The following is a 49,785-nucleotide window of genomic DNA, read 5'->3' as shown; positions in this document are numbered from 1 at the left end:
GCCGCTCGCTTGACGGCGGCAGCCCGCCGCGCCCGGTGTCGCCGCGCTGGCGACCGCCATCTAGCCGTCGCGTCCTTCCCGCTTGCGGCCCAACGGCACGGGCGCGACGACGCCGGGCGCGAGCCGTCGCGTGAAGACCAGGAAGGCGGTGTGGCCGCGCATCGAGTGCTGCGGCCGGACCGCCAGACCGACGACGTTCCAGCCGCGCTGCAATGTCTCCCAGGACCGCGGCTCGGTCCAGCACTGCTGCGCCCGCAGGGCTTCGACCGCGCGCGACAGCTGGGTGACGGTGGCCACGTAGATGATCAGCACGCCCCCGGGGATCAGCAGTCGCGCGACCGACCCCAGCACCTCCCACGGCGCGAGCATGTCGAGCACCGCGCGGTCGAAGGATCCGTCCGGCAGCTCGGAGTCGGCGACGTCGCCGATGATCAGTTGCCAGTTATCGGGTGGCTGGCCGCCGTGAAAGACCGACACGTTGCGTTCGGCGTGCTCGGCGTGGTCGGCGCGCTGTTCATAGGAGGTCACCCGGCCTTCGGGCCCGACCGCGCGCAGCAGCGAACAGGTCAGCGCGCCCGAGCCCGCGCCGGCCTCCAGCACCCGCGCGCCCGGAAAGATGTCGCCCTCGTGCACGATCTGGGCGGCGTCCTTCGGGTAGATCACCTGGGGCCCGCGCGGCATCGACATCACGTAGTCGACCAGCAGGGGCCGCATCACCAGGTACACGGCGTTGTTGCTGGACTTGACCACGCTGCCCTGCTCGAGCCCGATCAGCGCGTCGTGCGGAATCGCCCCGCGATGCGTGTGGAACTCGGCGCCCGCGGTGAGCACGACTGTGTAATGCCGACCCTTGGCATCGGTGAGCTGGACGCGCTCGCCCTCTGTGAACGGGCCGGTTACGGACACGCGGTCTAGCGTGCCAGCCGACTCGCCGCCGCACGTGTTTGGGGGTTGTCGGCGCCCAGTCCTAGGCTGCCGACATGATCGTCCAGCCGGAGGCGCCCCAGTCGGCGGAGCGCCCGGCGGGGCAGGTGTACCGCCCGGCCCTGTCGCCGTCGCGTGCCGCGGACTTCAAGCAATGCCCACTGCTGTACCGGTTCCGCGCCATCGACCGGTTGCCCGAGGCGCCGTCCGCCGCGCAGCTGCGCGGATCGCTGGTCCATGCCGCCCTGCAACAGCTCTACGGCCTGCCCGCCGAGCAGCGCGGCCCCGCCACCGCCATGTCGCTGGTGGAGCCCGCGTGGGACCAGATCATCGCCGCGACGCCCGAGATGACCGCCGACATGGATCCGGCGCAGCGCACGCAGCTGCTGGCCGAGGCACAGGCTTTGCTCGCCGGGTATTACCGGCTCGAGGACCCCACCCGGTTCAACCCGGAATGTTGCGAGCAGCGGGTGGAGGTCGAGCTCGCCGACGGCACCCTGCTGCGTGGCTTCATCGACCGGATTGACGTCGCGGCCACCGGCGAGCTTCGGGTGGTCGACTACAAGACCGGCAAGGCCCCGCCGGCCACGCGAGCGCTGGCCGAGTTCAAGGCCATGTTCCAGATGAAGTTCTATGCGGTGGCACTGTTGCGTTCGCGCGGCGTGCAGCCCACCCGGCTGCGGCTCATCTATCTGGCCGACGGCCAGGTGCTGGACTACGCGCCGGAACGCGACGAGCTGCTGCGGTTCGAGAAGACGCTGATGGCGATCTGGCGGGCCATCCAATCCGCCGGGCAGACGGGCGATTTCCGCCCCACGCAGTCGCGGCTGTGCGACTGGTGTCCCCACCAGCAGCATTGCCCGCTCTTCGGGGGAACCCCGCCGCCCTACCCCGGGTGGCCGGAATCCCTTGGTGGACAGGCTGATTCGCGCCCGACCGAACCCCCGGCCTAGGCTAGATGGCGGCAACCCGCCGCGCCCGGCCACGCCGCGCTTGGGATCGCCACTAGTCGAGCGGCGAGAGCTCCTGCAGCATTGTGGGGATCAGCTCGCTGACGGTGGGATGGATGTGCATGGTCCGCGACAGCGTGGTGTAGGGCGCCTTGGCCGACATGACGTCAAGGATGCCGTGGATGGCCTCGTCGCCGCCCACCCCGAAGACGGCGGCTCCCAGGATCTGCTGGGTGTCTGCGTCCACCACGACCTGCATGAAGCCTTGCGTCTCACCCTTTTCCACCGCCCGGCCGACTCGGGTCATCGGCCGCTTGCCGACCAGCGCCTTGCGGCCCGACGCGCGGACCTGACCGACGGTCATGCCGGCACGCCCCAGAGGCGGATCGATGTAGAGCGCGTAGGTGGTGATCCGGTCGCTCACCCGGCGCGGGTCGTCGTCCAGAAGATTGGCGGCGACGATCTCGAAGTCGTTGTAGGAGGTGTGGGTGAACGCACCCTTGCCGTTGCAGTCGCCCATAGCCCAGATGTGATCGACGCTGGTCTTGAGCTGGTCGTCGACAACGATGTAGCCGCGCGCGTCGGTCTGCACCCCGGCCGCTTCCAGGCCGAGGTCGTCGGTGTTGGGTCGTCGACCCACCGCCAGCAGCAGGTGGCTCCCTTCGATGGGGGCGGCGCCCGCACGAGGAGTCAGCTCGAACCCATTGCCGGTCTTGGCCATTCGCACATCGTCGGCACCGACGATGACGTTGATGCCTTCGGCTCGCAGGATTTCTTCGACGGTTGCCGAGACGTCCTCGTCTTCGCGCGACGCCAGCCGCGGCCCCCGTTCGACGACGGTCACCCGGGCCCCGAACCGCCGGTACATCTGCGCGAACTCCAGCGCGATGTAGCTGCCCCCGAGGATGACGAGATGCGTTGGCACAGTGTCGAGTTCGAGAACTGAGACATTGGTGAGAAAGTCGACGTCGGATAGGCCCGGGATGTCGGGCACCACCGCACGCCCACCGACGTTGAGGAAGATGCGGTCGGCGTGCAGCACATCGTCGCCGACGCGCAGCGTGTGCGGATCCTGAAAGACCGCATGACCACGAAACACGGTGCAGCCGTCCATGCCCTCGAGCCAATCCTCGACGCCCTTGCGGTCGCCCAGCATGATCTCGTCCTTGCGGGCCTTGACCTTCGCCATGTCGACGCTGACCGGCCCGGTCCCGACGCCGTAGTCCGCGCCGCGGCGCGCCAGATGCGCGGCGTGCGCGGAGGCCACCAGCGTCTTGGTCGGGATGCATCCGGTGTTGACGCAGGTTCCGCCGATCAGCTTGCGTTCCACCACCGCGACGCGCTGTCCGACTGCGGTCAGCCGGCCTGCCAGCGGCGGCCCGGCCTGCCCGGCCCCGACGATGATCGCATCGAAATGCTCTGTCACTTAACCGCCGTCAGCAGGTACTCGGTCAGCACGTGACCCGTCGCCGCAAGGATGGCGAACCCGCCCAGGATCGCGACGGCGTCCTCGAGCAAGGCGATCGGCAGGTCCTTGCCGCCCGTCGCGGCGACCAGCCGTCTGCGCGCGTGGTAGCCGCCGAGGGTGCCCAGCACCGCACCGATGACGCCGGCGCCCAGCGCGGTGAACGTCCAGTGCGGCCACGCGCCAAGGGCCGCGCCCGCGAGCCCGCCCGTGACGATCCGGGCCGCGAAGATCGGCGGCGCGGTGCGGGCCGGCGTCTTGGGCAGCTTGTCGTTGATCAGTTCGCCCACGGCGAGAACGGTGAAGATGACCACCGTGATGATGCTGGCCATCCAACCCGCCCACGTGCCGTGCAGATCGACCCAGCCAAGAACAGGGGGGTAGGCGGCCCACGCGACGACGGCGGGCGCCGTCAGCGAGCGCAGCCCGGCCACGACACCAATCAGTAAAGCCAGCAAGAGAAGAAGTGCGTGTGTCACGGAAGACCCTCCTGGGAGACGAACGCCGGCGGCCAATGCGGGGACGGCCCACACGCCAACCAGGGCAGTCACCCTAGGCGGACGCTAACACAGCCGCGGGTTTTGCACCGCGTGCGCAATCAGAACCGGCAAAACCTGATGTCGGACGCCAGGATCGCCTTGGCGCCGATGGCGGCCAACTCGTCCATGATCTCGTTGACGCCCCGACGTGGCACCAGCGCGCGGATGGCCACCCAGTCCGGGTCAGCCAGGGGCGCGATGGTGGGCGACTCCAGCCCCGGCGTGATCGCCGTGGCCTTGTCCTGCACCGAGCGGGGGCAGTCGTAGTCGAGCATCAGATATTGCTGGCCGAACACCACGCCCTGGATCCGCGCCACCAGTTGATCGCGCGCCGTCTGGGTGCCGGACTTGCTGCTGAGGTCGCTCTCGATCAGCACCGCTTCCGAATCGCACAGCGGTTCGCCGAAGGCCACGAGGTTGTGCAGGCTCAGGGTGCGCCCGGAGCCCACCACGTCGGCGATGGCGTCGGCGACGCCGAGCTGGATCGAGATCTCCACCGCACCGTCGAGCCTGATGACCGTTGCCTCAATACCGCGCCCGGACAAGTCCTTTCGGACCAGATTGGGGTAGGCGGTGGCGATCCGTTTGCCGGCCAGATCGGCGATCTCCCAGTCGCGCCCGGCCGGTCCGGCGTAGCGAAAGCTCGACGAGCCGAATCCCAGCGCCAGCCGTTCGCGCACCGGTGCGTCGGAATCGCCCACCAGATCCCGGCCGGTGATGCCGAAGTCCAGTTCTCCCGAACCCACATAGATGGCGATGTCTTTGGGCCGCAAGAAGAAGAACTCGACCTGGTTGGCCGGGTCGATGACGGTCAGGTCCTTGGAATCGGTGCGGCGCCGGTAGCCCGCCTCGGAGAGGATTTCGCTGGCCGGCTCGCTCAGCGTGCCCTTGTTGGGAACCGCAACCCGCAGCATGGTCATAGCTTCCGATACACGTCGTCGAGGGACAGCCCGCGCGCCACCATCAACACCTGCGTCCAGTAGAGCAACTGGCTGATCTCCCCGGCCAGCGCGTCGTCGGATTCGTGTTCGGCGGCCAGCCACACTTCGCCGGCTTCCTCCAAGATCTTCTTGCCCAGCCCATGGACGCCGCCGTCCAGCGCGGCGACCGTCGCGCTGCCGGCCGGCCGGGTACGGGCACGCTCGCCCAGTTCGGCGAACAGATCCTCGAAGGTCTTCACGGCCAGCGATTGTTTCACGCGGCAGCGAGCAAAGTCACGGCGGTTTAGCCCCGGCCGGGTTCTGAGCCGCTTCGTGCGTCGAATCCGGCGAGCGTGATGCGCAGCGCTTCCTCCAACTGCACATGAAACGGTGGGCTCTCGGCGATGTTTGAGGTCAGCCATCCATCGAGAACGAATTGCACCGTGGCCAAACTGGTGTGGACCAACAACGCGGGCCGAATGTCAACCGCCGCATCGACATTCATCCGGCGGGCGACCTGCCGGAGAAACTTATCGTGATCGATTGCGCTGACCAGCACCGTTTTGCTTACCAGGTGGCGCGCGGTGGCGATTGCGTGACGCCAGGTATCCAGGTTGTCGAGTTCATCGGCGTCGCGGGCACGCGTGACGAACACCTGGATCAACGCCTCAACGGCCGACTCGTCGGGTGGTCTCGCGCCGTAGGAGCCCACGATCTCGCCGATTGCGCCTCGGACGGGATCGATCAGTAGACCTTCTTTGGTGGGCGCATGCCGAAAATAGGTACTGATGGAGATTCCGGCGGCAGAGGCGATGTCCTCGGTCGTCACCGCCTCGAAGCCACGTTCGGCGAACAGCCGATGCGCGGTCTGCTGGATTTGGGAAAGCAGCTCGGCGCGGCGTCGGTCACGCAGTGAACCGGTGTTTGCTGAGGGCATGCCATCACCTTCGTCAATCCGAAATTGAAGCCCCACGGTGCCGCGCTGCGACGATCTCAGATGAGTGACTCTACACTATTGAAAGTCGCTATCAAGTAGGCTAATGTGATGCAGCACACACCTATGAACTGCGGAGTTCTAACCCTTGTTGACACTATTTTAATAAAAATAGTGCCCGACGACACCCCCTCGCGCTCCGCTCGGCACTCAGGATTTAGGGGTGGGAAGAGGGCCGATGAAAGCGGTAGCTGGTACGCGATGACCTGTGTCATAGGTTTGCTACACGGACCGCAGCTCACGCCGGTATGACGACGACGGAGCTTGATGGCATCACCGCCATCCGGAACTGGTCCGTCGGGTACGTCAAACGTCACCCGGTCGCCTCGCTGACGACGGTAGGTGAACAGTTCGTGCTGGGTGTGCGAACCGTTCAATATTTCTTCTACGACCTGGTGACCGGGCGATTCCAGTGGCAGGAGTTCGTCCGGCAGGGCGCGTTCATGGCCGGCACCGCCGTGCTGCCGACGATCCTGGTGTCGCTGCCGATCAGCGTCACCCTGTCCATCCAGTTCGCGTTGCTGGCCGGCCAGGTCGGCGCCACGTCGCTGGCCGGGGCGGCCAGCGGGCTCGCGGTCATCCGGCAGGGGGCCTCGCTGGTGGCCGCGGTCCTCATGGCCTCGGCGGTCGGGTCGGCCATCACCGCCGACCTGGGTTCGCGGACGATGCGCGAAGAGACCGACGCGATGGAGGTGATGGGCGTCTCGGTGATCCGCCGCCTGGTCGTCCCCCGCTTCGCCGCCGCGGTGATGATCGGCGTGGCCCTCACCGGCGTGGTGTGCTTCGCCGGGTTCTTCGCGAGCTACATGTTCAACGTGTACTTCCAGAACGGGGCGCCCGGCAGCTTCGTGTCGACGTTCGCATCGTTCGCGACCACCGGCGACATGATCTTGGCGCTGATCAAGGCGATCGTGTTCGGCGCCATTGTGGCGATCGTGTCGAGCCAGAAAGGCTTGTCCACCAAGGGCGGACCAACCGGCGTCGCGAACTCGGTGAATGCCGCTGTGGTCGAGGCGATCCTGCTGTTGATGATCGTCAACGTCGCCATCAGCCAGCTCTACATCATGTTGTCGCCCAGGACGGGGCTCTGACGTGACGGCCTCGGCTTATCAGCCTTTTGCACCGATTTCGGTGCCGCTCGTCCGCCTCTACCGCCGGGGCAGGGCGCCGATCGTCCGGCTCGGCCACCTGCTCGTCTTCTTCGTCCGGGCGATGGTCGCCGTGCCACTGGCCTTACGTCAGTACAGCGCCGAGTTCCTGCGGCTGCTGTCGAACATCACGTGGGGCAACGGCTCGATCGTGGTGGGTGGGGGAACCGCCGGTGTGGCCGTCGTGCTCGGCATGACCGTCGGCGCCCTCGTTGGCATCGAGGGTTACAACTTCCTGGACCTGCTGGGCCTGGGGCCGGCCACCGGGTTCGTGTCGTCGTTGGTCAACACCCGCGAGCTGGCTCCCCTGATGGCGTCGCTCGCGTTCGCCATGCAGGGCGGCTGCCGCTTCACCGCCCAGCTGGGATCCATGCGCATCGCCGAGGAGATCGACGCGATGGAATCGATTGCCATCCGCCCGATCCCGTACCTGGTGACCACTCGGCTGATCGCGTCGGTGGTGGCGATCGTCCCGCTGTATGCCGCCTGCCTGGCGATCGGATACTTGAGCACGCAGGTGGTGGTCGGCATCGGCAGCGGCGGCTCGACCGGCTCCTATCTGCACTACTTCACGCTGATGCTGGCCGGTCAGGACATCGTCTATTCGTTGATCAAGGCCGTCATCTTCGTGTGGATCGCGTCCACGATCCAGTGCTACTACGGGTATTACGCCAGCGGCGGGCCCGAGGGCGTCGGCGTCGCCGCGGGGCACGGCATGCGGGCCAGCATCACCGTCGTGATCATCGTGAACATGCTGCTCACCATGGCGCTGTGGGGCGTCGACTCCGGCGCAAGGTTCGGCGGGTAGGCCGGTAGGAACATGCCCAATTCCTTCGAGCTGGACGGCCGCGGCCCGTCGGACCGGCAGCTGTTCGGCATCGGCATTGCGGTCCTGGTGGTCAGCGCCCTGGTCACCACCGCGATGTTGGTCAAATCGACTGGGCGACTGAACGATTACGTGCGGGTGGTGGCCGACCTGATCAACGTGGGCGATGGCCTTCCGCAGAAGTCCGACGTCAAATATCACGGCGTGCTCGTCGGCATGGTCAACGACGTCGTGCCCGCCGCCCACGGCAAGCCCAACTATGTCCACATCGACCTCAAAGAGGACTACGCCAAGTCGATTCCGGCCAACGTGACCGCACGAGTGGTGCCCAGTAACGTCTTCGCCGTCTCGTCGGTGCAACTGGTGGGCAACGGCCCCGGCGTGAAAATCCGCAACGGTGCCCACATCCTGGAGGACAAGCGGCTGCCGACCGTCCTGTTCCAGACGGCGGTCAGCAAGCTGCGTGACCTGCTCGCCGCGGCGGGACGTGGCCGCGACGACAGGTCGGTGGGAATCCTGGCCGCGCTCGGTGCGGCCACCGACCACCGCCGCGTGAGCCTGCTGAACGCCGGCGCGCAATTGAATCGCCTCCTCGATCAACTCAATTCGATCGTCAGCACCGATGCCGGCCCCTCCACGGTGTCGGCACTGCTGGACGCGACGACCGGGCTTGCGCAAACGGCGCCCGACCTTCTCGATGCCTTGCATCAGGCCGTCGAGCCGATGCGGACCTTCGCCGAGACCCGCGGGCAGTTGGCCTCGCTGCTGTCGGGCGCCGACTACACCGTCGGCACGACGCGCCAATCCTTCGGCAACCACATCGACCAACTCATCAAGATCACCACCGATTTCACGCCGGTGCTCGGCATCCTGGCGCAGAAGTCGAACAACTTCGTGCCCGCCGTCGCGAAGCTGGACAACCTGGCCAACCAGTTCATGGAACAGGTGTGGAACCCCCGGACCAACCTGGGCAACATGCGCGCGATGCTCACATTCACGCCCAGTTCCACCTATACACGCGCCGACTGTCCGCACTACGGCGAGCTCAAAGGGCCCAGTTGCTTTACCGCGCCGCTGATTCCGGTACGCCCCGATCTGCCCGAGGTGCTGCTGCCGCAGAACTATCAGCCGCCCAGGGATCTGGCACCGCCGCCCGGCACGCTGATCGGGCCGGACGGAAACCTCGTCGCGGTGGGCCCCCCGCTGATCAACCCCACTCCCAACCTGACTGATCCCAATCCCCCACTGGCCCCGGGGATTACGCCGTCGCCACCGGTGCCCGGCAGCGCGAATCCCGACAACCCTTCGCCCGGGGCGCCGGCGACACCACAAGAGCACGAGCCGTGGGTCGCGCCGGTGGCACCCAAGGCGCCGTGGATTCCGCAAGCGTCTTTCGGGGGCAACGTGGGACCCGTTGGCAGCCAGTATGAACGAAACATTCTGGGCGTGATCACCGGTGCGCCCGCCACCGACGCCACCGATCTGCTGCTGGGCCCGGTGGCCCGCGGTACCACGGTGTCACTGGCTCATCCACCCGGGGAGGCCAAATGAAATTTCGCGGCCCGCTCATCGCGCTGACCCTGTTCATGATCGTCTCGTTGACGCTGACCTGGCTGGTGTATGTGAGCCTGCGGCGGGACGTGGCCGGTGACACCGCCAGGTACTCGGCGATGTTCACCGACGTGTACGGGCTTCGCGAGGGCGACGGTGTCCGGATGGCCGGGGTGCGCGTGGGCCGGGTAGAAAAGGTGGAACTCGACGGGAAATTGGCGAAGGTCTCGTTCGTCGTGCAATCCGAACAGCGGCTGTTCGGAAACACCCTTGCGTCGGTGACCTACCAGAACATCGTCGGGCAGCGATATCTCGGGCTGTCCCTGGGCAAGGAAGGCAGTCCGCAGCTGCTCCCCCCGGGCAGCACCATTCCGCTGGAACGCACCGTGCCCTCGTTCGACGTGACCACGCTGCTCAACGGTTACGAACCGCTGTTCAGCCTGCTGAACCCGCATGACGCCGACAACCTCACCAAGGGCATCATCCAGTCGCTGCAGGGCGACACGTCGTCGCTCACCACGCTCGTCGGCCAAACCTCCACGCTCACCGAAACATTCGCAGGCCGCGATCAGGCCCTCGGCAGCGTGATCACCAACCTCAACAAGGTGGTCGGCAACCTGGCCCAGCAGAACGACAATCTCGACGGGGTCATCACGCAGACGCGCAGCGTCGTCGGTGAGCTCGATCGACGCCGCCCGGACCTGGTCGCCTCGGTGGGCTCGCTGGCCCGGGTGACCAACCGACTGTCGGCCTCGGCGACCGACGTGTACCCGGCACTGCGCGAATTAATCGATCGTCAGCCCGGTGTCACCAAGCACATCATGGATGTGGAACCGCAGGTGGCCTTCTTCGGCGACAACATTCCGCTACTGCTGAAAGGCCTTACCCGGGTGGGTAATCAGGGCGCCTACGGCAACGCCTACGTGTGCGACGTGAACTTCATGGGGTTCTTCCCCGGGCTCAACGATGTGGTGCCGATCATCATCAACGCCGCCACACCGGGCAACCGGGCGTGGCACACCCCGCGCTGCAGGAGCACGGTCGATGGATGACGCGTGGGTACGGCGGCGGCTATCGCAAATGGGGAAGCGTCCGCTGGAAAGCTACAACAAGACCTGGCTCGGCTTCATCGCCGTCGCGGTGGTCGCGGTAATGATCGGCGTCATGCTGCTGGTGCACGCGATCGGCGCCGGTTATCGGCATTACACCGCGGAGTTCTTGCAGGCGGCCTCGCTGCGGGCGGGCAACCCGATCGTGGTCGCGGGCATCACGGTGGGCAACGTCACCAGCATGAAACTCGTCGGCGACCATGTCGAGGCGGGCTTGAAGGTGCGCGACGACATCAAGCTGGGCAGGGACTCCCGGGCGCAGATTAGGGTCACCACCATCCTGGGTTCGCGCTACCTCGCGCTGGACCCCAACGGGCCGGCGCGTCTGCCCAACAACACCTTTAACCTCGCGCACACCGAGGTGCCCTACGACCTGCAGGCCGCGCTGCAGGACGCCACCACCACTTTCGAGCAGGTCGACTCCGACAGGTTTGCGCAGTCGCTGGCGGTGCTGGGCAAGCAGCTCGAGGGCCTGCCCGCCGTTGTGCCGCAGGCGATCACGAACATCAACTCGTTGTCGTCGATCATCGCCGTACGGCGCGACCAGCTGGGACAGCTGCTCCGCAGCACCGAGCAGGTCACGAACACGCTGCGGCGCCAGCAGGCCGGCATCGGTGCTCTGGTCGACCAGGGGCAAGACTTGTTGGGCCAATTTGTCGCGCGACGCGCCGTTTTCCACGCGATGATGCAGTCCCTGTCCAGCCTCGTCGACACCATGAGCCAGGTGGTGGTCAACGACCGCTCGGGCCTGGACGCTCTGATCAAAGACATGCGCGACTTCACCAACCTGATGTCCCAACACGACGACCTGCTGCACAGCATGCTGCAGACCAGCCCTATCTTCTTTCGCGAGGCCGCCAACCTGACCGGTGACGGCAACGCGATCAACTTCAACGCCCCCAACGTCCCGCTGATCGACTCGTGGATGTGTGCAATCAGCGGCCGCGCCAAGCAGTTCGGCATGATCCAGTACTTCAAGGACTGCAAGTGAGGGGGCTCGGCGCCAGGACGCTGGCCACCGTCGCCGCGGTCGCGGTCATCGCCGCGGCGATCGGAATCGGTTGGTGGTCCCTGAGTTCAGACGAGGACACGATCACGGTGACCGCCCAATTCGACAGCGCCTCAGGCCTCTACGAGGGCAACGAGGTCGCGGTGCTGGGCATGCCGGTGGGCAAGATCACCAGGATCACCGCCAAGGGCGGCTACGTCGAGGTCGAGTTCACCATCGACCGTCACGTCACAGTGCCCGCCACCGCGCAGGCCGTCACGGTGTCGACCTCCATCCTCACCGACCGGCAGATCGAGCTCACGCCGCCTTATCACGGCGGGCCGACCCTGGAGAACCACGACACCATCGGCCTGCCCCGGACCAAGACGCCCGTCGAATTCAGCAGCGTCCTGAACGTTTTGGACAAGGTGACCAAGTCGCTGGAGGGTGACGGCCACGGCGGCGGACCGATCGCCAACGTGCTCAACGGCGGGACCGAGGTGGTCAAGGGGAACGGCGAAAAGATCAAGGCGGCCCTCGGCGAGCTGTCCAAGGCGCTGCGGATGTCCAGCGACGGCGGCGCGGCCACCCGCGAGCAGATCACCACGATCGTCAAAAACATCAGCACGCTGTTCGACGCGGTGGCCGCCAACGACACGAAACTGCGCGAATTCGCCTCCACCGTCCACCAAGTCAGCCAGATCATGGCCGACGAGGACCTCGGCAGCGGCAGCACCGGACACAAACTCGACCAGCTGATCCAGCGGGCCGGCGACCTGCTCGACGAAAATCGGAACAACGTCAAACAGGCCGTCCTGCACGGCAACGACACGCTGAAGACGGTGACCGACCAGCGACGCGACCTGGCCGAGCTGCTGGACCTGGCTCCCCTGGTGGCCGACAACGCCTACAACATGATCGACCGGGCGAACGGCAGCGTGCGGGCCCGCTTCCTCACGGATCGGTTGCTCTTCGACAGCCAGTACACCAAAGAGATCTGCAACCTGATGGGCCTTAGGCAATTGGGCTGCAGCACGGGGACGATCCAGGACTTCGGTCCCGATTTCGGATTGACGTATGTGCTCGACGGCATGGCCGCCATGGGGCAGAAATGATGACGATGGGCGCGCGGGGCATGCTGACGGTGGTGGCCGCGGTGATGGTCACCGCGGGATGCGCCACGAACGGCCTTGCCAGCCTGCCCCTTCCGGCGCCGGGGCTGGGCTCGGGCGGGTATTCGCTCAACGCGGTGTTCTCCAATGCACTCAACCTTCCGATGAACGCCAAGGTCAAGCTCGCCGGCGCCGACGTCGGGCAACTCGAATCGATGGTCGCGCGTAACTACACCGCGGTGACCCGGCTGCGCATCCGGGACGGCGTGCAACTGCCGCGGGGCAGCACGGCCGAATTGCGGACCGCGTCACCGCTGGGGGACGTGTTCGTCGCGCTCAAGCCACCGGCTGATGATCCCGCGGACACGCCGCTGCTGCGCAACGGCGACACCATCGGCCTGGATTCGACCGCGGCCGCCGCGACCGTCGAATCGGTGCTGAGCTCGGCGGCGATTCTGGTGAACGGCGGGGCGGTTCGCAACTTCACCAAGATCATCAACGGTTTCGGCAAGGCGACCGGCGACCAGGGCCAGGCGTTCGGAGACATGATCCGCAAGTCCAACGAGCTACTCGGAACGCTGGATGCCCGGTCGGACCAGATCTCGCGCGCGTTGACTCAATTGTCGCACCTGGCAGACCAACTCGATGCCAAGAACCAGACCATCCGCGACCTGATGGCGACCGCCCGTCCCGCCACTTCGGCCCTGGCCGACAACACCGGTCAGCTGTCCAACTTGGCCGTACAGGTGGGTGACACCTCCCGGTTGCTCGCCAGGTTCCCGTCGATCGGCGGGACCGACACCAGCGGCCGCAGCATGATCCGCGACCTGAACACGATCGCCGGCGCCGCCAACGACGTTGCCATGAACCCCGATACCAGCTGGATGTCGATCAACCGGCTGATCCCCGCCCTGGTCAAATCGACTGCCGGGAATTCGATTTCGGTGAATGTGGGCGTGGACAAGATCATGCTGGGGTCGCTGCCCGATATCGGATTCCCCGGTGACATCGGCCTGCACGGACCGCACCACTACAACGTGAACCTGCTCGTTGGCACCCTGAAGTACACGCTGTGGCGGCTGCAGGAACGCATCGTCGGTCGGGGGCCGAACTCGCCACAGGTTCCGGTCATCCCGGACCCGAACATCCCGGGCCAGATCGACGTGGCGCCCGGGCCTCCGCCGACACCGGCACCGCCGGCACCCGGGGCGCCGCCACCGCCAGGACCGCAACCATGATGCGCGCCGTCACCAACTTCGCCAATGTCGTTGTCCGCGCGGTGCGCACCGGCCATCGGCAACAGGTCTGGCTGTCGGTGGCCGGCCTGGTGCTCATCCTGGTCGTGGCGACCGCCTATCTGCTCATCGGCGCGTTGCGGGTGAAGCCCTTCGCCTCGTCCTACCGGGTTACCGTGCAACTTACGGAATCCGGTGGCCTGCTGCCCAATCAGGACGTCGCGCTGCGCGGGGTGCGCATCGGCCGGGTCGAGTCGTTGCAGATCACCGACAACGGGGTGAACGCCGTCGCCAGCATTACCTCGAAGGTGCGGATCCCGGCGAACAGCGTCGTGCACGTGTCGGCGCTCTCGCCGGCCGGTGAGCAGTACATCAACTTCGAAGCCGCGTCCGACGCCGGCCCGTATCTGCACGACGGCAGCCTGATCGCCCTGGACCACACCACCGTCCCGGTCAGCTTGGCGCAGTTGCTCGGCGACGCCGACGGACTGCTGGCCCAGGTGGACCCGCGCAAGATCGAATTGATCAAGAAGGAGTTGAGCCTGAGCAAGGAGGGCCCGGCGAAGCTGACCGCGATCGTCGACGGCGGCACGTTCCTGCTTTCGACGCTCGATTCGGTGCTGCCCCAGACCACCAGCATCATCAAGACCAGCCGCGTCGTGCTCACCCTGGCCGGCGACAAGAACAGCGGATTGGGCGCCACCGCAACCGAACTCAACCAGACGCTGACCGGCGTGACCAGGATGCAGGCCGGCTACCGCCGGTTGACTCAGCAGGCGCCGCGCGCCCTTTCGGCCGTCGACAATCTGTTCGCGGACAACGCCGACACCATGGTGCAGCTGCTGGGCAGCATGGCCACCATGTCGCAGCTGTTCTATCTGCGGGTTCCGGCGCTCAACGCGCTATTCCCCGACTACCGCGGGTCGGTACTGGACGCGGTGACGAGCGCATTCCACGACGGCGGAGTCTGGGCCACGGCCGACCTCTACCCCCGCTACGTGTGCGACTACGGGACACCGTCGCACGCGCCGTCCGCCGCCGACTACTACGAGCCGTTCATGTACACCTACTGCCGCGACGACGACCCGGCAGTCTCCATCCGCGGCGCCAAGAACGCGCCACGGCCGGGTGGCGACGACACCGCCGGCCCGCCACCGGGCGCGAACCTGGGCCGGCGAACCGATCCGACCCCGCGGGGCCGCTACACCATTCCCACCCCCTACGGCGGTCCGCAACTGCCGATCGAACCACCGCACTGAGCGTTGAATCCATCGACCTTTAGGAGATGATCGTGGTCGTGACTACCAAGAAGAACCCGAAAGCCGTCGCGGAATCCGACGCCGACACCGAATCGGGTGCCGAAACGCCGGACGTCGCAGGCGAAGACGCCGAGGAGAAGCGCACCGACGAGGCCGACGCCGCCGACGTGGCTGACGACGAGGCGGGCGAGGACGCGGACGAAGATGGCGGCGCACTGCTCAAACGCAAGCGTCCGGAGACCGAGCGCGCCAAGCGGCCCTGGCGCCGGTATCTGCGCCGCAGCGTCCTGCCGGCGTTACTCATTGCCGCGCTTGCCTTTTCGGGATTCCTCGGGTGGCGACAGTGGCAGGACCATCAGTTGAAGGTCGCGGGTGAACAGGCCCAACAGGCGGCCATCGCCTACGCGCAGGTGCTCACGAGCATCGACTCGAACAAGGTCGACGAAAACTTCAAGCAGGTGCTCGACGGCGCGACCGGCGAATTCAAGGACATGTACACCCAGTCCAGCGTCAAGCTGCGGCAGCTGCTGATCGACAACAAGGCGACCGCGCACGGCGTGGTGGTCGACTCGGCCATTCAGTCCGAATCCACCGACAGGGTCGTCGTGCTGCTCTTCATCGACCAATCCGTCACCAACACGGCCGCGCCCGACCCGCGCGTCGACCGCAGCAGGATCAAGATGACCATGGAGAAGGTCGACGGTCGCTGGCGGGCGAGCAAAGTCCAACTCCTCTGAGCCGAGCAAATCCGTTCATGCTCAAGAGACTGTCGGCGGCGCTCGTAATGGTCGCGGCCGCAACGATTCCCAGCGCCGCCACCACGCACGCGTCGGCGCCGTCATTCTGCGGCGAGCTCGGCGGTGACTGGGACGGCCAGTACTGCCACACCTCGGTGACGTCGGAACGCAACGCCGTGCGCGACATCAAGGTCGCCGTGCCCGACGACCTCGTCGACAATCCGACCACCGGCCCGGCGATCCGGGACTACCTGCACACGCTGGTCAACAACTGGAAGATCGCCAACGGCAGCATGGCCGCCGATAGCTACGGAGAGGAGAATTTCGAGGTCTACCGGCACGGCAATCTGCTCAGCGCGGTGTTCCACGAGGACTATCACGCCGACGGGCCCAAGCCCAACAACGCCTACCGGACGTTCACCTTCGACATGGCGGCCGGCAGGCGGGTGCAGCTGGCGGACCTGACGACGTCGAATCCGCTGACCGCCATTCCCCCACTGGCCCAACCGTTTATCGAAACCGCGCTGAACCAGGCGCCGCCGCCGCACGACCCGGGAACCTACCCGTTCATCGTCGACCGCTGGACTCCGGACAAGGTCTACTCGGGCGCGTACAAGGCGTGGGCGCTGACGCCCGACGAGTTGATCATCTACATGCCTGACTATCCGGTGGGCCACGACGAGCCGGTCAACTTCTCCACGGGCCTGCCGCAGTGGTTCATGGACGGCGGCACCGTGCAGGCGCACATCCCGCTGTCCGCGCTGAGCCCGGTGATGCGCGTCTAGTGCCCGCAGCGGTCGACCAATCGACTTTCGAGCCCTTTCCACGCTACCGTTACCGGAGCATCGGCTCCGCATGTGGCGGAGTCGTTTTCACCCCGCGACTGCCACACCGCCTTCGAGTAGTGAACGCCACATGAGCGCCTGTGTAAATCGGCCCATGGCGGGTACGTTCCCGAAGTGCGCCGACCTCTTCGCTGTCTGAACAGTTCCCGTATCCACCCCGTCATGACGCCATTGCAAACAATCTGATGGCGCGACCAAAACCGGTGCCCGAGGAGTTGCGCCAGCTGGCCGTCGCCCACGGGGTGGCCACCTTCTACCGGAATGAACGACGTGAACCGGTTGAGGTCGACGCGGACGTGGTGATCAGAGTGCTCGCGCTGCTCGAGGTCGATGCGGGCAGCGAGGCCGACCGGCGTCGTGAATTGGGGAAGCTGGCCGAACGCAGGCGCGCCGGGGCCTTGGCGCCGACGGTCGCCGTGCGGGCAGACGGCCGGCCGCGCGCCTTTCCGGGAGCGGTAGCGCTGGTCGGCGAGGACGGCGACCAGATCGACGTGCGCGAGGAGCTGCCCGGCGATCTGTCGCCGGGCTGGTACCGGCTGCACACCAGGGATGGCCAGCAAGTCACCTTGGTAGCGGCCCCGCCGCGCGTGCCCCAACCACCGGTTACCTGGGGATGGATGCTGCAGCTGTATGCGCTGCGCTCGGACCGTTCATGGGGCATCGGTGATCTGGGTGACCTGCGCGATTTCATCCGCTGGACCGCAGCGGCGCATGGCGCGGGCGCGGTACTGCTCAACCCGCTGAATGCGCCCGGGCCCACGCATCCCGTTCAACCGTCCCCCTACACCCCGTCCAGTCGACGATTCGCCAACCCGCTGGCGATGCGCATCGAGGACCTCGACGCTTACCGTCGAGCCGACCCGCAAACCCGCGCCGAAGTCGATGCGCTGCGCGTCTCGTCCCGCACCGAGCGGATCGACCATGACCTGGCCTGGGCCGCGAAACGCGCTGCGCTCGAGATGCTTTGGCGCACGGAGAACCGACCTTGCCCACTGGACGACTCACCCTCATCCAGGGCGCTGCGCGACTGGGCCACTTACTGTGCGCTGGCCGAGCGACACGGCGGCCGCTGGCCGCAGTGGCCCGAACCCCTGCGTAACGTCGATGGGCCGGAAGTCACCGCGGCTCGTCAGGAACTGGCGCCCAGGATCGCCTTTCATGCCTGGGTGCAGCAACGCTGCGCCGAACAGCTCGGCGAGGTTCGGAACGCCGCGCGAGAAGCCGGGATGGCGCTGGGCGTCATACACGACCTCCCGGTCGGGGTCGACTCGGACGGCGCCGACGCGTGGGCCCTGGCGGACATGCTGGCCACCGGAGTTCACGTCGGTGCTCCCCCAGACAATTTCACCCCCCGCGGCCAGGACTGGGGGCTGCCGCCCTGGCGGCCGGACCGGCTCGCCGCCACCGGATACGCCCCGCTGCGAGACATGCTGCGAGCCATACTGGTCCACGCCGACGGCCTGCGGATTGACCACGTCGCGGGCCTGTGGCGGCTGTGGTGGATACCGCCGGGCGAGTCTGCCGACCGGGGTACCTACGTCCACTACGACGCCGACACCATGCTCGCCGTGCTCGCGCTGGAAGCGCAGCGAGCCGGAGCGATCGTGGTGGGTGAGGACCTAGGCACTGTCGAGCCGGAAGTCACCGAAGCATTAGGCGGCAAGGGAATGCTCGGATGCGCGGTGTCCTGGTTCACCCGCGACGAGTCCGCGCCAGAACAACCGTTGCTCCCCTCGTCGCGGTGGCCCCAGCGCGCGGCTGCCAGCCTCTCTACACACGATCTGCCCACTGCGGCCGGATTCTTTCGAGGAGAACACGTACGGGTGCGCGCGGAGCTCGGCCTGCTCGACGACGTGCCGGCCGAACAGGCCTCGGCCGACAAGGAAAAAGCCGAGTGGCTGGCCGTACTGCGTTCCGAAGGGGTGCTGCCGACCGACCCGGACGAGAACGACATCATCGTCGCCATGCACCGCTTCTTGGCGGCGACCCCGAGCAGGTTGAAGTTGATCTCGCCGTACGACGTCGTCGCCGAGCCGCGACAACCGAATTTGCCTGGAACCATTGACGAATACCCGAATTGGCGCTTGCCGCTCCCGGAGACATTCGAGCAGCTGCGCGTCGATCCGCGAGTCGCCGAGATCGCCGCCGTTTTTCAGGCCGCCGCCGAGAGCTGACCCGCGGTGCGGGTCAGTTGGCCCGTCGGCGACGCAGGTCGATGGAGATCACGTCGGCGATTTCCCGGCTTTCCGCCCGCTGGGCGTGCTGGTCGGTGGCGGTGCTGCGGCTGCGGGCCGAGAAATGGACGCTTGCCGCCAGATCGCTGTATTCCCAGGCTAAGTCGCTGACTTCGCGCCTGGTGCGGCCAAGCGCGGTACCCAGCGCTCCGACGATGCGCCGAACATGCAGGACCGTGGTATTGACGACCTCGACGGCGATGTCGGCAATGCGGTTCAACTCTCGCTGCAGCATGAACATCCCTCCCCCTGGCTCGGCACGACCAGATCAATCCTCCGGGTTGTAGCCGAGGTTGGGGGCGAGCCAGCGCTCGGCTTCCTGCAGGGTCCAGCCCTTGCGCTTCGCGTAGTCGGCGACCTGGTCCTGGGCCAGCCGGCCGACCACGAAGTACTGGGACTGCGGGTGCGAGAAATACCAGCCGCTGACGGCGGCGCCGGGCCACATCGCCATCGACTCGGTCAGCTCGATGCCGGTCCGCTTCTGGACGTCCAGCAACTTCCAGAGCGTCGCCTTCTCGGTGTGCTCCGGGCAGGCCGGGTAGCCGGGGGCGGGGCGGATTCCCCGATACTTCTCGTCGATGAGCGCCTCGTTGTCGAGCTGCTCGTCCGGCTGGAATCCCCAGAACTCCTTGCGGACCCGTTGGTGCATCCGTTCGGCGAAGGCCTCTGCCAGCCGGTCGGCGACCGACTCCAGCAGGATCGCGCTGTAGTCGTCGAGGGCTTCCTTGAACTCCGCGATCTTTTCCTGGCTACCGAGCCCCGACGTGACGGCGAAGGCGCCGACGTAGTCGGCCAGACCGGTGTCTTTGGGTGCGACGAAGTCGCTCAGCGAGCGATTCGGGATGCCGTCCCGGTGCTCGCCCTGCTGGCGCAGGTTGTGCAGCGTGGTCAGCACCTCGCTGCGGCTGTCGTCGGTGTAGATCTCGATGTCTTCAGAACCCGAGCCGACGGCGTTGGCCGGGAAGAATCCGATCACCCCGTTGGCCATCAGCCACTTCTCCTTGATCAGGGTGTCAAGCATCTGCTGGGCGTCGTCGTACAGCTTGCGGGCGGCCTCGCCCGAGGCGGGGGTGTTGAGGATGTCGGGGAAGCGGCCCTTCATCTCCCAGGCGTTGAAGAACGGCTGCCAGTCGATGTACTCGCGCAACTCGGCGAGGTCGTAGTCGAGGAACTCCCGCACACCGAGGCCCTGGGCGGGCACCGGCGGCGTGTAGCCGTCCCACTCGATCGGCGTCCGGTTCGCGCGGGCCTTTTCGAGCGTCAGCATCGGCCGCTCGTTCTTTTGCGAGTGCCGTTCCCGCAGGGATGCGTAGTCCTTTTCGGTGGCCTCCAGCAGGGCCGGCCGCTGCTTGTCGTCGAGCAGCGCGGCGGCCACCGGCACCGAGCGGGACGCGTCCTTGACCCACACCACCGGGCCCGAGCGACGCGGCGAAATCTTCACGGCTGTGTGCGCGCGCGAAGTGGTCGCGCCACCGATCAGCAGCGGAATTTCCAGACCCTCGCGTTCCATCTCGACGGCAAAGTTGGCCATCTCGTCCAGCGACGGGGTGATCAGGCCAGACAGCCCGATGATGTCGGCGTCGTGCTCCTTGGCCGCGTCCAAGATCTTCTGCGCGGGCACCATCACACCGAGGTCGATCACCTCGAAGTTGTTGCACTGCAGAACAACTCCGACGATGTTCTTGCCGATGTCGTGAACGTCACCCTTCACGGTCGCCATCACGATCGTGCCGTTGGTGTCCTTCCCGGCGGCCGCACCGGACTCTTGCTTCTCCGCCTCGATGTAGGGCAGCAGGTACGCGACGGCCTTCTTCATCACCCGGGCCGACTTCACGACCTGGGGCAGGAACATCTTGCCCGAGCCGAACAGGTCACCGACGACGTTCATGCCGTCCATCAGCGGACCCTCGATCACCTCGATCGGGCGACCACCCGCCTCGGCGATCTCGGCACGCAACTCCTCGGTGTCTTCATCGACGTGCGCGTCGATTCCCTTGACCAGCGCGTGCGTGATCCGCTCCCGGACCGGGAGCCCGCGCCACTCGGCAGCCTTCGGATCCTCGGTTTTATCCGACTTGTTGAACCGCTCCGCGATCTCCAGCAGCCGCTCGGCCGCATCCTCGCGACGGTTCAGGACGACGTCCTCGATGCGGTCCCGCAGCTCGGGGTCGATCGAGTCGTACGGGACCAGCGCGCCGGCGTTGACGATGCCCATATCGAGGCCGGCCTTGATGGCGTGGTACAGGAACACCGCGTGGATCGCCTCGCGCACCGGGTTGTTGCCGCGAAACGAGAACGACACGTTGGAGATACCGCCGGAGATGTGCACCCCGGGAAGGTTCTCCTTGATCCAGGCGCAGGCCTCGATGAAGTCGATTCCGTAGGTCGCGTGCTCCTCGATACCGGTCGCCAGCGCGAAGCAGTTCGGGTCGAAGATGATGTCCTCGGGCGGGAAGCCGACCTCTTCGGTCAGGATCCGGTAGGCGCGTCCGCAGATCTCCTTGCGACGCTCCAGGTTGTCGGCCTGGCCCTGCTCGTCGAAGGCCATCACGACGACGGCGGCGCCGTACTTACGGCACAGCCGCGCCTCGCGGATGAACTTCTCCTCGCCCTCCTTCATGGAGATAGAGTTGACGATCGGCTTGCCCTGCACGTTCTTCAGGCCCGCCTCGATGACCTCCCACTTGGAGGAGTCGATCATCACCGGGACGCGGCTGATGTCGGGCTCGGCCGCGATCAGCTTGGTGAACCGGTCCATCGCGGCGACGCCGTCGATCATGCCCTCGTCCATGTTGATGTCGATGACCTGCGCACCGACCTCGACCTGCTGCAGCGCGACCGACAGCGCGGTGTCGTAGTCCTCGGCCTTGATCAAATTGCGGAACCGGGCGGAGCCGGTGATGTTGGTGCGCTCACCGATGTTCACGAACAGGGAATCTTCGGTGATGTTGAGCGGCTCCAGGCCCGACAGCCGGGTGGCCACCTCGATGTGCGGCAGCTCGCGCGGCGCTTTGCCCTCGACGACCTTGGCGATCTCGGCGATGTGCGGCGGCGCGGTCCCGCAGCAACCGCCGACCAGGTTGACCAGGCCGGCCTCGACGAAGTCGGCGATGTAGCCGGCCTGACGCTCCGGGGTCTCGTCGTACTCGCCGAACGCGTTGGGCAGGCCGGCGTTCGGGTAGCAGGAGACGAAGGTGTCCGCGATCCGCGACACCTCGGCGATGTAGGGCCGCATCTCCGGCGCGCCCAGCGCGCAGTTCAGGCCCACCGCGATCGGCCTCGCGTGCCGGATCGAGTTCCAGAACGCTTCGGTGACCTGACCGGACAGCGTCCGCCCGGACGCGTCGGTGATGGTGCCCGAGATGATCAACGGCCAGCGGCGTCCGCGCTCCTCGAACAGCGTCTCGACGGCGAACACCGCCGCCTTGGCGTTCAGCGAGTCGAAGATCGTCTCGATGATGAGGAGGTCGGCACCGCCGTCGACCAGGCCGTTGGCGGATTCGAGGTAGGCGGCGACCAGCTGGTCGTAGGAGACGTTGCGGGCGCCGGGGTCGTTGACGTCCGGCGAGATCGACGCGGTCCGCGTCGTCGGCCCGATCGCGCCGGCAACATAGCGGGGCTTTTCCGGGGTGCTGTACTCGTCGGCGGCCTTGCGGGCCAGGGCGGCGCCGGCGTAGTTCAGCTCGTAGGCCAGGTCCGCCATGTCGTAGTCGGAAAGCGAGATCGCGTTCGCGTTGAACGTGTTGGTCTCCAGGATGTCGGCGCCCGCCTCGAGGTACTCGCGGTGGATCCCCTCGATGATCTGCGGCTGCGTCAGCGTCAGCAGGTCGTTGTTGCCCTGAAGGGCGGTCGGCCATTCCGTGAACCGGTCGCCGCGGTAGCCGGCCTCGTCGGGCCGGTCGCGCTGGATCGCCGTGCCCATCGCGCCGTCGATCACCATGATCCGCTGGCGCAGAGCCGCCGTCAGTTCGTCGGTGCAGTCGGGGCGGATGTTCGGCGCGAAGGTGTTCGACTCCGAGGCGTTCTTCGAGGCGTTCACGTGAATTCCTTCCGTAGCGGAAGGCGTCCTTGACTCTGCCGAGCGTGGCGGATACCTGCCGGGACCCGTATCCGTTGCAACGCCTCTCGACCAGAAAAGTCTACGTCGTCACCCGATCGACGCCTGGACGCCCAACTCATCGCCGCTATCGACAGCTCGTGGAGTCTGCCGGCGACGTGATAGTTACCAAGGTTAACGACATCGGGGCCGAACCTATTTCGCCCCGACCGCGTCGACGCCTGTCGACCATGTCGGTGTCGCAGCGGCGTTCGTTAGCGACAGTCACGCCGTAAGGATAGTCGTGCTATGCAAAGCCCTCGGTTGAGCGTCAATCGACCGACAATCCTTGGCCACCGCGCCCCGAACATCGGGCCGCGAGGCCGTACGCTAATTCTGTGACCCCGCCCGACGGCCCTCCCTTTGGCGAAGCCGCATTGCCCGAACTGCACCACACCGTCGTCGTGGCTGCATTCGAGGGCTGGAACGACGCCGGCGACGCCGCCAGCGACGCACTCGAACACCTCGAGGCCATCTGGGAAGCGGACCCGATCTTGGAGATCGACGACGAGGCGTATTACGACTACCAGGTGAATCGCCCGGTGATCCGGCAGGTGGACGGGGTGACTCGGGAACTGGTGTGGCCGGCGATGCGCATCTCGCACTGCCGGCCCCCGGGCAGCGACCGCGATGTCGTCTTGATGCACGGGGTGGAACCCAACATGCGCTGGCGCACCTTCTGCGCGGAGCTGGTGGCCATCGCCGACAAGCTCAACGTCGACACCGTGGTGATCCTGGGCGCGCTGCTGGCCGACACCCCACACACCCGACCGGTCCCGGTTTCGGGGGCGGCCTACTCCCCCGAGTCGGCGAAACGCTTCGGCCTCGAGGAAAGCCGCTACGAGGGCCCGACCGGCATCGCCGGGGTCTTTCAGGACTCCTGCGTGGCCGCCGGGATCCCGGCGGTGACGTTCTGGGCGGCGGTGCCGCACTACGTCTCGCAGCCGCCGAACCCCAAGGCGACGGTGGCCCTGCTGCGCCGCGTCGAGGACGTCCTCGACATCGAGGTGCCGCTGGCCGACCTGCCGACGGACGCCGAGGACTGGGAACAGGCGGTCACCGAGATGACCGCCGAGGACGAGGACCTCGCCGAGTACGTGCTGTCGCTCGAGCAACGCGGCGACGCCGAGGTCGACATGAACGACGCGCTGGGCAAGATCGACGGCGACGCGCTGGCCGCCGAGTTCGAGCGCTATCTGCGCCGCCGTCGCCCCGGCTTCGGGCGCTAGCACAGGGTCCGCCACCGCCGAAGCTGACGCTCGCGGTCGGTGACGGCCGTCGCCGAATTTGCCGTCGGCCGACCAAGTACGGAAGCATCGCTTCGCGACCTACCGATTGGACGTTTCATGGCCGCGTTGCCTGGTGATGGCAACCCAACTCCCATAGCCGGGCCAGATCCTGCAGTCGGCGATTTCGGCGAAGACGCCGGCTACCGCAAGGGACTCAAGCCCCGGCAGGTGCAGATGATCGGCATCGGCGGCGCGATCGGCTCCGGGCTCTTCCTGGGCGCGGGCGGCCGGCTGGCCAAGGCGGGACCCGGGATGTTTTTGGTCTACGCCGTGTGCGGCGTCTTCGTGTTCCTGATTCTGCGAGCGCTGGGCGAGTTGGTCCTGCATCGCCCGTCGTCGGGCTCGTTCGTGTCGTATTCGCGGGAGTTCTTCGGCGAGAAGGCCGCCTACGCGATCGGCTGGATGTACTTCCTGGGCTGGTCGATGACGGCCATCGTCGACACCACCGCGATCGCGACCTACCTGCGACGGTGGACGGCCTTCGAATCGATCCCCCAGTGGGTGCTGGCGCTCCTCGCCCTGATCGTCGTGATGTCGATGAACCTGATCTCGGTGGAGTGGTTCGGTGAGCTGGAATTCTGGGCGGCGTTGGTCAAGGTTCTGGCGCTGGTCGCCTTCCTGGTGGTCGGGATCGTCTTCCTGGCGGGGCGGTATCGCATCGACGGCCACAGCACCGGACTGAGTCTGTGGACCGACCACGGCGGACCCTTTCCCTCCGGCGTGCTGGCAGTTCTGCTGACCACCTCGGGCGTGGTATTCGCCTACGCCGCCATCGAATTGGTGGGCACGGCCGCCGGCGAGACCGCCGAGCCGGAGAGGGTCATGCCGCGCGCGATCAATTCGGTGATCGCGCGCATCGCGATCTTTTACGTCGGGTCGGTGGTGCTGTTGGCGTTGCTGCTGCCCTACACGTCCTACAAGGCCACCGAAAGTCCTTTCGTCACTTTCTTTTCCAAGGTCGGCTTCCACGGCGCCGGAGACCTGATGAACATCGTGGTGCTCACCGCCGCCCTGTCGAGCCTCAACGCGGGCCTGTATTCCACCGGGCGGATCATGCACTCGATGGCGTCCAGCGGCAGCGGACCCCGGTTCGCGACCCGGATGTCCAAGAACGGGGTGCCCTTCGTCGGCATCGCGATGGCGGCCGCCATCTGCCTGCTCGGCATCGCCCTGAATGCCGTCAACCCGGGCGAAGCCTTCGAGATCGTGCTCAACATCGTGGCGCCGGGCATCATCGCGTGCTGGGCGACCATCGTGCTGTGTCAGCTGCGCTTCTACCGGCTGGCCAAGGCCGGGCTCATCGAACGGCCGCGGTTTCGGATGCCGTGGGCCCCGTATTCGGGGTACCTCACCCTGGCGTTCCTGGCCGGCGTCCTGGTCATGATGGCGTTCGACAAGGAGACCGGCACCTGGACCATCGCGACGGTGGTGTTCGTCGTCCCGGCGCTGAGCGCCGGATGGTTCCTGGTGCGCAATCGGGTGGCCGCCCTCGCGTCGGAGCGCGCGGCCAAGACCGGCTAGGACGTACCGAGGTCGCGGTTGTAGGCGCTGGTGGACCGTCCCAGCGCAGCGACTTGGGCGTCCAGCTGCGGCAGCAGCTCGGCGGTGGATTTATGCAGCGGCATCTCGCCCACCGGGCTGGACAGCACCGGCTTGACCCAACGGAACAGCGCCACCCAACGCGGGCAGTAGACGCGGGTGCGCCGGCGCTCGATGCCCTTGACGAAAGCGGCCGCGCACTTGTCGACGGTCGTCGTCTTGCTCAGCGGCCACGGGAAGCTGGCCAGCAACTGGTTGAACGCAGGCAGATCGGACTGGGTGTCGCGGACCAGCGCCGTGTCGATCCACGACATGTGCGCCGAGCCGACGGTGACGCCCTGGTGTGCCACCTCCAGCCGCAGCGCATTGGCCAGCAACTCGACGCCCGCCTTGGAGGCGTTGTACGGCGCCAGCCCGGGGCAGGCGGTGTAGGCGGCCAACGACGAGACGATGAGCACGTAGCCGCGGCGCTCGATCAGCGCGGGCAGCGTGGCGCGCACGGTGTGGAAGACGCCGAGCACGTTGATGTCGAGCACCCGCTTGAAGGCGTCGGGATCCACTTGCAGCACTGACCCGTAACTCGCGATGCCCGCGTTGGCCACCACCACGTCGATGCCGCCGAATCGCTCGACGGCACGGGCGGCGGCGGCCTCCATCGCGGACGGGTTTCGCACATCGGCGACGGCCGTCAACACCCGTTCCTCGCCGAGTTCGGCGGCTAGCGCCTTGAGGTCCGCCTCGTTGAGATCGGTCAGCACGAGCCTGGCACCCCTGGCGCTCAGCCGGCGAGCGGTCTCCGCCCCGATCCCCCGGGCACCGCCGGTGATGAAAACGACCTTGTCCTGCAGCGATGTCATGATCGCCAACGTACCTTGCGGGCAGCGGGTTCCGGGTCGTGCCACTCTTCGCCGAGTGAATCACGAGGTGGACGGATCGCCCCTGGGCGGCTGGCAGCGCAACCGCGAAATTAGCAGTTCCGAAAACACCGGCATTCACCCGCGCTCTTTGCTTAATTCCGAGCGATGGGTCGAGCAGGACTGCGGCAACCCGTCTCACTCTGAGGCGGGACTGACGTGCCTGCTTGATTGACGCCGAGTGAAGTTATTCGATACCACTACCCGAACCCGGCGCTCGCGCTACTCTATTTTGCTCGCGCCGTCCCCGGGAGCAGTAAACGCGACCATAAGCTCCGGACATGATACGTAAGCGCGCATGTCACGCCGCGACGCCAGATGGCAGTCGACGGCTTGGCCCCACCGCCGGCGACGTTGGTAGACGTTTGCGACGCAAGGCCGATCGTTACCCAAAAAAAGTCGCATTCGATGTGGACTAAGCCACCGGCGCACAGCGACATACCTAATTCCGCTATTACGAGCTGGACACCAAAACACGCGTCATTGCGTGCACCGAAGCTGTCGCGAGCCGCGGGTGCGCGACCGGGATCAACCGGCTTGGGTCTAGCCAATTGCACTTTTTAAAGGGAGGGATAATGCACCGAAAATCGAATCCACCCGATTTGCCATTGTGGAAGTTTGTGTCGCATGCCAGCTTGGGTGACCTTGACACCTATCTCTGGCACCGCCAGGGCAGCAACCTTTTCTGCTGGCGTCCAGTCGGAAAGTCTTGGGGCGCAACGAAAAAGAAGGACGACGCCGATTGACGGACGTAATCGAATTCGCCCGTCAAAAATAATGACACGGCGGAATCGAATCCGTTTCAGCAGCCCAGATAAACCACCGCAGGAACTTCTGCCCGCCTCGACTAGGCAAGCAGGAGTACCGATGAGCTTCAACCTGTTCCCGCGCGCCTGGACTACATCGGCCTGAACTGGATGCCGTTGAGGCACAGCGTTATTGCCGCCGTGATCGAATTCGCCGAGGAGATCCCGCGGACAGCGTCGACCAGGATCAAGACTTAAGCGTTCAAACGGGCGAACTGGCCTTGCCGGTACTGCTCGACGCACGTCGCCCGCCGAACCTTGCCACTTGTGGTGATAGGTATCGAACCGGGCGTCACCAGAACCAGATCCGCGACGCCGACGCCGTGCGAGTTGGAGACCGCCGAGGTGACTTCGCGCTCGACGACGGCGAACTTGTCCGTCCCATCTTCGTGGGATGCGCCATTTTTCTTGACTTCGATGATGACGACAAGCCTTTCCGTGCCCCCATGCGGAACCGCTATCGCTGCGCACCTACCCCTGGTGATCTCCTGGACCGTCGCTTCGATGTCGTCGGGTGAGTGGTTACGCCCGTAGACGATCAACAGATCCTTGATGCGGCCGATGATGAACAGCTCGCCTTCGAAGAAGAATCCCGAATCGCCGGTTCGCAGCCACGGCGCTTCGGGTGTGCCGCCCGACGGAGCGACAAGCCGATCGCCGAACGTGCGTTCGGTCTCTTGGGGCTTTTGCCAGTAGCCCATGGCGACGTTGTCACCGTGCACCCAGATCTCACCGACGCTTCCCTGCGGGCACTCGATTTTGGTGTCGGGGTCGACGATGCGGATCACCGGTGACCGTGGCGCCCCGTAGCTGACCAACGGTGTGCCGGCTGGGCTTTCGCAGCGCTCCGCGGTGCCGGTGGTCAGCTTCTCGGATTCGAAGTGGACGATTTTGGGCGGTTGCGCCGGTGTACGGGTCAACGCGTACACCGTTGCCTCTGCGAGGCCATAGCCTGGCCGCACCGCGCTGTCGGGCAAATTGCAGCGCGCGAACCGGTCGGTGAAGCGCCGCATCGTCGCAGGATGCACCCGTTCGCTACCGCTGAGGATGAACAGCACGTCCCCCAGATCCAGTCCGGCCATGTCCTCGTCTGATGTCTTGCGTGCCGCCAATTCGAAGGCGAAGTTCGGCGCCGCCGAAATTGCGTGACTTTCCTTGGCCAGCAATTGCATCCACCGGGCCGGTCGCTGCAGGAACGACACCGGACTCGTCAGCACAGTGCGAAATCCGCCCAGAATCGGTATGCACACTCCCAGTACCAAACCCATATCGTGGTAAAACGGCAGCCACGACACTATGTTCGTGTCTGGTGGAGCGACGCCTCCGTACTCCACACAAAAGTCGGCTATCATCTGGCCGAAATTGGCCAGCAGGTTTCTGTGCGAGACCATGACCCCGGCCGGCTGGCGGGTCGACCCGGACGTGTACTGCAGATAGGCCAGCTCTGGGTGATTCTCGTTCCCGGCGCCGGATCCGGTCCGGGCGTCCAGGTCGAGCAGGTCCACCTCCACGACCGATCGAACGGGTGCGCCAGATTCCGACTTGACGTACTCGGCAACGGTTCCCGCGGCAGGGGACGTGGTCAGAACGACGGTCGGCGACGCGTCGCGCAGCACCGAACTGACGCGCTCGTCGCTGACGCCACCTAGCGGGACCGAAAGCGGAACCGCAACCTGCCCCGCCTGCAAGGCGCCGAGGAACGCCACGATGTAATCCAACCCCTGCGGGGCCATGATCACGGCGCGGTCGCCCGTCGACCCGCATTGCTGGAGTTCCCGTGCAACGTTCACTGTTCGCCGGTACAGCTGCGACCACGTCAGGCTTTCGGCAACCCCGTCCCAATCCTGCTCGTAATCAATAAAAGTGAACGCCGTGTCGTTGGGCTGCAAGCTGGCGCGTTCACACAGCAGATCCGAAATAGACGTCTCAACCATAATCACTCCATTCCGGTTCGGCCGGGGGTCCAAAAGGGTTTGGTGCGTATCTGGCGTCGGTCCCAGCCACGTTCGGTGATCAATATTCTGCGCAGGGTTTGTATGGTGCGGGCCTCGCCGGCGAGGTAGGCGATGCCGGGATGGTCGGGCAGTGGGAGGCCGCGCAGGGCGTCGGCGAGCACGGCAGAGTTCGCGGCTGAGGCGTCACCGCGCTCGACCCGGGTCAGGGGTCGGGCCAGGGGAAGGTGGTCGGCGCCGGTCGCGGCCTCGATCACTCCGTGAACCTCGGCGGTTGAGGGCATACATCGCAGCATCGCGGCGAACGCGACCGACGCGGTTTCTTCGCCGGCGAACACGTGGTAGGGCGCGTCGTGGCGGATGACGAGATTGCCCTGGGGCCGGGTGATATGGGCGTGATCGCCGATGGAGGTGGCCGTCGCCCAGCGTCTGGCAGGTGTCGCGGCCTTCGGGTCACCGTCGTGGTCGAACATCACGATGTCGAGTGTGCCGAGGTCGGGATCGGCGTTGTAGATGGAATACGTGCGTACTACGGGGTACGCGTGCATCCTCGACCAGGATTCACGCAGGCTCTCGACCTTCAGCCGGACCTGCTGACCTGGCGTCCAGGTCAGTCCCTGCAGTCGCGGGCCGCTGAACCGGATGCGGCGCATTCTTGGTGTCAGCCTTTCGAACTCGCTGACATCTGCCGAGAGAAACACTGCGTCGCGCAGCGTGCTGACGAGCGGGAAGGCGCCGATGACTGTGGCCACACATAACTCCAAAAGGTCGACGGTGGTCGAAGGCGGGTGCTGGTCTGCTCAGTAGTTGTTGCAGGTGCTGAACACCCGCAAGACGAGTCCGAACTGCGTGTCAGCCCCGGGCTGGCTCGCCAACATCTGGGCCATCCGCTGGCGTTGACCCGGCGGCGAGGCGAGGAACTGGCGCAAAAAGGAGACGCTCTCCGGCGAGGAGTTGAACTGTGCGGCGGCTTGGGGATCTGCCGCCTGCAGCGCCGATTGCACCTGGTCGTAATTACAGGTTGTGTTGACGAACGGGCTTAGATCCCGATCGGCGGACGCGAGCCCGACCCCGGCGGTCAACGACAACGCCAGGCCGCACGCCCCGACAGCCGATCTAGCCAACGATTGCGTGGTCATTTGTGGATACCTCCTGAATCGGTGTGAACTCGAGATGCAATTCCTTGAGACGCCTGAACAGCACGGTGCGGTCCCATTTGAGCCGACGAGCGCCTGGAGGACCGTGCTCGGCCTCTGAAAGCCGAATCTCGGCCATCCGGTTCAGGATTCGTTCCAAGCTCACCCGTACTTCGGCGCGCGCAATCGGGGCGCCCGGACACGTGTGGATACCACGACCGAAGGCGATGTGGTGCAATATGTTTGGGCGGCCGAGCCGGAATTCGCTGGGCTCGTCGAATCGTCGTGGATCGCGGTTTGCCGCACCGTTCATCACCAGAACGCTGGTACCGGCTCGCACATCGACGTCGCCGATCCTGGTGTTGCGCCGCGCCATCCGGAAATTCGATTTGATCGGGCTTTCGATGCGCAGCATCTCCTCGATAAAGGCGGGGATCTTTGAGTTGTCCTCGCGCAGTTGCTCTTGCAAGTCCGGTCGCTCCGCCAGCATCAGCATCGAGAGACTCAGCAGGTCGATCGTCGTGCCGTGGCCGGCGGCGTACATGAAGGTGGCAACGCGGGCAACGTCAATCGCGTCGGGTGTCGTACCGTCGGGAAACTTTGCCAGCGCAAGCTCGGTGAGGACGTCGTCGCGTGGATTGCGCCGCCGCTCCTCGATGTAATCGACGAACCACTCCTCTTTCACGCCAACAAAACCGCTGCGGTCGCCTTCGAGCCTACTGGCATACGCAGCGCGGCGGAATCGCTCCCGGTCGGCCTCGGGTACGTCCAGCAGGTCGGTAATCGCGTCGAGCGTGAACGGGAAATTGTAGTCGATGAAGATCTCGCACTTGCCCTTTGCGATGAAGCGGTCGATTTGCTCGTCGGCAAGACGCCACAGGAAATCCTCGTTGTTCTTCAGCTGCTTCGGCGTAAACAACCGGCTCAACAGCGAGCGGTGCGCGGTGTGCTTCGGAGGATCAAACGTGATGAAGTAGTCGCCGAATGTCACCGCGTGGCGGTACCGTTCGATCAGATCCGAGATGTCATCGCTATCGGTTTTGGTTGGAATCCCCGACCATGGTCCGCTGACTATGTTGCATACCGAGAATGTCTTATCGTGGTCGCGTTGCACGGCGACGGCCTCGTCGTACCCCGACACCATCACCACGCCGTGTGCCGGCTCGCGCCACACTGGGCAACGACGGATCTCGTCGTAGTAGTCGTAGGGGTCATCGACGAGCGACTTCTCGGTGAAGAAGTCGAGGTTCTCGGGTCCGCTCATTTCGACTCCCCTGTGCTGCAATACAATTCAGATCCCATAATTCAAATCCTTTCAGCCTTAGGCGGCGTCGGCCGGAGCCAGCTTTTCGAACAGCAGCTCCGCCAAACCACGAATGGTTCCAATGGTGGCGATGTCGGCGGGCGTCACGCGTATGCCCGTTTCGGTCTGGATGCGGGTAAGTAGTTCGAGGCCACCCAGCGAGTCCAGGCCGTACTCGGAGAGCGGACGATCGGGGTCGATGTTGCGACGCAGGATCAGGCTGACCTGGTCGGAGATCAGGCGCCGCAGCCGGGTAGGCCACTCCTCCAGTGCCAGCTCATCGAGCTCGGCACGCAGTTTGCCTGTGCCCGTTGAGCTTTGCCCGTTTGAGCGGAACACTTCGGCGAAGGGACTGCGCTCGGCGAAAGCGGTCAACCACGGTGCGCCCGTTATCGGCGCGTACCCGGTGCAGGCGCGGTCGTGGCGCAGCAACGCCTCGAATGCGTACGCGCCTTCGTCGGGAGCGATGGCAACGTCTGCGCCTTCGGCCAGGGCGGTGCCGCGTCCTATCTGCGCCCAGGCACCCCATGCGATGGCGGTGGCCGGCAGACCCCGAGCCCGGCGCCAGCGGGTGAAGGCGTCCAGCCAGCTGTTGGCCGCGGCGTAGGCACCCTGCCCGGGCGACCCCACCAGCGCGGCGGCCGAGGAGAACGAGCAGAACCAGTCCAACGGCTGCTCGGCGGTGGCTTCTTGAAGGGCCTCGTGCAAATTCCATGCACCGTAAACCTTTGGCGCCCAGTCATGCTCGATGAGCTCGTCGGTGATATTGGTCAGTGTGGCATCCTCGATCACCGCCGCCAGATGCAGCACACCGCGCACCGGGAGCCCGGTGGCGGTCGCCGCGGCCACCAACCGCTGGGCCGTACCGGTCTCGGCTATGTCACCGCATTCCACCACGACGTCGGCACCAGTCTCGCGGATGCGCTCGATCGCCTCCAGCGCCTGGGGAGTTGGTTGCGAGCGGGAGGACAACACGATGCGGCCACAGCCGGCCCCGGACCCAGGAGAAGCCATCTTCTCGGCCAAGAACAGCCCCAGGCCTCCCAGCCCGCCGGTGATGATGTAAGCGCCGTCGTTGCGGAAGACCCCGACCTGCGCCGGCGGCACCATCACACGGCTGCGGCCGGTGTGCGGGACATCGAGCACGAGTTTGCCGGTATGCTGGGCGCCGCTCATCACCCGAATCGCGGTGGCGGCGTCGGCAAGCGGGTAGTGCGTGCTTTCCGGCATCGGCAACGAGCCGTCCGCGGTGAGTTGGTACACCGTGTTCAGCAAGTCTCGCAGCCTGTCCGGGTGGCTGAATGACATCAACGCCAGGTCGAGGGCGTAGAACGTCAGGTTGCGCCGGAACGGGAATAGCCCCAACCGGGTGTCGCCGTAGATGTCGCGTTTGCCGATCTCGACGAATCGTCCACCGAACGCCAGCAATTCGACCCCCGCGCGCTGGGCGGCGCCGATGACCGAGTTGAGCACGATGTCCACGCCATAGCCGTCGGTGTCGCGGCGTATCAGGTCGGCGAACTCCACGCTTCGCGAGTCGTAGACGTGCTCAATGCCCATGTCGCGCAATAATTGTCGACGTTGCTCGCTGCCTGCGGTGGCGAATATCTCGGCTCCCGCGGCCCGCGCGATGGCGATTGCCGCCTGTCCGACCCCACCGGTCGCGGAGTGGATCAGCACCCGGTCACCGGCGCTGATTCGGGCCAGCTCTCGCAGGCCGTAATAGGCGGTGGCATGCGCGGTAGTGACCGCAGCCGCCTGGTGGTCAGCCAGTCCGGCCGGCAGCGTGACAGCCAGGCGCGCGTCGCAGGTGAGGAACGTACCCCAACAGCCATTGGCGCTCAGGCCCCCGACATGATCACCCACCTTGTGGTCGGTCACGTCTGGTCCGACCGCGGTGACGACGCCGGCGAAGTCGGTGCCCAGCTGAGGCAGGCGCCCCTCGAAAGCGGGGTAACGGCCGAACGCGACGAGGACGTCGGCAAAGTTGATGCTGGACGCGCTGACCGCGACCTCGATCTGTCCCGGTCCCGGTGGAACGCGGTCGCAGGCAACGAGTTCGAGTGACTCCAGATCACCGGGCGTACGGATCTGCAGGCGCATCCCGTCGCATTCGTGGTCGGCGATGGCGGTGTGGCGCTCCTCGGGGAGCAGTGGAGCAGGGCATAACCGCGCGTTGTACCACGCACCATTTCGCCAGGCGGTCTCGTCCTCCTCCGACCCGGCGAGCAGTTGCCGGGCCAGCTGTTCGGCGTCGGTGGATTCGTCCACATCGATCTGGCTGGCGCCCAGATGCGGGTGTTCCATGCCGATTACCCGGACCAGGCCCCGCAGCCCGGCCTGCTCGAGGTTGGGCACGTCGTTGGACACCACGGTTTGGGCGTTGCGGGTCACGACATACAAGCGCGGCGATTCGCCGGGAAGGTCCACCAACTCGCGGGCAATGCGCACCAGATGTTGCACATAGTCCTGGCCCAGAAGTGCACAGTGCTCGTCGGCGTCGCCGTTTTTCGGTCCGGTGAGGATCGCCACTCCGGTGAATCCACCGCCGCGCAAATGGTTTCCAAGCTGTTCCACGTTGGAGATGTGGTCGGCCTGCTGCGGCCAGGACATCGTGGTGCAGTGTGCCCCAAGGTTTTTCAGGGCATCGGCCAACGGGCTGGCCACCACATCCGCGGTGGTGGTAGTGCCGATCAGCAGCCAGCTTCCGGCGTCGGTGTGATCCGGCTCGGGCAATTCCCGTTGCCGCCATTCGATGGTCAACAGCCGCTCGGCCAGCACACGATCTTTATTGCCGCTCTCGGATGCGCTGGTACCCACTCGCAGCCCCTGCACGGTCAGCAGGACTGCCCCGTGCTCGTCGAGCACGTCGATGTCGGCCTCGACCCCGGAGGTATCGGCTTTGGTCACCCGCGTGTAGCAGTAGTGGACATTGCGGGCGGCGTTGTAGGAGCGGAGTCGACGAATGCCCAACACCAACCCCAGCGCACCTTCGCCCAGCGCCTGAACGTCCGGATGGGCTTCAACGGACTGGAAACAGGCATCCAGCAGCGCTGGGTGCACGCCGTAAGCGGCTTGTTGCGAGCGGATTTGGCGCGGTAGCGCGACCTCGGCCAGGACGGTCGACTCCTCACCGGTGTGGACATCGCCCAGACCGGCGAACGCGGGCCCGTACTGAACGCCACGTTGGTCCATGCGCCTGCGCACCTCGTCGCCGTCATCGCACCTCGCATGCGCGGCGAGTAGCGCGGACACGTCGTACGCAGGTGGCTGCTCATCCTCTGCGGCACGGAGGACTGCGGCGGCATGCCGCGTCTGTTCGCCGCCCTGATTCGACTCCACGGCGAAGTCGACGACGCCCGGCGATGACAACGCCGCCGAGGCGCCGATCGTGGTCTGCTCATCCAGCAGGAGCGCCTGCTCGAAGCGGATGTCGCGAACCTCAGCCGTCTCGCCCAGCACAGTGCGCGCGGCCGCCAACGCCATCTCGCAGTAAGCGGCTCCGGGAAGCACAACCACATTGCGGATCTGGTGGTCGGCGAGCCAGGGCTGGGCGGCGGTGCCGACCTCGGCCTGCCACAAGTGGCGCTCAGGCTCTTCCTGCAAGTGCACGTGCGAGCCCAGCAGCGGATGTACCGAAACGGTGCAACCGCCATGTGTTGGGGATTCCTGACCGCCCCCGCTCAACCACAGCCGACGGTGCGTCCAGGTCGGCAACGGCGCGTCCACCAGCCGTCCACTCGGGTACAGCATGGAGAAGTCGACCGCAGCGCCCGCGCTGTGCAGATCCGCCACAAACCCACGCAATCCGTGGGGAAGCGCTTGTTCACGGCGCATACCGGCCAGAGCGGCCATCGGCATCTCGCGACTGCGGGCGGTCTGCTCGAGAGCGCGGATGAGTAGCGGGTGTGGCGCCAGCTCGGCAAAGACCCGGTAGCCGTCCTCCAAAGCGGCCTGCACGGCCGTGGCGAACCGCACCATGCGGCGCATGTTGTTCGCCCAGTAGCGGGCGTCGCACACGGGTTGCTCGCGCGGGTCGAACAGGGTCGCCGAGTAGAAGGGAACTTCCGGTGTCATCGGGCTGATCTCTGCGAGTGCCTCGGTGAGCTCGTCCATGATCGGATCGACTTGAGGCGAATGGAAGGCGACATCGGTGGGGACCTCGCGGGCCATCACATCACGCTGCTCCCAGGCTGCGACCAGGTCGCGAACCGTTTGCGCGGCGCCGGCAATCACCGTGGACTGCGGCGAGGCCACCACCGCCACCACGACGTCGCTGATACCGCGCGCCGTCAGCTCCGAAAGCACTTGCTGTGCAGGCAATTCCACCGACGCCGTGGCACCGGCACCGGCGACGCGGAACATCAGCCGCGAGCGGCGGCAGATAACACGCAGCCCGTCTTCCAGCGACAGTGCACCCGCGACGACAGCTGCGGCGGCCTCGCCGAGGGAGTGCCCGACGACCGCGCCCGGGCGGACTCCGTAGGACCTCATGGTGGCCGCCAGCGCGACCTGCATGGTGAACAGTGTCGGCTGGATCCGGTCTTGGCCGGTCACGATCTGCGGCGCCGAGATCGCCTCGGTCACTGAGAACCCGGACTCGTGGGCGATCACCGGCTCGGCCTGCGCGACGGTGGCGGCGAATACGGGTTCGGTCGCCAACAGGTCTGCGCCCATCGCGGCCCATTGCGAACCCTGCCCGGAGAACACCCATACCGGTCCACGGTCGTCCTGTCCGACCGCGGCCGGATACGGAGTATCGCCGTCGGCGATCTCGCGCAAAGCCTCTGCGAGCTCGGGTCGGTTGCCGGCAATGACGGCGGTGCGTACCGGGCGGTGCGCGCGCCGACGCGCCAGGGTATAGGCCAGATCAGGCAACGTCAGATCGTCATGTGCTCGCACCCAGTCGGCTAGCCGGCCGGCGGTGCGGCGCAGTTCGTCGGCCGAGGTGGACGACAGTGGGAACAGCAGTGGCGCCGCCGCCGACGGTTCAGCTGAGATAGGTTCGGGCACAACGGTTTCGGAAGCCTGTTCAGGTGCCTGTTCCACGATGGCGTGCACGTTGGTTCCCGACAGCCCGTACGACGAGACCGCCGCCCGGCGCGGGTGGTGCCCGTTGGTAACCCACGGTGTAGCCTCTTGCGGCACAAAGAGTTTCGTATCGATCTTGGCAAGTTCATCGGGTAGCCGGGTGAAATGCAGATTCCGGGGAACCACACCGTGCTGCAGCGCGAGGATCGCCTTCATCATCCCGAGCGCGCCGGAGGCCGCCTGCGCATGGCCGAAGTTGGTCTTCACCGACGCCAGCGCGCACGGGCCGGCGATGCCGTAGACGTTGGCCAGGCTTGCGTATTCGATCGGGTCGCCCACCGGGGTGCCGGGCCCGTGGGCCTCGACCATCCCGACCGTGCCGGCGTCCACACTTGCGGCGGCTAACGCCGCTCGATACACCGCGGTCTGCGCGGTCTTCGACGGTGTGGCGATATTCACGGTATGACCGTCCTGATTGGCGGCCGTCCCCCGCACCACAGCCAGAATCCGATCACCATCTCGTAGCGCGTCGGACAGCCGCTTGAGTAGCAGCATGACGCTGCCCTCGCCGCCCACGAACCCGTCGGCCGCGACGTCGAAGGCGTGGCAGCGTCCGGTCGGCGACAGCATGCCCTCGGCGGACCCCGCGGAGAATTTCCGCGGGTCCAACGCCAGCGTGACGCCGCCGGCCAGGGCAAGGTCGCTTTCTCCCTCGTGCAGGCTGCGGCACGCCAGGTGTATCGCGGTCAGCCCGGAAGAACATGCGGTGTCCACCGTCAATGCGGGACCGTGGACCCCCAGGGCATAGGCGATGCGCCCAGAAGCCAGGCTGAAGTTGCTGCCGGAAAATCCGTACGCCCCCTCCACGGAGTGCGCATCGGCGGCCAGCAATTGGTAGTCGCCATGCGTCAATCCCATGAACACACCGGTCAGCGAGTCGGCGATTCGCTCCCGCGTGAGACCGGCGTGTTCCATGGCCTCCCAGGAGGTCTCCAAAAGCAACCGGTGTTGCGGATCCATCGCGGTCGCTTCCCGCTCGTTGATCCCGAAGAACTCGGGATCGAAGCCGGCGACGTCGTCGATGAATGCGCCCCACCGGGATACCGACCGACCCGGCACACCCGGCTCAGGATCGTAGTATTCGTCGGCGTCCCAGCGGTCGGGCGGAATTTCGGTCACCAGGTCGTCGCCGCGCAACAACGCCTCCCACAACTGCTCCGGGGAGTCGATGCCTCCGGGAAGCCGGCACGCCATGCCGATCACGGCAACAGGAGTGACGGGTGTGCTACCGATCGGGAGCCGAGAATCGGCCAAAGACGTGTGCTGCATAACGTCGTCGATCTGGTGTGTGGTCATTTCGCCTCCTCACAGCAACGGCCAAGCAGCTTGTCCGTTGCGCGCGCGCATTCGGGTTCCAATAGGGCTTTGAGTTGGTGGCCATACAAGGTCAGCGAGTCGGCGCTCATCATTTCTTGATGCGTACAGTCGATCGGGTAGCTATTAATGTCGCCGGTGACATAAGGGCGCCAACACTGCGGGAGAGACGAACTGCGATCGCTCGCATCCCGCACGGCAGTGAAAATGCTTATATCCCCAAGGAAGACACCGGGTTCGTGTGCTCGATACAACGCCGCGTTGCTGTTGATGTTTTGAACACCCGAATCCAGAAGCTGTTTGTATTGAGAAAATTCGACGATTCCTCGTTTGCGAAGTAGTTCTTCTACCCGCTCATAGGTAAGCGGCTCATCCTGATCGGGAATATCTATACGACAGAACCGCAAGACGTCTTCTAGCACTTCGGCCTCGCCTACGTCTGGTAGAGCGACGCTACCGTCGGCACTTGGTTGAGCGTCGAGAAGGATAAGTTGTGTGACTACGCCTCCGCGTCGCTGAAGCTCGATGGCAACTTCATGGGCGACGGCACCTCCGAAAGACCAGCCGAGAAGGTTGTAGGGCCCAATGGGATAAACCCCTTGGATCCTGTCGGCATAGTTCTTCGCCATATCGCTGATTGACGCAGGTTCAGCCTCGCCATCTTGCGGGGTCTGTTGAATTCCAATGATCGGGCAGTCCAAGTGATTACCCAGAGCCTGATACGGCCAACTCACCCCACCCGCAGGATGAATGCAGAACAGCGGAACACCCGTGCCCTGCTTGAGGAACTCAACGGGGACTACTTCCACCTCGCTGGCATCTTGGCCCAACTGCTGGCTCAAGCTACGAACGGACGGCGCGTGGAACAATGTGCGCACCGCAAGGTGTGCGTCCAGGACGGTGTTGATCGCGGCGATCACGCGCATCGCCGACAGCGAATCCCCACCCAAATCGAAGAAGGAGTCGTCGACTCCGACCCGCTCGAGCCCGAGTACCTGGGCGTAGATGCCGGCCAGGATCTCCTCGGTGGGGGTGCTCGGGGCGCGGTAACGACCAACATCGGTGTAATCGGGAGCCGGCAGGGCGCGGTTGTCGACTTTGCCGAGGGCCGTCAACGGCAGCGCGTCGATCACCACCACCGCGGCCGGCACCATGTAGGCCGGCAGCCGCTCGGCCAACGCCGCACGCATCTCGGCCGGATCGGCTGCCCCGGTCACATACCCCACCAGGCGCTTGTCGCCTGGGCGGTCCTCGCGGACAACCACGACCGCCTGCTCCACCCCATCGAGGGCGGCCATCGCCGCGCGGATTTCACCGAGTTCGATGCGATACCCGCGGATCTTGACCTGCTCATCGGCGCGCCCCACATACCGCAGCTGCCCATCAGCACCCCACCGCACCAGATCCCCGGTGCGATACATCCGTGTCCCCGGCGCTCCCGCACCGGCGAACAGACAGGCCACAAACCGCGACCCGGTCAAAGCAGCCCGGCCCACATACCCACACGTCACCCCGGCACCGGCCACATACAATTCACCAACCACCCCCGCGGGCACCGGCCGCAACCAGCCGTCCAGCACAAAAAACGCCGCCCCCGGCACCGGCCCACCGATCGACACCGCATCCGACCCCGGCGTCAGCGGCGCGCTGAACGTCACCACAATCGTGGTCTCGGTCGGGCCGTAGGCGTTGACCATCACCCGCCCCGGCGCCCACCGATCGACCACCTCGGCCGTGCAGGCCTCGCCACCCACCACCAACGCCATCGACTCCAACCCCCCGGGGGAGAGCATCGCCGCCGCCGAGGGGGTCTGGGCGAGCACGTTGACGCGTTCACTGACCAGTAAGGCGTGGAAGTCGTCCGCCGAGCGTGTCACTGAGTCGGGCACCACGACCAACCGCCCACCGTGCAGCAGGGCCCCGCAGATCTCCCAGACCGACGTGTCGAACCCATAGGAATGACACAGCGCCCACGCCCCCGCCACCGGCAGATCTGCGTCCAACGCATTCAGTGAGGTCAGCAGCTGGGTGACGTTGTGGTGGGTGACCGCGACCCCCTTTGGGGTTCCAGTGGTGCCCGAGGTGTAGATGATGTAAGCAATGTCCTCGGGGGCCGGCGCCGCCAAGCCCGTGCACGGGTAGCCAGGAATGCGAGGGTCGTCGATATCGATGACCAGCAGCTGACCCCAGTCCAGCCGATCGGCTAACTCGGTGCTCGTGATGGCAGCCATCGGGGCTGCATCGGCAACCAGCAACTCCATCCGGGCCGCCGGCAACGCCGGGTCGAGCGGCAGATAGGCCGCCCCGGTTTTGAGCACCGCCAGAATCGCCACGATCGCCTCGGCGGAACGGTTCAACAGCAGCGCCACACACTGTCCCGGGCCCGCCCCCTGGCCGGCCAGCAGATGCGCCATCCGATTCGACGCCTCATCGAGCTCTCGGTAGGTCATCGAGCGACCATCGCAGCTGATCGCCACTGCCTGCGGGACGCGGGTGACCTGCGCGGCGAACAGCGCCGGAATCGACACCGGGGTACCCACCGGCGCGCTCAACGCCGCCCGGTTGCCAATCCGATCCAGCCGGGCATACTCCTCCGCATCAAGCACATCCATCGACGAGAGCCGCCGGGACGGGTCGGCGGTGACCGCCACCAACACCCGCTGCAACCGCGCGATCAGCGCCTCGATGCTGGCCGCGTCGAACACGTCGGTGCGGAACTCCACCGACCCGCCGATCCCGGCGTGCTCACCGGCCTGGTTCCAGCGTTCGCCCAACGAAAATGTCAGGTCCGTGCGGGCGACCTGGGTGTCCGCCGACAGCGGCGTGACCTGCAGATCACCCAAGGCCAACTCGGCCGGGGCGCCGTCTTCCTGGACAAAGTTCTGCCAGGCCAACGCGACCTGCACCAGCGGCTGATGGGCCAGGCTTCGGGCGGGATTGAGCCGCTCCACCAGCACCTCGAAGGGCACGTCCTGGTGCTCGTAGGCGGCCAGGCTGCGCGCTCGCACCTGAGCCAGCAGCTCAGCGACCGTGGGATCCCCGGCCACCTCCACGCGCAACACCAGGGTGTTGACGAAAACCCCAACCAACTCTTCCAGCGCCGGGTCGCGCCGTCCGGCGATCGCGAACCCCACCGCCACATCGGAGCTGGCGCTGAGCTTGGCCAGCAACACCGCCAGCGCGGCCTGGATCACCATGAAACTGGTCGCGTTGTGCTCGCGAGCCACCCGAGCCACCTGCTGCTGCAGCTCGGCCGGCCAGTCCACGAACACACTGGCCCCGCGGTAATCGGCCACCCGCGGATAGGGCCGATCGGTGGGCAGCATCAGCCGCTCGGGCAGCCCGGCCAGAGCCTGCTCCCAGTAGGCCAGCTGGTCGGCGATGCGGCTGTGGCTATCGGCCAGATCACCCAGCTGCGCGCGCTGCCACAGCGTGTAATCGACATACTGCACCGCCAACGCCGGCCAGTCGGGGGCATGCCCCGCACACCGGCTGGCATAGGCCACCCCCAGATCCGCCACCAGCGGGGACATCGACAAGCCGTCGGCGGCGATATGGTGCACGACGGCCACCAGCACATGCTCGTCGTCGCCGACGCGGAAAAGCATTGCCCGCAAAGGGATCTCGGTCGCCAGGTCAAACGGGTGACGCGCCGCCGCGCCGATGGCCTCCTGCAGCCGGCTTGCCGGCCATCCAGTGGCATCGACGACCTGCCAACCGAAGTCGGCCCGCTCCACCGGGATAACCACCTGCTGGGGTATCCCCTCAGGCGCCGGGAACAATGTGCGCAGGCTCTCCTGGCGGGCCACCACATCGGCCAACGCCGCACCCAACGCGTCGGCATCAAGGCGCCCACTCAGCCGCAACGCCGCCGGCATGTTGTAGATCGGCGAAGGCCCCTGCAACTGGTCGATAAACCACAACCGCTGCTGGGCAAACGACAGCGGGACCACCGCGGGCCGCTCACCGGCCACCAACGGCTCCAGCCCACCTTCATCTTCTCCGATACGCGGCGCCAGCCGGGCCACCGTGGGTGCATCGAACAAGGTGCGCACCGCAAGGCCGGTATCCAGCGATTTGTTGATCGCGGCGATCACGCGCATCGCCGACAGGGAGTCTCCGCCCAGGTCGAAGAAGGAGTCGTCAACCCCGACCCGCTCGAGCCCGAGTACCTGGGCGTAGATGCCGGCCAGGATCTCCTCGGTTGGGGTGCTCGGGGCGCGGTAGTGATCGGCCTCGGTGTATTCGGGTGCGGGCAGGGCGCGGGTGTCGAGTTTGCCGTTGACCGTCAACGGCAGCGTGTCGATCACCACCACCGCCGCGGGGACCATATAGACCGGCAGCCGCTCGGCCAGTCGGGTGCGGACCTCGGTTGGGTCGGCGGTGCCGGTGAAATAGCCGATCAGGCGTTTGTCGCCGGGGCGGTCCTCGCGGGCGATCACCGCCGCCTGGTCCACCCCGTCGAGGGCGGCCAGCGCGGCGCGGATTTCGCCGAGTTCGATGCGATAGCCGCGGATCTTGACCTGTTCATCGGCGCGGCCGAGGTACTGCAGCTGTCCATCGGGGTCCCAATGCACCAAATCCCCTGTGCGGTACATCCGTTGGCCGGACTCCGCGAATGGGCAGGCCACAAACCTCGACGCGGTCAACCCGGCCCGGCGCACATAGCCACACGCCAGCTGAGGACCGGCCACATACAACTCGCCGACCACCCCGGCCGGCACCGGTCGCAGCCACTGATCGAGCACAAAGAAGGCCGCACCCGGTACCGGCGAGCCGATCGGCACCGCATCCGAGCCCGCCGTGAGCGGCGCACTTAAGGCCACCCACATGGTGGTCTCGGTCGGGCCGTATTCGTTGATCATCACCCGCCCGGGTGCCCACCGCTGCACCAGCTCGGCCGGGCAGGGCTCACCGCCGACCAGCAGGGTCACCGACTCCAAACCCTGCGGCGGCAATGTCCCGACCGCCGAAGGGGTTTGGCATAAGACGCTGACGTTTTCATCGATCAGCAGGGCGTGGAAGTTGTCCGGGGTTGCGGCCACCGACTCGGGCACCACCACCAGCCGCCCACCGTGCAGCAGGGCGCCATAGATCTCCCAGCCCGAGATGTCGAAGCTATAGGAGTGCCACTGCGACCACACCTGCCCCGGCGCGGCCAAACTCGGATCCATCGACCCCATCAGCTCGGTGACGTTGTGGTGGGTGATGGCCACCCCTTTGGGCACCCCGGTGGTGCCCGAGGTGTAAATCAGGTAGGCGATATCGTCGGGATCCGGTGCCGGCAAACCCGTGCACGGATATGTCTGGATTCGCGGGTCGTCGACGTCGATGACCGGCACGTCATGCCCGTCGAGCCGCCCGGCCGACTCGGAAGTGGTGAGCGCGGCGATCGGCGCGGCATCGGCAACCATGAACCCGATCCGGGCCGCTGGATGGGCGGGGTCGATGGGCAGATAGGCCGCCCCGGTCTTGAGCACCGCGAACATCGCCACGATCGCCTCGGCGCAACGGTTGAACAGCAGCGCCACACACTGTCCCGGGCCCGCTCCCTGGCCGGCCAGCAAGTGCGCCAACCGATTCGACGCCTCGTCGAGTTCTCGGTAAGTCATTGAGCGACCTTCGAAGGTCACCGCCACCGCGTCCGGTGTCCGGGCCACCCGCTCAGCGAACAGCGCTGGAATCGACACCGGCGTACCCGCCGGCGCGGTCAACATCGCCCGGTTACTGATCTCATCGAGCCGGGCCTGCTCGGTTTCGTCGAGCACATCGATCGATGACAACAACCGGGACGGCTCGGCGGTGATCGCCATCAACACTCGCTGCAACCGTGTGATCAGCGTTTGGATGCTGTCGCTGTCGAACACGTCGGTGCGGAATTCCACCGATCCGCCGATCCCGGCGGGCTCCCCTGCTGGGTTCCAGCGTTCGCCCAACGTCAACGTCAGGTCCATGCGGGCGACCTGGGTGTCCGCCGACAGCGGCGTGACCTGCAGATCACCCAAACCCACCCCAGCGGTGGGGTCCCCGGCGAAGTTCTGCCAGGCCAACACCACCTGCACCAGCGGGTGATGCGCCAACGATCGGGTCGGGTTGAGCCGCTCCACCAGCACCTCGAAGGGCACATCCTGGTGCTCGTAGGCGGCCAGACTGCGCGCTCGCACCCGGGTCAGCAGCTCAGCAACGGTGGGATCGCCGGCCAGGTCGACACGCAACACCAAGGTGTTGACGAAACACCCCACCAGCTCATCGAGTGCGGGATCATCACGACCAGCGATCGCGAACCCCACCGCCACATCGCTGCTGGCGCTGAGCTTGGCCAACAACACCGCCAGGGCGGCCTGGATCACCATGAAGCTGGTCGTGTTGTGCTCGCGGGCCACCCGACGAATGTGCTGCTGCAGCTCGGCGGGCCAGTCCACGATCACACTGGCGCCGCGGTAATCGGCCACCGGCGGATAAGGCCGATCAGTGGGCAACGCCAGCCGCTCGGGCAGCCCGGCCAGGGCCTGCTCCCAATAGGCCACCTGGGCAGCGATGCGGCTGTCGGCATCGGCCACCTCACCGAGCTGCGCGCGCTGCCACAGCGTGTAATCGGCGTACTGCACCGCCAATGGCGCCCACCCCGGGGCGTGTCCCGCACACCGGCTGGCGTAGGCCACCCCGAGATCGGTCACCAGCGGGGCCATCGACAAGCCGTCGGCGGCGATATGATGCGCCACGGCCACCAGCACATGCTCATGGTCGGCGACGCGGAAAAGCCTTGCCCGCAACGGGATCTCGGTGGCCAGGTCAAACCCTTGGCGCACCGCGGCGCCAATGGCTTCACCCAGCCGGGCCGCCGACCAGCCGGTGGCATCAATGACGTCCCAGCCGAAGTCGGCCCGCTCGGCCGGGATCACCACCTGCTGGGGGATGCCCTCGACCGCGGGGAACAGGGTGCGCAGGCTTTCCTGGCGGGCCACCACATCGGCCAGCGCCGCCCCCAACGCCTGGGTATCCAGGCGCCCGCTGAGCCGCAACGCCGCGGCCATGTTGTAGATAGGTGACGGCCCGAGCAACTGGTCGATAAACCACAACCGTTGCTGGGCAAACGACAACGGCACCACCGCGGGGCGCTCACCGGCCACCAACGGCTCGCGCCCACCCCCATCGGCACCGACCCGCAGCGCCAGCTGGGTAACCGTGGGCGCTTCGAACACGGTGCGCACCGAAAGGTCGGCACCCATACCGGTCTTCTCGATCGCGGCGACCAGGCGCATCGCCAACAGCGAATCCCCACCCAAATCGAAGAAGGAGTCGTCAACCCCGACCTGGTCGATCCCCAGCACCTCGGCGAACACGCCGGCCACGATCTCCTCGACCGGGCTGGCCGGAGCGCGATAACCGGCATTCTGGTACCCCGGTTCCGGCAGGGCACGGGTATCGAGTTTGCCGTTGGGGGTCAGCGGCAGCGCGTCGATCACCACCACCGCGGCCGGCACCATATATTCCGGCAACCGCTCGCCCAGCGCGACCCGCAGCTGAGCCGGGTCGGCGGTCCCGGTGACATAACCCACCAGGCGCTTATCGCCGGGGCGGTCCTCGCGGGCGATCACGACCGCCTGCTCCACCCCATCCAGCGCGGTCAGTGCGGCCTGAATCTCCCCGAGTTCGATGCGATACCCGCGGATCTTGACCTGCTCATCGGCACGGCCCACATCCCGCAGCTGCCCATCGGCACCCCCCCGCACCAAACCCCCGGTGCGATACATCCGCTGCCCCGGCGCTCCCGCCCCGCCGAACGGACACGCCACAAACCGCGACCCGGTCAACGAAGCCTGGCCCACATACCCACATGCCACGCCGCGACCGGCCACATACAACTCGCCGACCACCCCGGCCGGCACCGGCCGCAGCCACTCGTCGAGGACGAACAACGCCGCCCCCGAAACCGGCGCACCGATAGGCACCGCACCCGAGTTCGCGGTCAGCGGCGCGCTCATCGCCGCATATATCGTGACCTCGGTCGGGCCATAGGCATTGACCATCACCCGCCCCGGCGCCCACCGATCCACCACCTCGACCGAACACGCCTCACCACCCACCAGCAGCGCCACCGACTCCAACCCCTCATCCGGCAACGCCGCTACCGCCGACGGGGTCTGGGTTAACACGCTGACCTGCTCAGCCACCATCAAGGCGTGAAAGTCTTGCGGCGAACCCGTCACCGACTCGGGCACCACCACCAAGCGCCCACCGTGCAACAACGCACCCCAGATCTCCCACACCGAGAAGTCAAAGACATAGGGATGGCACTGCGTCCACACCCGTTCCGGCGGCAGGCCGGCGTTCAATGATTCCAATTGCTGGGTGAGGTTGTGATGGGTGATCGCCACGCCCTTGGGCACCCCGGTGGTGCCCGAGGTGTAGATCAGGTAGGCGATATCGTCGGGGGCCGGGCCTGGCAAGCAAGTGCACGGGTAGGTGTCCATGCGGGGGTCGTCGATATCGATGACCAGCAGCTCATGGCCGTCCAGCCGCGCCCGCAGGTCCGCCGTGGTGATCGCGGCGATCGGCCCAGCATCGTCGAGCAGGAATCCGATCCGCTCCGCCGGCGCCGCCGGGTCGACGGGCAAATAGGCCGCCCCCGTCTTGAGCACCGCCAGGATCGCCACGATCGCCTCGACCGACCGCGACAACACCAGCGCCACACACTGTCCCGGGCCCACCCCCTGGTTGGCCAGTAGGTGCGCCAACCGATTTGCGGCCTGCTCCAACTCCCGATACGTCATGGAGCGGCCGTCGCAGGTCACCGCCACCGCCTGCGGGGCGCGGGCCGCCTGCGCGGCGAACAGCTCCGGAATCGACACCGGCTTGCTCACCGACTCGGTCAGCGCCGCCCGGTTGCCGATCTCATCGAGCCGGGCATGCTCACCCTCGCCGAGCAGATCCACCGACGAGAGCCGCCGGCTGGGGTCGGCGGTCATCGCCACCAATACCCGCTCCAACCGCTCAACCAACGCCTGGATGGTTTCGGTATCGAACACGTCGGTGCGGAATTCCACCGTCCCGCCGATCCCGGCGGGCGCACCGGCCTCGGTCCAGTTCTCCTTGAGGAAAAAGACCACATCCATTTTCGCGGTCTGGGTATCCCCGCCCAGCGGGGTGATCCGCAGATCACCCAAACTCAGCCCGGTCTCGGAGTCATCGACCTGCCCGGGGAAGTTGTTCCAAGCGAAGACCACCTGGATCAGGGGGTGGTGGGCCAACGATCGGGTGGGGTTGAGCCGCTCGACCAGCGCCTCGAAGGGCACATCCTGGTGCTCGTAGGCGGCCAGGCCGCGTGCTCGCACCTGGGCCAACAGCTCGGCCACGGTGGGATCACCGGCCAGATCGACGCGCAACACCAAGGTGTTGACGAAAAACCCCACCAGCTCATCGAGCGCGGGATCGCGCCGCCCGGCGATCGGGAACCCCACCGCCACATCGGTGCTGGCGCTGAGCTTGGACAGCAACACCGCCAGCGCGGCCTGGGTCACCATGAAACCGGTCGCGTTGTGCTCGCGGCCCACCCGAGCAATCTGCTGCTGCAGCCGCGCCGGCCAGTCCACCGCCACCCTGGCGCCGCGGTGATCCGCGACGGGCGGGTAGGGCCGGTCGGTGGGCAGCTGCGTCCGTTCGGGCATCCCGGCCAACGCCTGCTCCCAATAGGTCAGCTGCGCGGCGATGCGGCTGTCACTGTCGTCGAGATCACCGAACTGCGTGCGCTGCCACAGCGTGTAATCGACATACTGCACCGGCAATGGCGCCCAGCCCGGGGCCTGCCCCGCGCACCGGCTGGTATAGGCCACACCCAGGTCACGCACCAGCCGGGTCGTCGACCAGCCATCGGCGGCGATTTCGTGCACCACGGCCACCAGCACGTGTTCGTCGTCGGCGACGCGGAAAAGCCGTGCCCGCAACGGGATTTCGGTGACCAGGTCAAACCCGTGGTGCACCGCGGCGCCGATGGCTTCACCCAGCCGGTCTGCCGGCCAGTCGGTGGCATCAATGACGTCCCAGCCGAAATCGGCTCGCTCGGCCGGGATCACCACCTGCTGGGGTATCCCCTCGACCGCCGGGAACAAGGTGCGCAGGCTCTCATGGCGCTCCACCACATCGGCCAGCGCCGCCCCCAGCGCCTCGGCATCCAGGGGCCCGCTCAGCCGCAACGGCACCACCACGTTGTAAAGCGGTGACGGTCCCTGCAATTGGTGGATAAACCACATCCGGCTCTGGGCGAACGACAACGGCACCACCGCCGGACGCTCGACCGGCTTCAGCGGCTCCAGGGCTCCGCTCTTACCGATACGGAGCGCCAACTGGGCAACCGTGGGCGCCTCGAACAGTGCACGCACCGAAAGATCGGCATCCAGACCGGTATTGACCGCGGCGATTACCCGCATCGCCGACAGCGAATCCCCACCCAGGTCGAAGAACGAGTCGTCGACTCCGACCTTGCCGATCCCCAGCACCTCGGCGTAGATGCCGGCCAGGGCCTCCTCCGTGGGGGTACCCGGGGCGCGGTAACGATCCGTACCCTGGTACACCGGTGCCGGCAAGGCTTTACGGTCGATCTTGCCCGAGGACGTCATCGGAAACTCGTCGAGCACCACAATGTGGGTTGGCACCATGTATTCGGGCAACCACGCGCTCAACTGCTGACGCACCGCGGTGATTTTGGTGTTGGTCTGGGGGTCATTGGCGTGCGTGCTGCGTTGGTGGGCCCCATCAGGTGGCAGATATAGATCGGTCAGCGGTGGGGTGTGCTCCCCGTCAGCTGCCGCGATGAAGACGGCATCCACGGTGCCCGGTTGAGCGCCCCAGGTGACCGCGACCTGATATCCGGCGGCCCTACCAAGGCCGTGCAGTTGTTCGGGGACAACGGCATTGGTGCCGTCGGCGCGGGCCAGTGCGTCGGCTAGGGGCAGCCCGGCGGCCAGGCCGCGTTCGATGTCGACGTCGCTGATCAATCCGGCGCGGGGAACGCCAGTGACACGAATGGCGCCCGGACGCTCAGACATCAACCGGGTATGCAACCCGTCTAGGCCCGCGCAGTGGGCCCACGCCCAGCTGTCTGCGCCGGCCAATGAGCGCACCGGTGCGGGGGATTTATAGACGACGACGTCGTAGCGGTACCGGTTGAGTTCGTTGTCGGCCATCCCGCGCTTGACTTCGATATCCAGCCCGACCGCCGGCAGCTGGTCACCGGCCCAGGTGGTGAAAAACTCCGGGGCCAACAGCAATTCGGGCTCACCGAGCATGGCACGCTGAACTCGTTGACGAATCTCGGCGGCATCAGTGGCGGCGGTGCGGGCCAGCGCGACGCCGGTCTGAAACGCGCCCTGCAGACTGTGGTTACGGATGTCGCCGATAAACAGTGCCCCGCCCGGTGCCAGCAACCGCATGGCCGCGGCCATCACATCACGCAGATACCCCGCACTCGGGAAGTACTGGACCACCGAGTTGAGCACCACCACATCGAAAT

Annotated in this window: 29 protein-coding genes; 14 read left to right on the top strand and 15 right to left on the bottom strand. The window is 66.3% G+C overall.

Annotation, left to right across the window (positions count from 1 at the left end; all coding sequences use genetic code 11):
- Positions 1–60: 60 nt before the first annotated feature.
- Positions 61–906 (bottom strand): tRNA (adenine(58)-N(1))-methyltransferase TrmI, encoded by an 846-nt coding sequence (gene trmI / locus B8W69_RS26275; RefSeq protein ID WP_085292626.1) that lies wholly within the window; start codon positions 904–906, stop codon positions 61–63.
- A gap of 74 nt (positions 907–980) precedes the next feature.
- Here trmI and B8W69_RS26270 point away from each other — a divergent pair, with 74 nt between their 5' ends.
- Positions 981–1,877 (top strand): RecB family exonuclease, encoded by an 897-nt coding sequence (locus tag B8W69_RS26270; RefSeq protein WP_085292625.1) that lies wholly within the window; start codon positions 981–983, stop codon positions 1,875–1,877.
- A 52-nt stretch (positions 1,878–1,929) separates the two neighbouring features.
- Here the strand turns inward: B8W69_RS26270 and B8W69_RS26265 are convergent, their stop codons facing one another.
- The 5 genes from B8W69_RS26265 to B8W69_RS26245 all read right to left on the bottom strand — a co-directional run bounded on the left by B8W69_RS26265 (position 1,930) and on the right by B8W69_RS26245 (position 5,735).
- On the bottom strand, positions 1,930–3,300 hold the full coding sequence (locus B8W69_RS26265) for an FAD-containing oxidoreductase (protein ID WP_085292624.1): 1,371 nt from the start codon (positions 3,298–3,300) through the stop codon (positions 1,930–1,932).
- On the bottom strand, positions 3,297–3,818 hold the full coding sequence (locus tag B8W69_RS26260) for a DUF4126 domain-containing protein (protein WP_085292623.1): 522 nt from the start codon (positions 3,816–3,818) through the stop codon (positions 3,297–3,299). The genes B8W69_RS26265 and B8W69_RS26260 overlap by 4 nt, the downstream gene beginning before the upstream one ends.
- 119 nt (positions 3,819–3,937) lie before the next feature.
- Positions 3,938–4,792: an ATP phosphoribosyltransferase gene (gene hisG, locus B8W69_RS26255; RefSeq protein ID WP_085292628.1), complete on the bottom strand. Its 855-nt coding sequence runs from the start codon at positions 4,790–4,792 to the stop codon at positions 3,938–3,940.
- A gap of 2 nt (positions 4,793–4,794) precedes the next feature.
- Positions 4,795–5,076 (bottom strand): phosphoribosyl-ATP diphosphatase, encoded by a 282-nt coding sequence (locus B8W69_RS26250; RefSeq protein WP_065030345.1) that lies wholly within the window; start codon positions 5,074–5,076, stop codon positions 4,795–4,797.
- Between the two features lie 26 nt (positions 5,077–5,102).
- Positions 5,103–5,735 carry a TetR/AcrR family transcriptional regulator gene (locus B8W69_RS26245; RefSeq protein WP_085292622.1) on the bottom strand — a complete coding sequence of 211 codons (633 nt, stop codon included), beginning with the start codon at positions 5,733–5,735 and terminating at the stop codon, positions 5,103–5,105.
- Between the two features lie 305 nt (positions 5,736–6,040).
- On the opposite strand from B8W69_RS26245, the gene B8W69_RS26240 reads away from it, so the two are divergent.
- The 11 genes from B8W69_RS26240 (at position 6,041) to malQ (ending at position 18,776) form a co-directional block, all read left to right on the top strand.
- On the top strand, positions 6,041–6,883 hold the full coding sequence (locus B8W69_RS26240) for an MlaE family ABC transporter permease (RefSeq protein WP_085292621.1): 843 nt from the start codon (positions 6,041–6,043) through the stop codon (positions 6,881–6,883).
- A gap of 1 nt (position 6,884) precedes the next feature.
- Entirely contained in the window at positions 6,885–7,748 is an 864-nt protein-coding gene (locus B8W69_RS26235; protein ID WP_085292620.1) for an ABC transporter permease, read from the top strand.
- A gap of 12 nt (positions 7,749–7,760) precedes the next feature.
- On the top strand, positions 7,761–9,317 hold the full coding sequence (locus B8W69_RS26230; RefSeq protein WP_085292619.1) for an MlaD family protein: 1,557 nt from the start codon (positions 7,761–7,763) through the stop codon (positions 9,315–9,317).
- Positions 9,314–10,369: an MlaD family protein gene (locus B8W69_RS26225; RefSeq protein ID WP_085292618.1), complete on the top strand. Its 1,056-nt coding sequence runs from the start codon at positions 9,314–9,316 to the stop codon at positions 10,367–10,369. The genes B8W69_RS26230 and B8W69_RS26225 overlap by 4 nt, the downstream gene beginning before the upstream one ends.
- The gene (locus tag B8W69_RS26220; protein ID WP_085292617.1) at positions 10,362–11,417 is read left to right on the top strand and encodes an MlaD family protein; all 1,056 of its coding nucleotides are present in this window, start codon (positions 10,362–10,364) and stop codon (positions 11,415–11,417) included. The genes B8W69_RS26225 and B8W69_RS26220 overlap by 8 nt, the downstream gene beginning before the upstream one ends.
- Positions 11,408–12,529, top strand: a complete 1,122-nt coding sequence (locus B8W69_RS26215) for an MCE family protein (RefSeq protein WP_439330643.1) — start codon at positions 11,408–11,410, stop codon at positions 12,527–12,529. The genes B8W69_RS26220 and B8W69_RS26215 overlap by 10 nt, the downstream gene beginning before the upstream one ends.
- On the top strand, positions 12,526–13,764 hold the full coding sequence (locus tag B8W69_RS26210) for an MlaD family protein (RefSeq protein WP_085292615.1): 1,239 nt from the start codon (positions 12,526–12,528) through the stop codon (positions 13,762–13,764). Before B8W69_RS26215 ends, B8W69_RS26210 begins: the two co-directional genes overlap by 4 nt.
- Positions 13,761–15,020, top strand: coding sequence for an MlaD family protein (locus B8W69_RS26205; RefSeq protein WP_085292614.1), 1,260 nt, complete (start codon positions 13,761–13,763; stop codon positions 15,018–15,020). Before B8W69_RS26210 ends, B8W69_RS26205 begins: the two co-directional genes overlap by 4 nt.
- Before the next feature lie 26 nt (positions 15,021–15,046).
- Positions 15,047–15,757, top strand: coding sequence for an Rv1363c family protein (locus B8W69_RS26200; protein WP_085292613.1), 711 nt, complete (start codon positions 15,047–15,049; stop codon positions 15,755–15,757).
- Positions 15,758–15,774: 17 nt separating this feature from the next.
- The gene (locus B8W69_RS26195; protein ID WP_085292612.1) at positions 15,775–16,542 is read left to right on the top strand and encodes a mannan-binding family protein; all 768 of its coding nucleotides are present in this window, start codon (positions 15,775–15,777) and stop codon (positions 16,540–16,542) included.
- A gap of 245 nt (positions 16,543–16,787) precedes the next feature.
- Positions 16,788–18,776 carry a 4-alpha-glucanotransferase gene (malQ, locus tag B8W69_RS26190; RefSeq protein WP_085292611.1) on the top strand — a complete coding sequence of 663 codons (1,989 nt, stop codon included), beginning with the start codon at positions 16,788–16,790 and terminating at the stop codon, positions 18,774–18,776.
- Between the two features lie 13 nt (positions 18,777–18,789).
- On the opposite strand, the gene B8W69_RS26185 is transcribed toward malQ, so the two are convergent.
- Together B8W69_RS26185 and metH are read right to left on the bottom strand one after the other, a co-directional pair.
- The gene (locus B8W69_RS26185; protein ID WP_085292610.1) at positions 18,790–19,077 is read right to left on the bottom strand and encodes a hypothetical protein; all 288 of its coding nucleotides are present in this window, start codon (positions 19,075–19,077) and stop codon (positions 18,790–18,792) included.
- A gap of 27 nt (positions 19,078–19,104) precedes the next feature.
- A complete protein-coding gene (gene metH, locus B8W69_RS26180) occupies positions 19,105–22,875 on the bottom strand; it encodes a methionine synthase (RefSeq protein WP_110882067.1) in 3,771 nt (1,256 codons plus the stop codon).
- 395 nt (positions 22,876–23,270) lie between these two features.
- Between metH and B8W69_RS26175 the strand changes: the two genes are divergently transcribed.
- Both B8W69_RS26175 and B8W69_RS26170 read left to right on the top strand, forming a co-directional pair.
- Positions 23,271–24,161: a PAC2 family protein gene (locus B8W69_RS26175; RefSeq protein ID WP_181447489.1), complete on the top strand. Its 891-nt coding sequence runs from the start codon at positions 23,271–23,273 to the stop codon at positions 24,159–24,161.
- A gap of 117 nt (positions 24,162–24,278) precedes the next feature.
- Positions 24,279–25,742, top strand: coding sequence for an amino acid permease (locus B8W69_RS26170; protein WP_085292608.1), 1,464 nt, complete (start codon positions 24,279–24,281; stop codon positions 25,740–25,742).
- Here the strand turns inward: B8W69_RS26170 and B8W69_RS26165 are convergent.
- From B8W69_RS26165 to B8W69_RS26135, 7 genes are all read right to left on the bottom strand, one after another.
- Positions 25,739–26,617 (bottom strand): SDR family oxidoreductase, encoded by an 879-nt coding sequence (locus tag B8W69_RS26165; protein ID WP_085292607.1) that lies wholly within the window; start codon positions 26,615–26,617, stop codon positions 25,739–25,741. The genes B8W69_RS26170 and B8W69_RS26165 overlap by 4 nt on opposite strands.
- Positions 26,618–27,674: 1,057 nt before the next feature.
- Positions 27,675–29,414, bottom strand: coding sequence for an AMP-binding protein (locus tag B8W69_RS26160; protein ID WP_085292606.1), 1,740 nt, complete (start codon positions 29,412–29,414; stop codon positions 27,675–27,677).
- Positions 29,415–29,416: 2 nt separating this feature from the next.
- On the bottom strand, positions 29,417–30,184 hold the full coding sequence (locus B8W69_RS26155) for a siderophore-interacting protein (protein ID WP_181447488.1): 768 nt from the start codon (positions 30,182–30,184) through the stop codon (positions 29,417–29,419).
- A 48-nt stretch (positions 30,185–30,232) separates the two neighbouring features.
- Positions 30,233–30,571 carry a hemophore-related protein gene (locus tag B8W69_RS26150; RefSeq protein ID WP_085292604.1) on the bottom strand — a complete coding sequence of 113 codons (339 nt, stop codon included), beginning with the start codon at positions 30,569–30,571 and terminating at the stop codon, positions 30,233–30,235.
- Positions 30,549–31,832 (bottom strand): cytochrome P450, encoded by a 1,284-nt coding sequence (locus B8W69_RS26145; protein WP_085292603.1) that lies wholly within the window; start codon positions 31,830–31,832, stop codon positions 30,549–30,551. Before B8W69_RS26145 ends, B8W69_RS26150 begins: the two co-directional genes overlap by 23 nt.
- Positions 31,833–31,889: 57 nt before the next feature.
- Complete coding sequence (gene pks2 / locus B8W69_RS26140) at positions 31,890–38,258, bottom strand: sulfolipid-1 biosynthesis phthioceranic/hydroxyphthioceranic acid synthase (protein WP_085292602.1); 6,369 nt, start codon at positions 38,256–38,258, stop codon at positions 31,890–31,892.
- Positions 38,255–49,785 (bottom strand): non-ribosomal peptide synthetase (locus tag B8W69_RS26135; protein WP_133058029.1); only part of this gene is annotated, 11,531 nt, incomplete at its 5' end. The genes B8W69_RS26135 and pks2, both read right to left, overlap by 4 nt.

Origin of the sequence: Mycolicibacterium vulneris (assembly GCF_002104765.1) — a bacterium.
In the GTDB taxonomy this organism is placed as follows: domain Bacteria; phylum Actinomycetota; class Actinomycetes; order Mycobacteriales; family Mycobacteriaceae; genus Mycobacterium; species Mycobacterium vulneris.
This window is presented reverse-complemented; position numbering and strand designations above follow the sequence as displayed.

Excerpts from the sequence above, each read along its gene's own strand:
- B8W69_RS26245 (WP_085292622.1), bottom strand. The coding sequence starts at position 5,735 with ATGCCCTCAGCAAACACCGGTTCACTGCGTGACCGACGCCGCGCCGAG.
- B8W69_RS26225 (WP_085292618.1), top strand. The coding sequence starts at position 9,314 with ATGAAATTTCGCGGCCCGCTCATCGCGCTGACCCTGTTCATGATCGTC.
- B8W69_RS26160 (WP_085292606.1), bottom strand. The coding sequence starts at position 29,414 with ATGGTTGAGACGTCTATTTCGGATCTGCTGTGTGAACGCGCCAGCTTG.
- B8W69_RS26210 (WP_085292615.1), top strand. The coding sequence starts at position 12,526 with ATGATGACGATGGGCGCGCGGGGCATGCTGACGGTGGTGGCCGCGGTG.
- B8W69_RS26150 (WP_085292604.1), bottom strand. The coding sequence starts at position 30,571 with ATGACCACGCAATCGTTGGCTAGATCGGCTGTCGGGGCGTGCGGCCTG.
- malQ (WP_085292611.1), top strand. The coding sequence starts at position 16,788 with ATGGCGCGACCAAAACCGGTGCCCGAGGAGTTGCGCCAGCTGGCCGTC.
- B8W69_RS26145 (WP_085292603.1), bottom strand. The coding sequence starts at position 31,832 with ATGAGCGGACCCGAGAACCTCGACTTCTTCACCGAGAAGTCGCTCGTC.
- B8W69_RS26240 (WP_085292621.1), top strand. The coding sequence starts at position 6,041 with ATGACGACGACGGAGCTTGATGGCATCACCGCCATCCGGAACTGGTCC.
- hisG (WP_085292628.1), bottom strand. The coding sequence starts at position 4,792 with ATGCTGCGGGTTGCGGTTCCCAACAAGGGCACGCTGAGCGAGCCGGCC.
- B8W69_RS26230 (WP_085292619.1), top strand. The coding sequence starts at position 7,761 with ATGCCCAATTCCTTCGAGCTGGACGGCCGCGGCCCGTCGGACCGGCAG.
- B8W69_RS26200 (WP_085292613.1), top strand. The coding sequence starts at position 15,047 with ATGATCGTGGTCGTGACTACCAAGAAGAACCCGAAAGCCGTCGCGGAA.
- B8W69_RS26170 (WP_085292608.1), top strand. The coding sequence starts at position 24,279 with ATGGCCGCGTTGCCTGGTGATGGCAACCCAACTCCCATAGCCGGGCCA.
- B8W69_RS26195 (WP_085292612.1), top strand. The coding sequence starts at position 15,775 with ATGCTCAAGAGACTGTCGGCGGCGCTCGTAATGGTCGCGGCCGCAACG.
- B8W69_RS26165 (WP_085292607.1), bottom strand. The coding sequence starts at position 26,617 with ATGACATCGCTGCAGGACAAGGTCGTTTTCATCACCGGCGGTGCCCGG.
- B8W69_RS26185 (WP_085292610.1), bottom strand. The coding sequence starts at position 19,077 with ATGTTCATGCTGCAGCGAGAGTTGAACCGCATTGCCGACATCGCCGTC.
- B8W69_RS26270 (WP_085292625.1), top strand. The coding sequence starts at position 981 with ATGATCGTCCAGCCGGAGGCGCCCCAGTCGGCGGAGCGCCCGGCGGGG.
- B8W69_RS26205 (WP_085292614.1), top strand. The coding sequence starts at position 13,761 with ATGATGCGCGCCGTCACCAACTTCGCCAATGTCGTTGTCCGCGCGGTG.
- pks2 (WP_085292602.1), bottom strand. The coding sequence starts at position 38,258 with ATGACCACACACCAGATCGACGACGTTATGCAGCACACGTCTTTGGCC.
- B8W69_RS26220 (WP_085292617.1), top strand. The coding sequence starts at position 10,362 with ATGGATGACGCGTGGGTACGGCGGCGGCTATCGCAAATGGGGAAGCGT.